This is a genomic window from Aestuariimicrobium sp. Y1814 (assembly GCF_050113895.1).
Classification (GTDB): Bacteria; Actinomycetota; Actinomycetes; order Propionibacteriales; family Propionibacteriaceae; genus Aestuariimicrobium.
On sequence record NZ_JBNJRW010000010.1, the window covers coordinates 55,827 to 112,853 of the forward strand.

At 68.5% G+C, this 57,027-nt stretch carries 52 protein-coding genes, 1 pseudogene and 1 riboswitch (2 of these 54 running past the window's edge); of the genes and pseudogenes, 23 read left to right on the plus strand and 30 right to left on the minus strand.

Annotated features, from left to right (window positions below; all coding sequences use genetic code 11):
- Positions 1-188: the 5' end (the start) of an FAD-dependent oxidoreductase gene (locus ACQE3C_RS11850; protein ID WP_434539388.1), read on the minus strand. 1,510 nt of this gene lie to the left of the window's left edge; 188 of the gene's 1,698 nt are visible here — the first part of the coding sequence; it begins with the start codon at positions 186-188; its stop codon lies off the left edge, out of view.
- Positions 189-281: 93 nt separating this feature from the next.
- Between ACQE3C_RS11850 and ACQE3C_RS11855 the strand changes: the two are divergent.
- The 4 genes and pseudogenes from ACQE3C_RS11855 to ACQE3C_RS11870 form a co-directional block, all read left to right on the plus strand.
- Positions 282-764, plus strand: a pseudogene (locus ACQE3C_RS11855) (NAD-dependent epimerase/dehydratase family protein); the annotation flags it as partial.
- Between the two features lie 185 nt (positions 765-949).
- A riboswitch (cobalamin riboswitch) is annotated at positions 950-1,142 on the plus strand.
- Positions 1,141-2,388, plus strand: coding sequence for an FG-GAP-like repeat-containing protein (locus ACQE3C_RS11860; RefSeq protein WP_434539389.1), 1,248 nt, complete (start codon positions 1,141-1,143; stop codon positions 2,386-2,388). (Overlaps the previous riboswitch by 2 nt.)
- 281 nt (positions 2,389-2,669) lie before the next feature.
- Positions 2,670-5,876 (plus strand): isoleucine--tRNA ligase, encoded by a 3,207-nt coding sequence (gene ileS / locus ACQE3C_RS11865; RefSeq protein WP_434539390.1) that lies wholly within the window; start codon positions 2,670-2,672, stop codon positions 5,874-5,876.
- Between the two features lie 198 nt (positions 5,877-6,074).
- Positions 6,075-7,007, plus strand: coding sequence for a hypothetical protein (locus tag ACQE3C_RS11870; protein ID WP_434539391.1), 933 nt, complete (start codon positions 6,075-6,077; stop codon positions 7,005-7,007).
- A 76-nt stretch (positions 7,008-7,083) separates the two neighbouring features.
- Here the strand turns inward: ACQE3C_RS11870 and ACQE3C_RS11875 are convergent, their stop codons facing one another.
- The gene (locus ACQE3C_RS11875) at positions 7,084-7,371 is read right to left on the minus strand and encodes a GNAT family N-acetyltransferase (protein WP_434539392.1); all 288 of its coding nucleotides are present in this window, start codon (positions 7,369-7,371) and stop codon (positions 7,084-7,086) included.
- Positions 7,372-7,403: 32 nt separating this feature from the next.
- Here ACQE3C_RS11875 and ACQE3C_RS11880 point away from each other — a divergent pair, with 32 nt between their 5' ends.
- A complete protein-coding gene (locus ACQE3C_RS11880) occupies positions 7,404-8,102 on the plus strand; it encodes a 2'-5' RNA ligase family protein (RefSeq protein WP_434539393.1) in 699 nt (232 codons plus the stop codon).
- Here the strand turns inward: ACQE3C_RS11880 and cobS are convergent.
- The 5 genes from cobS to ACQE3C_RS11905 form a co-directional block, all read right to left on the minus strand.
- Positions 8,028-8,837, minus strand: a complete 810-nt coding sequence (cobS, locus tag ACQE3C_RS11885) for an adenosylcobinamide-GDP ribazoletransferase (RefSeq protein WP_434539394.1) — start codon at positions 8,835-8,837, stop codon at positions 8,028-8,030. The two genes, ACQE3C_RS11880 and cobS, sit on opposite strands and share 75 nt — an antisense overlap.
- Positions 8,834-10,459 (minus strand): nicotinate-nucleotide--dimethylbenzimidazole phosphoribosyltransferase, encoded by a 1,626-nt coding sequence (cobT, locus tag ACQE3C_RS11890; RefSeq protein ID WP_434539456.1) that lies wholly within the window; start codon positions 10,457-10,459, stop codon positions 8,834-8,836. Before cobT ends, cobS begins: the two co-directional genes overlap by 4 nt.
- A gap of 214 nt (positions 10,460-10,673) precedes the next feature.
- A complete protein-coding gene (locus ACQE3C_RS11895) occupies positions 10,674-13,367 on the minus strand; it encodes a S8 family serine peptidase (protein ID WP_434539395.1) in 2,694 nt (897 codons plus the stop codon).
- 145 nt (positions 13,368-13,512) lie between these two features.
- The gene (locus ACQE3C_RS11900; RefSeq protein WP_434539396.1) at positions 13,513-14,514 is read right to left on the minus strand and encodes a Gfo/Idh/MocA family protein; all 1,002 of its coding nucleotides are present in this window, start codon (positions 14,512-14,514) and stop codon (positions 13,513-13,515) included.
- Positions 14,511-15,002: a DUF1707 SHOCT-like domain-containing protein gene (locus tag ACQE3C_RS11905; protein ID WP_434539397.1), complete on the minus strand. Its 492-nt coding sequence runs from the start codon at positions 15,000-15,002 to the stop codon at positions 14,511-14,513. The genes ACQE3C_RS11900 and ACQE3C_RS11905 overlap by 4 nt, the downstream gene beginning before the upstream one ends.
- A gap of 130 nt (positions 15,003-15,132) precedes the next feature.
- On the opposite strand from ACQE3C_RS11905, the gene ACQE3C_RS11910 reads away from it, so the two are divergent.
- Positions 15,133-16,404, plus strand: a complete 1,272-nt coding sequence (locus tag ACQE3C_RS11910) for an aspartate kinase (protein WP_434539398.1) — start codon at positions 15,133-15,135, stop codon at positions 16,402-16,404.
- Between the two features lie 7 nt (positions 16,405-16,411).
- A complete protein-coding gene (murJ, locus tag ACQE3C_RS11915) occupies positions 16,412-18,646 on the plus strand; it encodes a murein biosynthesis integral membrane protein MurJ (RefSeq protein WP_434539399.1) in 2,235 nt (744 codons plus the stop codon).
- Here murJ and ACQE3C_RS11920 read toward each other — a convergent pair.
- The gene (locus ACQE3C_RS11920) at positions 18,630-18,797 is read right to left on the minus strand and encodes a hypothetical protein (protein ID WP_434539400.1); all 168 of its coding nucleotides are present in this window, start codon (positions 18,795-18,797) and stop codon (positions 18,630-18,632) included. The genes murJ and ACQE3C_RS11920 overlap by 17 nt on opposite strands.
- Before the next feature lie 27 nt (positions 18,798-18,824).
- On the opposite strand from ACQE3C_RS11920, the gene ACQE3C_RS11925 reads away from it, so the two are divergent.
- Entirely contained in the window at positions 18,825-19,256 is a 432-nt protein-coding gene (locus ACQE3C_RS11925; protein WP_434539401.1) for a thioesterase family protein, read from the plus strand.
- A 3-nt stretch (positions 19,257-19,259) separates the two neighbouring features.
- Here ACQE3C_RS11925 and ACQE3C_RS11930 read toward each other — a convergent pair whose 3' ends face one another.
- From ACQE3C_RS11930 to rfbB, 10 genes are all read right to left on the minus strand, one after another.
- Entirely contained in the window at positions 19,260-19,613 is a 354-nt protein-coding gene (locus tag ACQE3C_RS11930; RefSeq protein WP_434539402.1) for a hypothetical protein, read from the minus strand.
- Positions 19,614-19,642: 29 nt separating this feature from the next.
- Entirely contained in the window at positions 19,643-20,185 is a 543-nt protein-coding gene (locus ACQE3C_RS11935) for a hypothetical protein (RefSeq protein WP_434539403.1), read from the minus strand.
- 56 nt (positions 20,186-20,241) lie between these two features.
- Positions 20,242-21,030, minus strand: coding sequence for a hypothetical protein (locus tag ACQE3C_RS11940; RefSeq protein WP_434539404.1), 789 nt, complete (start codon positions 21,028-21,030; stop codon positions 20,242-20,244).
- A gap of 142 nt (positions 21,031-21,172) precedes the next feature.
- Complete coding sequence (locus ACQE3C_RS11945; RefSeq protein ID WP_434539405.1) at positions 21,173-22,285, minus strand: LCP family protein; 1,113 nt, start codon at positions 22,283-22,285, stop codon at positions 21,173-21,175.
- Positions 22,278-23,171, minus strand: coding sequence for a hypothetical protein (locus ACQE3C_RS11950; protein WP_434539406.1), 894 nt, complete (start codon positions 23,169-23,171; stop codon positions 22,278-22,280). Before ACQE3C_RS11950 ends, ACQE3C_RS11945 begins: the two co-directional genes overlap by 8 nt.
- Complete coding sequence (locus ACQE3C_RS11955; RefSeq protein ID WP_434539407.1) at positions 23,168-24,052, minus strand: nucleotidyltransferase family protein; 885 nt, start codon at positions 24,050-24,052, stop codon at positions 23,168-23,170. Before ACQE3C_RS11955 ends, ACQE3C_RS11950 begins: the two co-directional genes overlap by 4 nt.
- The gene (locus ACQE3C_RS11960; protein ID WP_434539408.1) at positions 24,049-24,321 is read right to left on the minus strand and encodes a hypothetical protein; all 273 of its coding nucleotides are present in this window, start codon (positions 24,319-24,321) and stop codon (positions 24,049-24,051) included. The genes ACQE3C_RS11955 and ACQE3C_RS11960 overlap by 4 nt, the downstream gene beginning before the upstream one ends.
- Positions 24,318-25,088, minus strand: a complete 771-nt coding sequence (locus tag ACQE3C_RS11965) for an ATP-binding protein (RefSeq protein ID WP_434539409.1) — start codon at positions 25,086-25,088, stop codon at positions 24,318-24,320. Before ACQE3C_RS11965 ends, ACQE3C_RS11960 begins: the two co-directional genes overlap by 4 nt.
- Positions 25,085-26,476 (minus strand): sugar nucleotide-binding protein, encoded by a 1,392-nt coding sequence (locus ACQE3C_RS11970; protein WP_434539410.1) that lies wholly within the window; start codon positions 26,474-26,476, stop codon positions 25,085-25,087. Before ACQE3C_RS11970 ends, ACQE3C_RS11965 begins: the two co-directional genes overlap by 4 nt.
- A 40-nt stretch (positions 26,477-26,516) precedes the next feature.
- Positions 26,517-27,521: a dTDP-glucose 4,6-dehydratase gene (rfbB, locus tag ACQE3C_RS11975; RefSeq protein ID WP_434539411.1), complete on the minus strand. Its 1,005-nt coding sequence runs from the start codon at positions 27,519-27,521 to the stop codon at positions 26,517-26,519.
- A gap of 90 nt (positions 27,522-27,611) precedes the next feature.
- Between rfbB and rfbA the strand changes: the two genes are divergently transcribed.
- The 5 genes from rfbA to ACQE3C_RS12000 are packed head-to-tail and all read left to right on the plus strand — an operon-like array spanning position 27,612 to position 32,400.
- A complete protein-coding gene (gene rfbA / locus ACQE3C_RS11980; protein WP_434539412.1) occupies positions 27,612-28,487 on the plus strand; it encodes a glucose-1-phosphate thymidylyltransferase RfbA in 876 nt (291 codons plus the stop codon).
- Positions 28,484-29,035: an acyltransferase gene (locus tag ACQE3C_RS11985; protein WP_434539413.1), complete on the plus strand. Its 552-nt coding sequence runs from the start codon at positions 28,484-28,486 to the stop codon at positions 29,033-29,035. Before rfbA ends, ACQE3C_RS11985 begins: the two co-directional genes overlap by 4 nt.
- A complete protein-coding gene (locus ACQE3C_RS11990; protein ID WP_434539414.1) occupies positions 29,032-30,039 on the plus strand; it encodes a CgeB family protein in 1,008 nt (335 codons plus the stop codon). The genes ACQE3C_RS11985 and ACQE3C_RS11990 overlap by 4 nt, the downstream gene beginning before the upstream one ends.
- A 23-nt stretch (positions 30,040-30,062) precedes the next feature.
- Complete coding sequence (locus tag ACQE3C_RS11995) at positions 30,063-31,520, plus strand: hypothetical protein (RefSeq protein WP_434539415.1); 1,458 nt, start codon at positions 30,063-30,065, stop codon at positions 31,518-31,520.
- Positions 31,513-32,400, plus strand: coding sequence for a glycosyltransferase family 2 protein (locus tag ACQE3C_RS12000; protein WP_434539416.1), 888 nt, complete (start codon positions 31,513-31,515; stop codon positions 32,398-32,400). Before ACQE3C_RS11995 ends, ACQE3C_RS12000 begins: the two co-directional genes overlap by 8 nt.
- Before the next feature lie 20 nt (positions 32,401-32,420).
- Here ACQE3C_RS12000 and ACQE3C_RS12005 read toward each other — a convergent pair whose 3' ends face one another.
- Entirely contained in the window at positions 32,421-33,221 is an 801-nt protein-coding gene (locus tag ACQE3C_RS12005) for a capsular polysaccharide synthesis protein (protein WP_434539417.1), read from the minus strand.
- 148 nt (positions 33,222-33,369) lie between these two features.
- On the opposite strand from ACQE3C_RS12005, the gene ACQE3C_RS12010 reads away from it, so the two are divergent.
- A complete protein-coding gene (locus ACQE3C_RS12010) occupies positions 33,370-34,287 on the plus strand; it encodes a glycosyltransferase family 2 protein (RefSeq protein ID WP_434539418.1) in 918 nt (305 codons plus the stop codon).
- Here the strand turns inward: ACQE3C_RS12010 and ACQE3C_RS12015 are convergent.
- Positions 34,281-35,744: a sugar transferase gene (locus tag ACQE3C_RS12015; protein WP_434539419.1), complete on the minus strand. Its 1,464-nt coding sequence runs from the start codon at positions 35,742-35,744 to the stop codon at positions 34,281-34,283. The two genes, ACQE3C_RS12010 and ACQE3C_RS12015, sit on opposite strands and share 7 nt — an antisense overlap.
- 170 nt (positions 35,745-35,914) lie before the next feature.
- Here ACQE3C_RS12015 and ACQE3C_RS12020 point away from each other — a divergent pair, with 170 nt between their 5' ends.
- The 7 genes from ACQE3C_RS12020 to ACQE3C_RS12050 are packed head-to-tail and all read left to right on the plus strand — an operon-like array spanning position 35,915 to position 44,317.
- Complete coding sequence (locus tag ACQE3C_RS12020) at positions 35,915-37,453, plus strand: polysaccharide biosynthesis tyrosine autokinase (RefSeq protein ID WP_434539420.1); 1,539 nt, start codon at positions 35,915-35,917, stop codon at positions 37,451-37,453.
- A gap of 15 nt (positions 37,454-37,468) precedes the next feature.
- Positions 37,469-38,680, plus strand: a complete 1,212-nt coding sequence (locus ACQE3C_RS12025; RefSeq protein ID WP_434539421.1) for a zinc ABC transporter permease — start codon at positions 37,469-37,471, stop codon at positions 38,678-38,680.
- Positions 38,677-39,726, plus strand: a complete 1,050-nt coding sequence (locus tag ACQE3C_RS12030; RefSeq protein WP_434539422.1) for an NAD-dependent epimerase/dehydratase family protein — start codon at positions 38,677-38,679, stop codon at positions 39,724-39,726. The genes ACQE3C_RS12025 and ACQE3C_RS12030 overlap by 4 nt, the downstream gene beginning before the upstream one ends.
- Positions 39,727-39,743: 17 nt before the next feature.
- Positions 39,744-40,745, plus strand: coding sequence for a hypothetical protein (locus ACQE3C_RS12035; RefSeq protein ID WP_434539423.1), 1,002 nt, complete (start codon positions 39,744-39,746; stop codon positions 40,743-40,745).
- Positions 40,738-42,561 carry an ABC transporter ATP-binding protein gene (locus ACQE3C_RS12040; protein WP_434539424.1) on the plus strand — a complete coding sequence of 608 codons (1,824 nt, stop codon included), beginning with the start codon at positions 40,738-40,740 and terminating at the stop codon, positions 42,559-42,561. Before ACQE3C_RS12035 ends, ACQE3C_RS12040 begins: the two co-directional genes overlap by 8 nt.
- 5 nt (positions 42,562-42,566) lie before the next feature.
- Positions 42,567-43,481 carry a glycosyltransferase family 2 protein gene (locus ACQE3C_RS12045; protein ID WP_434539425.1) on the plus strand — a complete coding sequence of 305 codons (915 nt, stop codon included), beginning with the start codon at positions 42,567-42,569 and terminating at the stop codon, positions 43,479-43,481.
- Complete coding sequence (locus ACQE3C_RS12050; protein WP_434539426.1) at positions 43,478-44,317, plus strand: alpha-1,2-fucosyltransferase; 840 nt, start codon at positions 43,478-43,480, stop codon at positions 44,315-44,317. Before ACQE3C_RS12045 ends, ACQE3C_RS12050 begins: the two co-directional genes overlap by 4 nt.
- A gap of 245 nt (positions 44,318-44,562) precedes the next feature.
- Here the strand turns inward: ACQE3C_RS12050 and ACQE3C_RS12055 are convergent, their stop codons facing one another.
- From ACQE3C_RS12055 to ACQE3C_RS12100, 10 genes are read right to left on the minus strand one after another with little or no spacing between them, the layout of a single operon-like run.
- On the minus strand, positions 44,563-45,486 hold the full coding sequence (locus ACQE3C_RS12055) for a glycosyltransferase family 2 protein (protein WP_434539427.1): 924 nt from the start codon (positions 45,484-45,486) through the stop codon (positions 44,563-44,565).
- A complete protein-coding gene (locus tag ACQE3C_RS12060) occupies positions 45,483-46,421 on the minus strand; it encodes a glycosyltransferase family 2 protein (RefSeq protein ID WP_434539457.1) in 939 nt (312 codons plus the stop codon). Before ACQE3C_RS12060 ends, ACQE3C_RS12055 begins: the two co-directional genes overlap by 4 nt.
- Positions 46,421-47,533, minus strand: coding sequence for a glycosyltransferase (locus ACQE3C_RS12065; RefSeq protein WP_434539428.1), 1,113 nt, complete (start codon positions 47,531-47,533; stop codon positions 46,421-46,423). Before ACQE3C_RS12065 ends, ACQE3C_RS12060 begins: the two co-directional genes overlap by 1 nt.
- Positions 47,530-48,411, minus strand: coding sequence for a glycosyltransferase family 2 protein (locus ACQE3C_RS12070; protein ID WP_434539429.1), 882 nt, complete (start codon positions 48,409-48,411; stop codon positions 47,530-47,532). Before ACQE3C_RS12070 ends, ACQE3C_RS12065 begins: the two co-directional genes overlap by 4 nt.
- A gap of 35 nt (positions 48,412-48,446) precedes the next feature.
- Positions 48,447-49,430, minus strand: coding sequence for a glycosyltransferase family 4 protein (locus ACQE3C_RS12075; RefSeq protein ID WP_434539430.1), 984 nt, complete (start codon positions 49,428-49,430; stop codon positions 48,447-48,449).
- The gene (locus tag ACQE3C_RS12080; RefSeq protein WP_434539431.1) at positions 49,427-50,512 is read right to left on the minus strand and encodes a glycosyltransferase family 4 protein; all 1,086 of its coding nucleotides are present in this window, start codon (positions 50,510-50,512) and stop codon (positions 49,427-49,429) included. Before ACQE3C_RS12080 ends, ACQE3C_RS12075 begins: the two co-directional genes overlap by 4 nt.
- Positions 50,512-52,755: an N-acetylneuraminate synthase family protein gene (locus tag ACQE3C_RS12085; RefSeq protein WP_434539432.1), complete on the minus strand. Its 2,244-nt coding sequence runs from the start codon at positions 52,753-52,755 to the stop codon at positions 50,512-50,514. The genes ACQE3C_RS12080 and ACQE3C_RS12085 overlap by 1 nt, the downstream gene beginning before the upstream one ends.
- Positions 52,752-53,912, minus strand: coding sequence for a glycosyltransferase family 2 protein (locus ACQE3C_RS12090; RefSeq protein ID WP_434539433.1), 1,161 nt, complete (start codon positions 53,910-53,912; stop codon positions 52,752-52,754). The genes ACQE3C_RS12085 and ACQE3C_RS12090 overlap by 4 nt, the downstream gene beginning before the upstream one ends.
- A gap of 5 nt (positions 53,913-53,917) precedes the next feature.
- Complete coding sequence (locus ACQE3C_RS12095) at positions 53,918-54,604, minus strand: cytidylyltransferase domain-containing protein (RefSeq protein WP_434539434.1); 687 nt, start codon at positions 54,602-54,604, stop codon at positions 53,918-53,920.
- The gene (locus ACQE3C_RS12100; protein ID WP_434539435.1) at positions 54,601-55,584 is read right to left on the minus strand and encodes a hypothetical protein; all 984 of its coding nucleotides are present in this window, start codon (positions 55,582-55,584) and stop codon (positions 54,601-54,603) included. Before ACQE3C_RS12100 ends, ACQE3C_RS12095 begins: the two co-directional genes overlap by 4 nt.
- Before the next feature lie 101 nt (positions 55,585-55,685).
- Here ACQE3C_RS12100 and ACQE3C_RS12105 point away from each other — a divergent pair, with 101 nt between their 5' ends.
- Together ACQE3C_RS12105 and ACQE3C_RS12110 are read left to right on the plus strand one after the other, a co-directional pair.
- Complete coding sequence (locus ACQE3C_RS12105) at positions 55,686-56,654, plus strand: glycosyltransferase family 2 protein (RefSeq protein ID WP_434539436.1); 969 nt, start codon at positions 55,686-55,688, stop codon at positions 56,652-56,654.
- Positions 56,651-57,027, plus strand: the start of a protein-coding gene (locus ACQE3C_RS12110) for an acyltransferase family protein (RefSeq protein WP_434539437.1). 691 nt of this gene lie beyond the right edge of the window; the window shows 377 of its 1,068 coding nt (coding positions 1-377); it begins with the start codon at positions 56,651-56,653; its stop codon lies beyond the right edge, outside the window. The genes ACQE3C_RS12105 and ACQE3C_RS12110 overlap by 4 nt, the downstream gene beginning before the upstream one ends.

The following is a 57,027-nucleotide window of genomic DNA, read 5'->3' on the forward strand; positions in this document are numbered from 1 at the left end:
GTGATCTCACCGCCGACGTAGTAGGGCAGGCCGCAGTTGGCGAAGGACACGTGCTCGCCGCGTTCGAGCACGACGATCTCGGCGGTCTCGTCGAGTCGCCGGGCGCGGGCTGCGCAGCTCATGCCGCCGGCGACGCCGCCGACGATGACGATGCGGGTGGGCCGGTTGGTCGCTGGGGTGGGGCTCATGGGGACGAAGATACCCCCGGGGGTATCCGTTCCGCAAACCGGGCACCCCCTTGCCCACCGCGGCGGCACCGTGGAACGCTGCACCTTGTGCGGATGACGATCATCGGTGGCGGCGGGCACGTCGGGGCGTTTCTCGTCCCCGCCCTGCGCGCCCGGGGCCACGAGGTGCTGGTCGCCGACCTGTTGCCCGGCCCCGCCGGTGACCACGAGCCGGCGCACTACCAGCAGGTCAATGCGCTGTCCGCCAGCCAGGTCAACGAGGCCATCCGTGACGCCGACCTGGTCGTCCACATGGCTGTGGTGCTGGCCTTCACCCCCGAGCAACGCGCCGACCCCGAACGGGTCTCGCGGGCCTACGGCGTCAACGTCGGCTCGGTGGTGACCTGCCTGGAACAGTGCCTGCTGCTGGACAAGCCGATGGTGCACATCAGTTCGATGTCGGTGTTCGCCCGCTACGGGCAGGTGCCGGTCGACCCCTCCGGCCCCGGCGACGCGACCGACTTCTACGGCTTCACCAAGCGCCTCAGCGAGGTCGCCTGCCGCGACTTCGCCGCCCAGCACCCGGTGCGGGTCACCTCCCTGCGGCTGGCCTTCCCGACCCCGGACGACCTCGCCCCGCGGTGGTTGCTGCCGCACCGCACCGAGGCAGTCCAGCAGCGGATGGATGACGGCACCCCGATCGCAGCCCTGCCCGCTTCCCAACTCGCCATCGAAGTGGAACGCTGCCGCGATATGCCCGTGGGGCACACGGTGCGCCCCGTGACCGCCGCTCCACAGACGCTGCTGCTAGAGTGCAGGGGTCGAGCGGAGAACCGGGTGCAATCCCCGGGCTGACCCGCAACCGTGAGAGCCGGACCGAACCTCGACACCACCACTGGTGACTCGCGCGGTCGAGGGTGGGGGCCATGGGGCTTCCTGCGGCGAGCGTGGGTCCGTCGAAAGGAAAGATCCCATGCGGATTCGTCGTCTCGCGCTGGCGCTCGGGGTTGTCGCCAGCCTGCTCGTGACCCAGGGCACCGTTGCCCGGGCCGAGACCCCCATCACCCCCGCCAACGCCCAGGCCGCCGAGGCGTGCCTGGCCGCCGACAACGTCTGGGTGGTCGTCCAGGACCAGACCGGCAAGCAGGCCGGCGGCTGCGCCACCGAGTTCACCAACGGACGAGCGGCCCTGATCAGCGCCGGCTTCACCGTCACCGGCACCGACTTCATCGAGTCCATCAACGGCCACCCGGTGGCTGCCAACCACTTCTGGTCCTACTGGAACGGCGAGGTCGACGGTACCGACATCGACTGGACCTTCTCCGAAGTCGGCGCCACCCTGTCCACCCCGCAGCCCGGCACCGTCGAGGGCTGGCACTACGTCGACTGGACCGCCGGCCCCGCCACGGCCCCGGACTGGCCGATGAACCCGCTCGAGCCGCCGCGCATCTCGACCCCGGTCACCCGGGTGCTGGGTGACCACACCGGCGACCGGGTCGCCGACATCTACGCCATCGACGGGCAGGGACGCCTGCAGTTCTTCGCCGGTTCGACCACCGGTGGGCTGACCCACCTCGGCCAGGTCGGCGCCGGCTGGGGCGCGATGACCTACATCACCCAGGTTGCCGATGTCGACGGCGACGGGCGCAGCGACCTGCTGGCCCGCCGCGGCGACGACAACTCCTTGTGGCTGTTCCGTTCCACCGGCAACGGGTACCTGTCCGGCTGGAAGAAGGTCGGCCAGAACTGGGGTGGCATGGACATGATCGTCCCCGTCGGCAGCCTCGACGGGTCGTCCACCCAGTACGTGGTGGCCCGCCGCGCCTCGGACGGCGCCCTGTTCCGCTACGTGATGACCCCCAACGGGCTGACCGGCATCGCCCACATCGGCAAGAACTGGAACGGGATGACCCAGCTGCTCAGCGTGGGCGACTTCACCGGTGATGGTCGTTCCGACCTGCTGGCGATCCGCGGCGACGGCACCTTGTGGATGTACGCCGGTGCCCCCGGTGCCAACATCGCCTCGGGCCGCCAGGTCGGCCGCGGCTGGGACGGTTTCGCCCTCGCGTTCAGCCCCGGTGACCTGTCCGGTGACGGCCGCCCTGACCTGGTCGGCAAGCGCAATGACGGCACCCTGTTCACCTACGTGAACCGGATCGGCAGCTGGAGCCTGCCGCGCCAGATCGCCACCGGCACCCAGGCCTACACCCTGATGGCCTGACCCTTCCCACCCCCTCCGGGTCCATCCCGACGGCGCCCCGGGCACAGCATTTCCGCTGAGTTGCCCGGGGCGCCTACAATGACTGACGTCCGCACGGCACTGATGGGGCCATCACCCCGGAGCTGCCGGAAGAACAGGCCTCCCGCCCCAGGGTAGGAGCGCCCCACTAGAACCGGCTGCGGCGACGAATGAGTGGGGGCCCACGGGCCCCAACGAAGGGTGGTACCGCGGGGCTCGCCTCGTCCCTTCAACCCAACCCGCCGTGTTGAAGGAACCGCCGCATGACAAGCCAGAACGTCACCCCCGCGAACGCTGAGCGCACGTACAACGCCGTGCCCGCACACGTGTCCTTCCCCGAGCTCGACCACGACATCCTGACGTTCTGGGACAAGAACCAGACCTTCGAGGCGAGCCTGGCCAAGACCCGGGGCGCCGAGCCGTGGACCTTCTACGAGGGCCCGCCGACCGCCAACGGCCAGCCGGGCACCCACCACGTCGAGGCCCGCGTCTTCAAGGACGTCTTCCCGCGCTTCCGCACGATGCAGGGCTACCACGTCGAACGCAAGGCCGGCTGGGACTGCCACGGCCTGCCCGTCGAACTGGCCGTCGAGAAGGAACTCGGGTTCAACGGCAAGCCCGACATCGAGGCCTTCGGTGTCGAGGAGTTCAATGCCCAGTGCCGTGAGTCGGTCACCCGGCACGTCGACGCCTTCGCCGAGCTGACCACCCGCATGGGGTACTGGGTCAACATGGACGACGCCTACTGGACGATGAACCCGTCCTACGTCGAGTCGGTCTGGTGGGCACTGAAGCAGGTCTTCGACAAGGGCCTGCTGGTCGAGGACTACCGGGTCGCCCCCTACTGCCCGCGCTGCGGCACCACGCTCAGCGACCACGAACTGGCCCAGGGCTATGAGGACGTCGTCGACCCGTCGGTCTACGTCCGGATGCCGCTGACCAGCGGCCCGTACGCCGGCCAGGCCTCGCTGCTGGTCTGGACCACCACCCCCTGGACGCTGGTTTCGAACACCGCCGTGGCTGTCCACCCCGAGGTGACCTACGTGGTGATGACCAACGGCACCGAGTCGCTGGTGGTCGCCGAACCGCTGGTTGACAAGGCGCTGGGCACCCCCGCCGAAGGTGAGCCGGCCTGGCGTGAGCTGGCCCGCCACCAGGGCTCCGAGCTCGAGAACTGGACCTACGACCGGCCCTTCGACCTGGTCGAGTTCCCCGAGGCCGCCGGACGACCCGAGACCGGCACCCGGTCGCACTTCGTCGTGCTGGCCGACTACGTGACCACCGAGGACGGCACCGGCCTGGTGCACCAGGCCCCCGCCTTCGGCGCCGACGACATGGCCGTGTGCCGCAGCTACGGGCTGCCGATGGTCAACCCGGTGCGCCCCGACGGCACCTTTGAACCCGGCCTCGACCTGGTCGGCGGCAAGTTCTTCAAGACCGCCGACGCCGACCTGCTCGTCGACCTCGAGCAGCGTGGCCGGCTGTTCCGCCACCTCGACTACGAGCACAGCTACCCGCACTGCTGGCGCTGCCACACCGCGCTGCTCTACTACGCCCAGCCGTCGTGGTACATCCGCACCACCCAGGTCAAGGACGCCCTGCTGCGTGAGAACGAGGCGACCACCTGGTACCCCGAGAACATCAAGCACGGCCGCTACGGCGACTGGCTCGAGAACAACATCGACTGGGCGCTGAGCCGCAACCGCTACTGGGGCACCCCGCTGCCGATCTGGCGCAACGAGCTCGACCCCTCGCACCTGGTCTGCGTCGGCTCACGCGCCGAGCTGTCCGAATTGACCGGCGGCGACCAGTCCGCGCTCGACCCGCACCGCCCCTACGTCGACGACATCACCTTCACCCTGCCCGGGGTCGAGGGCACCTTCCGCCGCGTGCCCGAGGTGATCGACGCCTGGTTCGACTCGGGCTCGATGCCGTTCGCCCAGTGGGGGTACCCCTACGCCGAGGGGTCGGTCGAGGCCTTCCAGAAGGCCTACCCGGCCGACTTCATCTGCGAGGCGATCGACCAGACCCGCGGCTGGTTCTACACCCTGATGGCGATCGGCACGCTGGTCTTCGACCAGGGCTCGTACAGCAACGTGCTGTGCCTGGGCCACATCCTGGCCGAAGACGGCCGCAAGATGAGCAAGCACCTGGGCAACATCCTGCTGCCGATCCCCTTGATGGACCAGCACGGAGCCGACGCGGTGCGCTGGTTCATGGCGTCGTCCGGGTCGCCCTGGAGCCCCCGCCGCGTGGGTGACACCGCGCTGCAGGAGGTCGTCCGCAAGGTGATGCTGACCTACTGGAACAGCGTCAGCTTCCACGCGCTGTACGCCCGCGCCAACAACTGGTCCCCGGCCGAACTGACCGCGCCCAGCCACGTGCTGGACCGCTGGCTCGCGTCGTCGGTCCAGCAGTTGGTGGCGAAGGTGACCGCCGCGCTGGAGGACTTCGACACCCAGACTGCCGGTGGGCTGCTCAGCGAGTTCATCGACGACCTGTCGAACTGGTACGTGCGCCGCAGCCGGCGTCGGTTCTGGGACGGCGATGCCGGTGCCCTGTCGACCCTGCACACCGCGCTGGTCACCCTGACCCAGCTGATGGCCCCGCTGGCCCCGTTCGTCACCGAACGAGTCTGGCAGGACCTGGTCGCCGCCACCGACCCCGGCGCCCCGGCCTCGGTGCACCTGTCCGACTGGCCGCAGGTCGACCAGTCCCAGGTGGACGAGGAACTCGGGCGGGCCATGGACGTCACCCGTCGCCTGGTCGAACTGGGACGATCGGCCCGCGCGGAGTCGAAGATGAAGACCCGCCAGCCGCTCGCCCGCCTGCTGGTGCCCTCACAGGCGCTGGCCCAACTGGACGACGCGCTGGTCGAGGAACTGAAGCAGGAGCTCAACGTCGAGGCCGTCGAGTCGTTCGCTTCGGCCGGTGACCTGGTCGACTACTCCGCCAAGGGCAACTTCCGGGCGCTGGGCAAGCGGTTCGGCAAGCAGACCCCGCAGGTGGCGGCCGCGATCGCCGCAGCCGATGCCGCCGAACTCGCCGCCGCTCTGGCCGCGGACGGCCGGGCTGTGGTCGCCTTCGACGGCGGCACCGAGGTCAGTGCCGACGAGGTGATCATGAGCGAACGCCCCCGCGAGGGCTGGAGCGTGGTCAACGAGCAGGGTGAGACCGTCGCCCTCGACCTGGAACTCACCCCGGCCCTGGTCAGCGCCGGGCTGGCCCGCGAGGTCGTCCGTGCTGTGCAGGATGCCCGCAAGAAGGCCGGCTTCGAGATCAGCGACCGGATCACCCTGTCCTGGTCGGCAGAGGGTGACCTGGCCGAGGCGCTCACCGCGAACCAGGCGAGCATCGCCGATGAGGTGCTGGCGCTTGCCGTGGAGCGGGTCGATGCGGCCGAGGCCACCGGCGGCGGCTGGGTCGGTGACGAGGAACTGGGGCTGGCGGTGCGGGTCACCAAGGCCTGATGCTGTGGTGCTGGTGCCGTTGCCTCAGTTCGGCGGGTTGCCCCGCGTTGAACTGAGGCAGCGATGCACAACCGGTGCAGACACCCCGGACGATGCCGTTGGCGGTCCAGCAGCCCGCCGGTCGACAGGCGGTCGAGTTATCCACAGCTTGCCGGGGTCCCATTGTCCAGCCGGGCCTGATCGGCTTTGCTGGGCGGCATGGAGGTCTTCACCACAGCAGCGCTGCTGTCGTCCGGGTGCACCCGCGGGGAACTGGCAGCGGCCCTCAAGACCGGCGAACTGGTGCACCTGGCGCGCGGCTTCTATGCCCGGATGGACCCGGGCAAGGACGACCGAGTGGTGCAGCACCTGGCCATGGCCGCGGCCTGCTCACCGGACGACGTGCTCGCCCTGGAGTCGGCGGCGCTGGTCCACGGACTGCCGCTGGCCGGTTGGCCCCCGGCGCTGGTGCAGACCGTCCAGGACGGGAACGGACGCTCCCGCAAGCGGGGCATTCGCCACATCAGGAGCGCGCCACTGCCGGCTGAACACATCGCCGTGGTCAACGGGATGCGGGTGACCACGCGGGCACGCACGGTGGTGGACCTGGCGCGGCTGTGTGGGCTGAACGCCGGCCTGATCGCCTGGGAACGAGCCCGCTGGGATGCCCGGGTCGCCCGTGAACTGGCAGCCTTCGACGCGGCCACCGGGTGGGCTGTTCACCTGCTTGCCGGGCGACACGGGATCGAGCGGGCCCGGCTGGTGCTGCAGTTCGCCTCGGCCTGGTCCGAGAGCCCCATGGAGAGCCTCAGCCGACTGGCGTTCTCGAGGCTGTCCCTGCCGATGCCGGTGCAGCAGTACGTCGTGCGCGACTCGTTCGGCACCCAGCTCGGCGTGGCCGACTTCGCCTGGCCGGAACAGGGAGTGCTCGGGGAGTACGACGGCCAGGACAAGTACGACCGGTTGGCGCGTCCCGGTGAGGCCCCGGCCGATGTCGTCCGCCGTGAGAAGCGTCGGCAGGAGGGGATGGAGGCCGAGGGCTGGGTGTTCGCCCGCTGGGGCAAGGAGGAGGTGGCGCACCCGCGGAGGTTGGAGGCACGGGTCCTGGCGGCATTCCAGGTCGCGGCGGGTCGTCCCCGTGCGGCCGGCTGAACCCCTTGCCCGGGTTGTGCATCCCTGCCTCAGTTCGATGCGGGGCAACGCACCGAACTGAGGCAGGCAGCAGTATTCAGGCGCGCAGGTCCTGGTACTCCGGGGTCTTCTGCATGAACCGGTCCAGGAAGGGGCAGGTCGGCTTCACCTTCAGGCCGCGCTCCCGGGCGTCGTCGAAGGCGAACCTGGCCAGGTCCTTGCCGTAGCCGCGGCCACCGAAGGCTTCGTCCACGATCGTGTGGGGCATGTCGATGACCCCGTCGGCCTCGTGGAACTCGATGTAGCCGGCCTCGACGCCGTCGGCGCTGAGGATGTAGCGGTGGCGCGCGTCGTCGCGGACGATGGACTGGTTGTGCTCACTCATGGGTCCACGGTAGTCCCCGGTAGCCTGCCGGGGTGGACGAGTGGACGATCCCCCACCTGCCGGTCGACCCCGGCTGGCACGGCGGACGACCCCATGCGCTGGTGTGGGCCTGTGAGCTGGGTGACCCGGCAGGCGGGTTGACGGATGTGGCGAGGCGCCGGTTGGGTGGGCTGCTGCTGCCCGACTACCGCCGCCAGCCGCACATCACCGTCCGGTATGCGGGGTTGATGGCCGCCCCCGGGTTGGCGGGCTATGACGGTGCGGCCCTGGCTGCTGACCTGGCGTGCCTTCGAGGTCTGGCCGACGGCCCGGTCACCGTGGTGGCGCAGGGCTGGGACACCTTCCCGATGGTGCCCTACCTGGCCCTGGGCGCCGATTGGCTGCACCGGGCCCACGAGGCCCTGCCGAGCCCCGGGGACGACGGGTCGATGACCTACCGGCCACACCTGACCGTGGGCCAGTATGCCCACCGGGTTCGACTGGACGACGTGCGTGCGCAGTTGGCCGGCCTGGCCTGGTCGGGGCAGTGGGTGGTGCGGGAGTTGGCGTTGCTGCGCTATGACACCGACGACATCTCCGGCCCGTTGGCGTTGGAGGGGCGGTTCGACCTGACCACGGGGGAGTTCACACCCGCTGCCGGCGGTGTGCTGGCGTCCTCAGAGCCTGGTGGCAAGCCCGAGCCCCAGGGCGGCGGTGACCAGCACCGCGACCTGGGTCAGCTCCACCAGTGACCCGAAGGTGTCGCCGGTGTGACCGCCCAGCCGGGCCATCAGGTGCCGCTGCCAGAAGTGTGCGACCACGTGGGCGGCGATGACGGCTGCGGGCAGCACCAGGGCGGCGCTCAGCCCGCCGGTCAACCACCCGAGCGCGGCGGCGAGCAGGGTCAACGCCACCGAGTGGGCCAGTGCGGTCGGCACGCTGCCGGCGTCGGCGAACAGGGCCCCGAACCCACCCGGGCGGGCAGTGGGGCCACCGGTGGTGGCACCCCAGACCACCCCCACCCGGCCGGTGGTCGCCGCCACCACCAGCGCGGCCGGTGCCAGCAGCACGCTGCTGCTGAGCCCGGCCAGGCCGACCAGGGCGGCGATGTCACCGAGCAGCACCAGCAGCAGGGTGATCACCCCCATCGGCCCGATGTCGGAGCGTTTCATGATCGCCAGTGCGGCCTCGGCGTCCCTGCGGGACGCCAGGCCGTCGGCGGTGTCGGCGACGCCGTCGAGGTGCAGTCCGCCGGTGAACCAGGCCAGCACGGCGATGGCGAGCACGGCCCCGAGCCACGGCAGGCCGAGCCAGTCGGCCAGGGCCAGCACCGCTGCGGCGGGCAGGCCGAGCAGCAGCCCGACCACCGGGAAGGCAGTCATGGCGCGGCGGGCGGTGCGTGGGGTCACCTCGGCAATGGGCGGCACCGGGATGGTGGTGAACAACCCGAGCGCCGCGTGCAGCGGGTTGGGTTCGCGGTTGCTCATTTCAGCTGCTGGGGGATGCCGGCGGTGCACAGCACCACGTGGTCGCACCGGGCCGCCACCCGGGAGTTGAGTCGTCCGAGTTCGTCCTGGAACAGGCGCCCGCTGGGGGTGGGCGGCACCACCCCCGACCCGACCTCGTTGCTGACCAGCAGCACCCGGCGGCCGGTGTCGGCGACGGCCTCGACGAGCGCGTCGAGTGCCCGGTCGAGGGCCGGGCGCCACTCGGGTTCGGGCCGGTCCCAGGCGCCCAGGGCGTCGAACTGGTGGGTGAGCCACAGGGTCAGGCAGTCGACCAGCACGGGCACCCGGCCGGGGCGGGCGAGCACGTCGACCAGGTCGAGGGTTTCGATGGTCTGCCAGTGCTGGGGACGACGATTGCGGTGGGCCTGGACGCGGGCCACCCACTCGGGGTCCTCGGGTCGCGGTTGGGAGGTGGCGACGTAGTCCACGGCCGGGGCGTCGGCCAGCTGCTGCTCGGCCCAGTGCGACTTCCCCGACCGGGCGCCGCCGAGGACGAGGGTGGTCTTGGGGCGCTCGCTCGGCACTGCTGCCGCTGGGGCAGCAGTGTGGGCGGGGCCCTCGCCCCCACCCGAGACCCCGGCAGAGGAGAAGGTGGCCATCTCGTGCATCACCCGGGCGGCGGCCTCGACCAGCGGCAGCGCCAGCACCGCACCGGTGCCCTCACCCAGGCGCAGGCCGAGGTCGACCAGCGGCTGCAGGCCCAGGTGGGCCAGGGCCACCGTGATGCCCGGTTCGGCGCCGGCATGCCCCGAGACGAGGTAGTCGCGCACGCTCGGCGACCAGGCCACGGCGGCACAGGCGGCCGAACAGGCGATCAGCCCGTCGAGCACCACCGGCACCCGGTGCGCGGCACCGGCCAGGATGAACCCGGCCAGGGCCGCATGCTCCAACCCGCCGATGGCCGCCAGTACGGCCAGTGGGTCGGCCGGGTCCGGCTGGTGCAGCGCCAGCGCCTCGGTCACCACCCGGGTCTTGGTGGCGACCATGGCCTCGTCGGCGCCGGCGCCCCGGCCGATCACCGCCGCTGGGTCGGTTCCGGTGAACACCGCGACCAGGGCGCTGCTGGGGGTGGTGTTGCCGATGCCCATCTCGCCGGTCAACAGACAGCGGGCCCCCTCGCTGATGGCCTGTTCGGCGGTCCGGATGCCGATGGCGACCGCTGAACGGGCCTGGTCGAGTGTCATCGCCGGCCCCACCGTGAAATCGGCCGTGCCCCGACGGACATTGCCGTCGCGGATGGCGTCATGGGCGGGGTGGTCGGTGGCCACCCCCACATCGGTGATGACCACCCGTGCCCCCAGCTGGCGGGCCAGCACGTTGATGGCGGCCCCACCCTGGGCCATGTTCATCAGCATCTGCACGGTCACCTCCTGCGGCCAGGGGGTGACACCCTGCGCGCAGACCCCGTGGTCACCGGCGAACACACCGATCGTTGCGGGGGTGGGCAGTGGCGGCGGGCAGGCATCCGCGATGCCGGCCAGTTTCCCGCCGAGCCCCTCGAGCACACCGAGGCTGCCGGGTGGTTTGGTCAGCTGGGTGTGCAGTTCGGCCGCCCGGGCCACCGCCGCGGCGCTCGCGGGAGTGATCGCCTTGAGGGTCATCTGCAGAATCTGGTCGTCGCTGAGCACCCCTTGATCCTTGCATGCACCCAGCAATATGCATCGACCGGGCCCGAACCCGCCACCGGAGCCGGTCCGAGCCCAGTCGATGCACACTGCTGGGCTGACCGCGGCCGCAGACACGCCACGGGCGCCGGCGGTGGGCCCTGGCTGGGGTCCCACCACCGGCGCCCGGCGGTTGAGGAGGGGGTGGCGATCAGCTGCGCGGCTTGACCACCGCCTTCGCGTTCGGGTCAACCTTCAGGTCAACCTTGGTGCTGCTCGGGTCAACCTTGCCGGCGCTGCCGATGGTGAACGGAACGGTCGAGAAGCTCTCCCAGTGGGAGGCGTCCTTGGCATTGCCGAGCGCCTTCAGCACCTTCACCTCGAGGATGTAGGACCCCGCAGGGGCATTGGCCACCGGGCTGTTCTTCTTCTTGTTCACCCGGTAGGTGCCATCCCAGCCGAGGCCGGAGTAGCTGTTGTCACGCCCGGCATTGCCGGTCTGGACCACGGCCTGCGGGCTGAGCAGGGCTCCCTTGGAACCGTCAGCGTTGGCCTTGTAGGCCCACAGCTCCATCTGCTGCACCGGGTACTCCAGGTGGAACAGCACGTAGGGGATGTTGGTGCCCTGCATGGTGAAGTTGTGGCCCGGGGCGGCGGCGCGGTAGGTGTCACCGTCGAGGTAGCACAGGCCGAACGGATCCATCGCCTGCACGGCCTGGTAGTCGCCGGCCATGCCCGCGTAGGGCACCCGCAGCGTCGAACCATTGTCACCGGTGATGGTGACGTAGCCGCCGTAGATGTAGCCATCCGGTGCTCCCTCGGGGGCAGAGATGGTCACCTTGACCTTGGCCGACCCGCGCGCCTTGACCTTGACCGTGGTCTTGTTGGTCGAGAACGTGGCCGGGGCGAGGTAGAACTCCGGGTTCGACGGCACGATGGCACCGATGGCGTCGTGGTTGCTGATGGTGTAGGTCACCGCGAAGGGTGCATCGTTCTCGATGGTCAGGGTGGTGGTCACCGGCCGCTTGCCGGCCTCACCCAGGCTGATCTTGCCCGGGGTCACCGACTGGCGGGTGGTGGCCGCCCGCAGGATGTTGACCATGCCAGCGCCCTGACGGGCCACCAGCTCGGTGCCGGCGCCGGGGATGTCGCTGAAGGTCGCCGGGGTGGCGGTGTTCTGCAGCAGTTCGCGCACCTCGGTCGGCTTCTTCCTCAGATCGGGACGAGCCTGCAGCAGCAGGGCGACGACACCGGCAACGTGCGGGGCCGACATGGAGGTGCCCGAGTTGGAGGCGTGGCCACCCTTCTCGAGCGGCACGGTCGACCAGATGTTGCCGCCGGGGGCACCCAGGTCAGGCTTCAGGGTCAGGTCGGCCGCCAGGCCCCAGCTCGAGAAGTCCGAGATCAGGCCGGCCTCGGCGTTGGGCGTCGAGGCGACATCCGCGGTCCAGGTCAGGGTGACATTGCCGGCGCCGGCAGCAGCCGCCAGGGCCTCGCCGTCAGCCTGCGAGATCATCACCACGGGAATGGTGATGGGCCTGTCCCCTTCGACGGTCGGGTTGATGGTGCCGGGGGCGTTGTTGAACAACACCACGGCAGCCGCACCGGCCTGCTGGGCGGCCAGGGCCTTCTCATGGAAGCTGCAGGTGCCGCGCTGGATCAGCAGCACCGTGTCGCGGGCCACAGGTGGCAGCGGGGCGCAGGCGAGCAGCGGGTTGGGCACGTTGAGCGTCAACGTGCCCGACTTCGGGGCAATCGGTGCACCCGACGCGTTGACGTAGCCGGTCGTCCGCCCGTCGGAGGTGCGGAACACGTTCTGGGTGATCAGGGAGTTCTCGAAGCTCGCCACGCTGATGGCGGTGTTCGCCACGCTGGGTGCACCGGTGGAGAACAGGCCACCGGCGCCCTCGTTGCCGGCCGAGGCGACGACCACGACGCCCTTCTTGTGCAGCCGGTCGGCGGCCTGGGCGGTCGGGTAGTCGGGCCAGCTCATGTACGAGAAGCCGAGCGACATGTTGACCACGTTCATCTTGTCCTTGCCGGCCTGCTCCAGCGCGGCGAGGATGATGTCCGAATCGGTGGAACCCTCGCAGCCGAAGACGCGGTAGGCGCCCAGGGTGGCCTTGGGGGCGACGCCCTTGATGCCGTTGGCAGCGGTGTTGCCATCGGCGGAGGCGATACCGGCGACGTGGGTGCCGTGGCCCTCGCAGTCATCGGGGTTCTGGTCGGGCACCGGGCGGGCGCCGGGCACCGAGGCGTCGTAGTCGTCCCCGACGAAGTCGTAGCCGTGGGTGACCTTCTTGGTCGGGAACCGGGTTGAGCCGTTCGTCCCGTTGCCGCCGAAGTCGGGGTGGTCGATGTCGATGCCGGTGTCGAGGATGCCGATCTTGATGCCCTGGCCGGTCAGGCCGAGCTCGTTCTGCGCGACCGAGGCGCCCGACAGGTTCAGCGCGGCGACCATGTTCGGCTCGGTGCCGCCACCCTTGACGACCGGACGATGCACCTGCACGACGGGGAAGACCTTCTCGACGCCGGGGATGCTGAGCAGTTCAGCAACCGAGGCGTCGGAGGCGTTGATGGTCAGGCCGTTGAACGAGGTGTCGTACTGACGGGTCACCTCGATCTTCAGGCCGCGGCTCTTGGCGTTGCGGATCACCGAGTCGCGGTTGTTCCGGGCCGTGGCGGCGTTGCCGCCGTCATCGGTGGGGGCACCGGACACCTGGACGAACCACTTGTTGGGGACGGCGCTGGTGCCCGCCTCGGACTTGAGGTTCTTGACGTAGTCGGACAGTTTTCCGAGGTTGGTGTCGGCCTGGGCCGGGGTGCCCAGGCTCGCGCACAACATCGCCGCAGCCGCAGCGCCGGCTGCAAGCCGCAGCGACAGACGAGGGGATGGTCTGGTCATGACGGGGGATTCCTTCACTTGAGAGCTGGAAGTGAAGGAGAAGTTACCTAGGTCAAGAGTCCCGCGGGCGGATTGGGCAAAGAATCTCTCGGCAACCTCTCAGGAACCCCCGGACAATCAGCCCAGCACGATCAGCCCAGCACGATCAGCCCAGCGGGTCGTCGTTCTCGCTCACCGGCACCCCGAGCTGGTCAATGACCTGCTGCATCAGCTTCATCACCTCGAGGGTGTCGTCCAGGGTCATGAACTCGCTCTCGGCCAGCCCGGCGCGCAGGCAGCGGTTGACCTCTTCGAACTCGTAGCCGTAGCCGCGCCCGACCACCTCCGGGACGATCTCGCGGGACTGCGCACCCAGCGGGTGGATGATCACCGAGGCCGGGTGGTGGAAGCGCGGCGGCACCTCCGCCCAGCCCTTCGTCCCGAGCACGACCATGCGGCCGGGGCCCGGCGTGCGCAGTGCGGCCGCGAGGGTCGAGAACCGGCCCTCGTCGTAGGTCAGCAGCATGCCCAGCTCGGCGTCGGCCCCGTTCTCGAAGGTGGTGCCGTGCAGGGTCAGGCCGGTTGCGTTGCCCAGGAAGTCCTGCGCGAAGCTCAGCGGGTAGACACCCAGGTCGAGCACGGTGCCGCCGCCCTCGGCCAGGTCGAAAATGCGGTCGTCGGGGTCATAGGCGCGGAAGGCGCACAGGTCACCCTGCACCGAACGGATCTCACCCAACTCACCGCCGGCAACCACCTCGTGCAAGGCCTTGACGGCCGGCTGGAAGCGGGTCCACATCGCCTCCATCACGAAGACCCCCGCCGCCCGGGCCGCCTCGACCACCTCGACGGCACCGGCATGGGTCGCGGTGAAGGCCTTCTCGACCAGCAGCGGCTTGCCGGCGGCGATGGCGGCCAGCGCGATCGACTTGTGCCGCGGGTGGGTGGTGCCGATGTAGATCGCATCGACGTCCGGGTCGTCGACCAGCGCCTGGTAGGAGCCGTGGGCCGTGGTGAACCCGTGCTCGGCGGCCAGCTTATCTGCCCGTTCCTGGGTGCGGGAGGCGATGGCTTGCAGGTGCACCTCGTCGGGGATCAGCTTCAGGTCACCCAGCACGGTGTCGACGATGCGACCGGTTCCGGCGATGCCCCAGCGCAGGGGAGTGGTCACCACAGTTCCTTTCGTTGGTTCTGCTGTTGCAACAGTTTCTGGTTCTCGCGATTGCGGCGCGCGATCGCCTCGGCGGCAGCGTTGATCCCCGGCGCCAGGAACAGGCCGGCGAAGAACACCGCCCAGCTCACCCCCAGGATCATCAGCACCAGCCCGACCGGGATGATGGCCCAGCCGACCAACCGCATCGCCGACAGCCACCAGGGTTCGCCGGCCGGCAGTACCGGCCCGTCGTGGGAGCCGGCATCGTCCGGGGTGCTGTTCGCGGCCGGGACGAGCGCGTCAGCGGTCGGGGACGACTCCGGTCGGGGCAGGTCGGCGAACAGCGGCTTGAGGTCGTCGATGGTTTTCGCCCCGAGGGCGCGGGTCATCCGTTCCTCGAACTCGTCGCCGTCCAACCGGCCCGCGGCATGGTGTTCCTGCAGCTGTGCGACGGCCTCGTCGCGCTCTGCATCACCGATCCGCTTCGGTGGCGTCGGCACACTCATGGCGACCAGACTAGTCGGACGAGGTTGTCCGTGCCGCGCGGCGACGGCTGGTTCACTACACTCATGGGGTGCCGTTCCTACCTGGTCCGGCCCGGCCGCCCGGTGCGGCCAAGCAGTGAGGAAGGTGGACATGGCCCGAATCGTGATGAAGTTCGGCGGATCGTCGGTGGCGGATGCCGACTCGATCAAGCGGGTCGCCCGTCGGGTGCTGCGCGCCAGGCAGGAGGGCAACGAGGTCGTCATCGTCATCTCGGCCATGGGTGACACCACCGACGAACTGATGGACCTGGCCCTGCAGGTCTCACCGCAGCCCGCCCCCCGCGAACTCGACATGCTGCTCACCACCGGTGAGCGCCAGTCGGCCGCACTGCTGGCGATGGCCCTGGCCGACCTGGGCGCCGAGGCCAAGAGCTACACCGGCTCGCAGGCCGGGGTGATCACCACCGGCACCCACGGCAATGCCCGCATCATCGACATCACCCCCGGGCGCATCAGCACCGCGCTGTCCGAGGGCAGCATCGTCATCGTGGCCGGCTTCCAGGGCGTCTCGCAGGACACCAAGGACGTGACCACCCTGGGCCGTGGCGCCTCCGACACCACCGCGGTGGCGCTGGCCGATGCGCTGGATGCCGCCTACTGCGAGATCTACTCCGACGTCGACGGGGTCTTCACCGCCGACCCGCGGATCGTGCCCGGCGCCCGCCGGATTCCCGAGATCAGCTACGAGGAAATGCTCGAGATGGCGGCCAATGGCGCCAAGATCCTGCACCTTCGCTGCGTCGAGTACGCGCGCCGTGAGAATGTGCCGGTGCACGTGCGTTCCAGCTTCTCCGACAAGCCCGGCACCTGGGTCAAGGACATCAACGACATGGAAGGAACGGCCATGGAAGAGGCCATCATCTCGGGCGTCGCCCACGATCGCAGCGAGGCCAAGATCACCGTGATCGGGGTGCCCGACACCGTCGGTGTCGCCTCCAGGATCTTCCAGGCCATCGCCGAGGCCGACATCAACGTCGACATGATCGTCCAGAACGTCTCACACGTCGACAGCAACCGCACCGACATCTCCTTCACCCTGCCGATGGCCGATGGGCGCAAGGCCATCGACGCGCTGCGCGAGGTGCAGGTGGCGGTCGGTTTCGAGGACGTGCTCTACGACGACCAGATCGGCAAGGTGTCGGTGGTCGGTGTCGGCATGCGTTCCCACCCCGGGGTCACCGCCACCTTCTTCAGCGCGCTGGCCGGGGCCGGGGTCAACATCGGCATGATCTCGACCTCCGAGATCCGCATCTCGGTGGTCGTCGACGCCCAGCAGGTCGACGACGCCGTCCGCGCGGCGCACACCGCCTTCGGCCTTGACGCCGACGGTGAGGCCGTGGTCTACGCCGGGACCGGACGCTGAGGCTGCGGTGACCGAGCACCCCCGTCGACCGGGACGTGCCATCCGAGGTCAGGATGGCACCCCGGCGCGTGGGCTCCCCGACGACCTCCACGACGACGAGTCATGGTCGGCATCCTCGGCGCCGATCCCGTCCAACCTGTTCCGGGACGACCAGCCTGCGCCCCCGACGCCCCCCGCCACACCGCCCCGCCGCGCCCGCCGGGCCGCAACGGACCCCGAGTCCCCGCACCCTGACTCCCCGGCGCCTGAGTCCCCGGCCCCCGAACCGGTCATCCCTGAACCGGTCGCGCCCGCACCATCGGTCCGCGCCCCCGAGCCGGACGACTGGGAACCCGACGACACCCAGGTCACCAGCACCCTCTACGTCAGCCTGAACGACTTCTTCGGCGGCGCCCCACCCCGGCGTGACCCCGTGCTGGCCAGCTGGGTCGAGGGCCCCGGGGGGCCCGAGGACGAGGACGACCACTACCTCCCGGAGCCCGAACCCGAGCCCGAACCGGAACCTGAGCCCGAACCCGAGGACCCGGAGGCGCGGCTCGAGACCGTCATCCGGCCCCGGATCACCCAGGAGGAACTCGACCGGATCAGCCGGGAGAAGGCCGCCGCTGCCCGGGCCGGGACCGGCGCGGTCGACGTCACCTCCACCGGTGAGGCCGCGACCGTCGCCAAGAACTCGGCGCTGATGGCCTCCGGCACCCTGGTCTCGCGGCTGCTGGGCATGGTCCGCACCGCGCTGCTGGCCGCCGCCTTCGGCGTCTCGGTGATCGGCGACGCCTTCACGGTTGCCAACACCCTGCCGAACTACGTCTACATCCTGCTGTCGGCCGGTGTGCTGAACGCGGTGCTGGTGCCGCAGATCACCAAGGCGATGAAGCGCTCCGACGGCGGCAAGGACTACATCGACCGCCTGCTGACCGTCTCACTGGTGCTGGTGGTCGTCACCGCCGCCGCGGCCACCGTGGCCGCCCCGCTGCTGGTGCGGCTCACCTCCAACCTGCCACCCGAGGCCTACGACGCGGCGGTCTTCTTCGCCTACCTGTGCCTGCCGCAGATCGCCTTCTACGGCCTGTACACCGTGCTGGGGCAGGTACTGAACAGCCGCGGCCAGTTCGCAGCGTTCATGTGGGCCCCGGCGCTGGCCAACGTCGTCCAGATCGCGGGGCTGGTGTGGTTCCTGGTCGGCTGGGGCGCGCAGGGCCCCGAGTCGGTCTTCACCCCGGCGATGATGTGGCTGCTGGGCCTGTCGGCCACCCTCGGCATCGCCGTGCAGGGCCTGTCGCTGATCATCCCGCTGTGGCGCGGCGGGTTCCGCTGGACCCCCCGCTTCGACCTCCGCGGCCACGGCCTGGGCAGCGCCTCGAAGATCCTCGGGTGGACCTTCACCGCGCTGGTGGTGGCCCAGATCGGCGGCTTCATCGTCCAGCAGGTGATGACCACCGTGCGTGGCAACGACCCGAACGTGCCCTCGGTACTGGCCCATTCGCAGGCCTTCCAGATCTTCATGCTGCCGCACTCGTTCGTCACGGTCTCGATCCTGACCGCGATGTTCCCCGCGCTGAGCCGCGCCCACCACGACGGTGCGCTCGGGCGCATGCGCGAGCTGCTGACCCGCTCGCTGAGCATGCCGGCGGTGGCCGTGATCCCGATGAGCGCGGCGATGATCGCACTGAGCTACCCGATCATCCGGGTGCTGCTGCCGGCCCGCGGCACCGACCACGTCGCCGTCGCCTGGATCCTGGCAGCGATGTCGCTGGGTGTGATGGCCTTCGGCATCACCACCCTGCAGCAGCGCTACTGCTTCGCCCGGGAGGACGGCCGGACCAACCTGTGGCTGCAGGGCCTGCTGACCGGCCTCCAGGTCGCCATCGCGATGCTGGCCTTCGTGGTGCCCGCCCGGTGGGCCGTGGTCACCATCGGGTTGGCGCAGTCCATCGCCAACATCGTCACAGCCGTGGTCTTCCTGCTGGTGGCCCGCCGACAGCTGGGTGGCCTGGAACTGCGCCCGGTCGCCTCGCTCTACGCGCGGCTGGGTGCCGCTTCGGCGGTCGCCGGCCTGGTCGCCTTCGTCGCCTCGTGGGGCATCGGACGACTCGGCAGCGGCGTCCCGGTGGCCCTGCTGCAGCTGGTCGTCGGCGGTGGGCTGTTCCTGGTCATTGCCTGGTTCGGGCTGCGCAAGCTGCAGGTCACCGAACTCGAAGACGTGCTGCAGCCGCTGCTGCGCAAGCTCAGGAGGGCGGGCTGACCTGCCCGCGGTTCTGCGGCAGCAGGGCGATCTCCTGCCAGATCTTGCGAGACATGCCCGACAACCGGGTGGCATCCAGGTCTTCGCTGATGGAGGCGCTGGTCAGCTCGAAGCCGCGATGGCCACGAAGACCAAGTTCGGCTGCGGTCAACGGGGCGCGGGTGGTTGACTCGGACCCATGATCGACGTCGGTTCCACTTCCACCATGACCTACACCGTGCCCGAGCAGCGCACAGTGCCGCACCTGTACCCCGAGGCCGCGCTGTTCGGCGAGATGCCGAAGGTGTTCGCCACCGGCTACCTGGTCGGCCTGCTCGAGTGGGCCTGCATGCAGCACCTCAGCGAGGCCGGCCACGTCGGCGACGACGAGATCTCGGTGGGCACCCACATCAACGTGTCGCACGTCGCGGCCACCGTGCCCGGGCAGGTGGTCACCGTCGAGGTCACCTGCACCAAGGTCGAGGGGCGGGTCGTCGAGTGGGACGTCACCGCCCGCGACGAACGAGACGTGATCACCACCGGCACCCACCAGCGGGCCGTGCTCAACCGCGGACGATTCACCGGCGGGGTGGAACGCAAAGCTGAAGAGCTGGGGTTGGCCTGGGGCTGAGGCTCAGGGTCGGCCGGCGGTCTTCCAGTTCTCGAAGTTCTTCAACACCAGCTCCACGTCCTTGTGGGGCTTGGCCTCGAACTGTTTGTTGAACACCGGCTTCATGCTCAGCCGGTCGACCAGCACCGTGCTGCCGTCGTTCTTGGCGATCCGGAAGCTGCTGAAGCTGCTGGTCGCCGGCAGCAGTTCGTCCACCTCGGGCCAGGGCACCTCGGTGGTCTGGAAGAAGCTGCTGCGCACGGTCAACCCACGCTCGTGGATGTTGACGGTGGCGGCCACCGAGACGACCACCAGCAGGACGCCGGCGAAGATCATGATGAGGCCGAGGATGCCGAAGGGGGAGTCCAGGCTCCTCACTCATGGGCACATCCTCCGGGTGGGTGTGCTCAGCGGGGCCGGCGGTGCTGCCACTGGGCGTAGTGGTCGAGCACGGCCTGCACGTCGGGGTGGTGGACCACGGTGCCGTCGGGGGCGCGTTCGCTCGGTAGCGCCAGCCGGGTGACGGCGGTGCGGCGGCCGTCGGCCTGGACGATCTCGAAGCGATTGCGGCTCGTCCAGCCCATCCCGGGTGGGACCAGGTGGGTGATCGAGCTCCAGGGGATCTGGCGGTTCACGAACCACGCCTGGCGCAGGCTCAGGCCATGGTCGTGCAGCGCGAGGGTGGCGCCACCCATTTGTCGAGCGCCCACCACTGACAGGACCAGCACGAAGATGGAGAGCACCAGCACCAGACCGGTGGCAGCCAGGACCGAACCGTGCCGACCGATCTGCCAGGTCAGCCACACCAGGTACAGCGAGAAGCCGATCAGGACCACGCTGAGCCCGGCACAGATCCACATCATCGCGAGGATGGTGCGTCCGCGCGAGGTGGCCGAGTACGGGCCGAGGTCCACACGTGCAGGGCCCAGGTCAACGGTGGGGTTGGTCATGACCACCAGTATGGTGCCGGCCCGGGCCAGTGCCTGCTGGTGCCCTGGCCAGGGTGTCAGCGGTCTTCCGCGCCGTCCTCGGGAAGGAAGGCGGGTGCCTCGGTGGACAGCTCCACCTTCTGGCGGGTCTCGGCCATCCGGCGCTGCTGGCCCGAGCCCGGCATGACGCAGTCGTTGTAGCTGATGTCGCCCAGGCCGATGTGCTGGTTCGCGGCAGTCAACCGCTGGCCGGCGACGTAGCGAATCTGCACCTGGGTGACCAACCCGGGCCAGGTCAGGCGCAGGTCACCCTGCCCGGAGCTGATCGGCGTGTCACCCGTGGTGATTGGGCGGAATCGGTCGTTCCAAGTCCCGGTGCCCTGGATGTTGCTGCCGCGCACGTAGGTGAAGCCCGGGGTCATGACCTGGACGGTGTCGTGCCACGAGCTGGTGCGGTCGATGTCGTGCAGCACGAAGCTCAGGCCCTCCACCGCGCTGGGGAAGGTCAGGGTCATCGTGATGTACGACCCCCCCGAGCGGTCGCCCGTCATCTCCATCTCGACGTAGTTCCAGGAGGGGTTGGTGTTGGTGGCCGCGACCAGGCCCGTGTCGCCCATCCCGCCGGTGGCGCCACCCCCGCTCCACGAGCGCGAGAATGCCAGCGTCGCCGTCATGCCGGAGGGCAGGAACGTGATGGTGGTCGGACGGGTGCCCGGACGCATCTGGTCGAAGTCGACCGTCGGGGTGCAGGGCGACACCGCAAACGCGGGCGCGGTGCCGGCGAAGGCGACCGCGGGCACCGACCAGGCGGCTCCCTGGACGAGTCGACGTCGGGTCACGCCGGTACGGTTCGGGGTTTCAGTCATCTCGTCCATCACTGTCCAGTTCACCGGGGCCCGAAGGCCAACGCTGTTACGGGCGGCACGCTAGACGGGGGAGCGTGCGCCCCCGCCAGTCCGTTTCAGCAAACCTTCAGGTACAACGGACATTGCGTCCATTCTGTTCCTGTCAGCGCTGGTATGTGTCCATCGTGTCGTTGCGCAGCGCTTCGGCGAGCAGCTTGATCTTGGCCTGGTCGACTTCCACGTAGGCCTGGCCGTCGCGGCTGGTGCCGTATCCCGACCAGGGCGCCATCATCGAGCGGATCTGGGAGCCACTGGTGATGCGCATCTGCATGCCGAGCTCGATGATCTTCTCGTTGGTGAGCCCCTCGTCCACGGTGAAGTTCGAGCCCAGCGAGGTGACCGCGTCGCGGAAGGTCTCGGGGCTGGTCAGCACGCCGCGTGAGAGCAGCTTCTCGACGACCGCCTTGATCACGTCGCGCTGGCGCTGGGTGCGGTCGAAGTCGTGGTTGGGCAAGCCGTAGCGGTTGCGGACGAACAGCAGCGCGGTCTGGCCGTCATTCAGTTCGACCTGCCCCTCGGGGAAGTGCACCCCGTCGATGGTGGAGGCGTGGTTGTTGTACACGCTCACCCCACCGATCGAGTCGATGACGTTCACGAACCCCTCGAAGTTGATCAGCGCGGTGTGGTCGATCGGCACGTTCAGCAGCTGCTCGACGGTCTTGACCGACAAGGCCGCCCCACCCCACGAGTAGGCGGCGTTGATCTTGGCGGTGCCATGGCCGGGGATCGGCACCCAGTAGTCGCGCGGCAACGAGATCAGGTAGGCCGACTTCCGGTCGCCGGAGATGTGCAGGATCATCAGCACGTCGGAGCGTCCGCGCTCGGCGGTGGTGCGCTGGTCGGTGCCCATCAGGGCGATGTTCAGCGGCGGGTACTTCTCACCCTCGGCGACCGGCACCTCCGCCGGGCGCCCCTCGTAGCTGAGGTCGATGAGGCCCGGTTCCCGCTTGACCTGGTTCATCCCGTCAAGGGCCGACTTGGTGTAGTAGGCGCCGACCCCGGCCACCCCGAGGATCATGGCGGTGATCAGGCCCAGCACGGTCAGCAGCAACCAGCGGTCCCGCAGGCGCTTGCGGCCGCGGCGGGGCTTGGCGGGGGCAGCCGCCGCGGCGGTCTCGTCTGGGGCCTTCGCGTCCGCACTGTCGGGGGCGTCGGCGCCCGGCTCGTCCGTGGGGCCCTGCTCATCCCCGAAGAACGGCAGCCTGTCGTCACTCATCGGGCCCTCCCAGCCGTACGGTCGCCAGTCGCTCCAGTATGACACCGAGGTCCGCATCGATCCTGGTGGCGCAGGCCCTGGCCGCCTCCTGCCCGCGGCGGTAGGGGTCGGCCACGGAGTCCTCGGGGTGTTGGGTGCGCCGCTGCCACAGGTGCTGGGCCACCTGTTCGCGGGTGGCTCCGTCGGGCAGGGTGGCCAGTTCGCGGGCCACGTGCCCCATGACGAAGCTCTTGCGGGCGAGTGCCGGCCACTCCTCCTGGATGAAGTCCCGGTGCCGGGCCGCCATCGCGATCACCAGGTCGGCCTGCTCGAGCATGGCGCGGGTGACCTGCTTGCCGCGGTGGGCCGAGGCGTCGACCCCGGCGGGCAGTTCGGCGGCCATCGGCGGGTCGATGAGCTCATCGGCCCAGCCGTGGGTGCCGGCGGATGAGAAGGCCAACCCCGGCACACCGGCCGCGGTCGCCACCACGTCGGCATAGGCCGAGCGGCAGACATTGGCGGTGCACACGAACAGCACCCGGAAGGGCTCCGGCTCGGGCTGAGCCGGGTCGGGGCCGGGCAGCCCCCGGGTGGCTCGTCGCGCGGGGGTGCCCGGCTCGTCGAGGTCATCGGGCCCACCGGCGGGATCGTCGACCAGCTCGACCAACCCGCCGTTGACCAGGTCGTCCACGAAGGCGCGGGTGCTCCGGGCGACCTCGTCACCCTCCTCGGGCCACCGGGCCACTGCCTCGGCCACCGGGTCGAGGCCCTCGGCGAGGTCGGTGAAGATCAGCGCCGCGGAACCCTCCAGGGCGATCGGGTGACCCCCGGGCAGCCGCATGGCATAGACGGTGCCGGTGGACTCGTCGAGCACCCAGGCGCAGTCCCGGGTCGGGTTCGCCTTCATGAGCGCCGGTCCTTCCCGAACCGGTCACGCACTTCGGCCAGGGCAAGCCGGTAGCGCTCCCGGGTGGCCGCACGAACCTCGGCGCGGGTGGGTTCACGGCCCAGGTCAAGTCGCATCCGGTCGGTGTTCACCCGGGTGGCACGCACCAGCACCGACAGCTTCTGCCGCGGGGTGCGGGCAGCCTCCCACCGGGCGACCCACTCGTCGGTGCGGGTGTGCGAGCCCGGTGTCGAGAACTGCTGCCACAGCCGGTAGCTGGGGTGGTCGCGGTACTGGTCCAACTCGCCCAGCGCTGCCGCCAACCCCACGGTCGCGTCCAGTTCGGCAGCGCGTCGCCGTACCCGTTCGCGGACGACGTCGTCGGCCTCGTCCCAGACCCTGCGCTTGTCGGCGTTGTTCACCCCACCGGAGCGACCGGCGTGCAGCAGCAGCACCAACCGCTGGTCGTCCACCGAGGGGGTGGCGCAGCCCTGGTGGGCGATCCGCTCGTGGTCGCGTCGTTCCCACAGCGAGGCGAAGGCCAGCTCGGGGTCGGCCTCGATGCCGGGCATGAACAGGTGGATGTCGGCATGCCCCAGGTGGTCAGACCAGATGTTCGCGGCGTGCTCGAAGGGTGACCCGGTGGTGAACCTGGAGCGCTGTTCGCAGCCGGCCGCGACCAGGTGGGCGAGGAAGCGTTCCGCGTCGACCGGGCGCACCAGCACATCGGCATCGGTCGAGCGCCGCGGCACCGGGCCGGCCTCGTCGTGGTGCCACAGGTCGGGGTGCACTGCCGGACCCTTGATGTGCAGGATGTCGATGCCGTGGTCGTCGGCCACGCGCTGCAGGAAGGCGTGCATCAGGTGGGTCAGCAGGTGCACCGGCACCGTCGGGGCCCTCATGGGTGCTCCTCGGCCAGCACGCCGACGCCGAGCAGGGCGTTCACCGCGTCACCGACCAGGTCGTCCGCGCTGCCCCCGGGGGCCGGGCCGAAGGCCGCCACGCAGGCATCACGCAGTTCGGCCAGGGTGCGCGGCTGCGCGCAGGCCTCGATCACGGTGATGCCGATGGGCCCGATGCGCAGCAGTTGCGAGGCGGTCAGCACCAGGCCCTGGTTGTCGATGACCAACATGTCGTTGAGTTTGTCACCCTGCCGGTAGCGGGTCGTCATGCTGCCCCCAGGATGTCGGCGACCGCGGGCAGCAGTTCGGTGTGGTCGGGGTAGGTCCAGCGTTGCGCACCGCCGCCGATGGCCAGCAGGTCGGCCAGCCTGTGCAGTGCCCGGGGCACCTGGCTCAGTGACGAGGTCTCGTTGATCAGCGCCTCGATGGCCCCCAGCGTGTCAAGGTCGTCGACGGTCAACCCGGTGGCCTGCGGGTCGCGGGTCAGCAGCACGAGGCGCGCCAGCCGGGGTTCACCCGGGGCGGGCAGCAGGCCCAGCGCGTCGGGGGACAGTTCCCGCTTCGGGCCGGGCTCCCCGGCCGGACGACGCAGCGAGATCGGCTTGGGGTAGGGCTGGATGAGCCCGTCGGCGTCCAGGCCGATGGTCTCGTCGCTCAGGTAGCCGTACTGCTGGCCGAGGGCTCGGGCCAGCGTCGACTTGCCCGTGCCGCCGGGGGCCACGAAGACCAGGCTGGCGCCGGTCGTCGGGTGGGCGAGGCCACCGGCGTGGAACATCACCAGCTCGCCGCGGCGGGCCCCGATGAGGGCCTGGGTGACCCGCTGGGTGACCCAGACCATCAGCTCGTCGGGGGACTGCGCCGTCAGGGCAGCGGTGACGGTGTCGGCCACCGGTGCGGTGTCGTCGAGGCGGCAGCGCGACCAGGCGGTGGCCAGTTCTTTCCACAGTGCCTCGTCGGCCTCAGTGCCCTGGCTGCCGTCGCCCAGTTCGAGCGCGACGGCGGTGCCCAGGCCGTGCAGCACCATGCGGCGGGTCACGGCAGTTCCGCCAGGTAGGCCACCAGGCGCTCGTCGGCGGCGGCCGGGGTGAACCCGGTGGCGGTGATCTTGTCCAGCGACAGGGCGCTGTGGCGTGGGCGTGGGGCCAGGTCCTTGCCCTGGGCGTAGGTCTCGGTGCTGACCGGGGTGACGTCGCCGGGGTCTCGTCCGCGAAGCTCGAAGATGCGGGCCGCGAGCTGCGCCCATGAGCGGACCGGGCCGGAGTTGGTGAGGTTGTAGGTGCCCGGGGCCGCGCCGCTGTCGAGCAGGTGCACGATGCCGGCGGCCAGGTCGTCGGCGAACGTCAGCCGACCGAACTGGTCATCGACGACCTGTGGGTTGATGCCCCGCGCGGCCAGCCCGGCCATGGTGGTGACGAAGTTGCGGCCCTCACCGATCACCCAGCTGGTGCGCACCACCCAGTGCTGCTCGACCCCTGCGGCGGCCAGGTCACCGGCGGCCTTCGACTGTCCGTAGACCCCCAGTGGGGTGGGCGGCTCGGTTTCGTCGTGCACCTCGTGGGTGCCGTCGAAGACGTAGTCGCTGGACACGTGCACCAGCCGCAGCCGGTGGCGGCGGGCGGCGGCGGCCAGGTGGGCGACGGCGGTGGCGTTGGTGGCCCAGGCCGCCGCTCGTCCGTCGGGTGTTTCGGCCAGGTCGACACCGGTGTGGGCGGCGGCGTTGATGATCGTGTCGAAGCCGCTGAAGTCGAAACCGGCGACGGCGGCGGCGTCGGTGATGTCGAGGTCGGTGTGGCCGAGCGCGACAGCGTGGGGCAGATGGCGCTGCAGTGCTCGTCCGAGTTGGCCGTTGGCGCCGACGACCAGGGTGCGCCGTGGGGGCATCGCGGTGACCTCGGCCAGCGGCGGGTGCTGCTGGTCGGCGCTCGACAGCTCGCACTGGTCGGCAGGGATGGGCCAGTCGATGCCCAGCGCGGGGTCGAACAGGTTGGCGTAGGTGTAGTGCTCACGGGCGGCGGCGCTCCAGTGCTCGTTGACGAGGTAGGCGTAGGTGGTCGCGTCCTCGAGGGCCTGGTAGGAGTTGCCGACACCGCGGGGCACGAACACCGCCGTCTCGGGGCCCAGCTCCAGGGTGACGACGGTGCCGAAACTGGGGCCCTCACGCAGGTCGACCCAGGCCCCGAAAATGCGCCCGGTGGCCAGGCTGACCAGCTTGTCCCACGGTTCGGCGTGGATGCCGCGGGTCGCGCCCCGGCTGATGTTGTGCGACATGTTCTGCTGCACCGGCCCGAAATCGGGCAGCCCCAGCGCGGTCATCTTCGCGCGCTGCCAGTTCTCCTTGAACCAGCCGCGGGCGTCGGTGTGCACCGGCAGGTGGACGACCAGCAGCCCGTCGATGGCGGTCGTCTCGATGCCCAGTTCGTTCACGGTCACTTCTTCCTCGTCGCCGGCCCGGTTGCTGGCCCGGTCACTGGCCTGCCGCGGCGTACTTGGCCTCGGTGGCCTGCTTCATCGGACGCCACCAGTCCTCGTTGGCGCGGTACCACTCGATGGTGGCGGCCAGGCCCTCGCGGAAGCTGGTGAACCGGGGCTGCCAGGACAGTTCCTCGCGCAGCTTGGTCGAATCGATGGCATAGCGCAGGTCGTGGCCGGGACGGTCGTTGACGTGGTCGTAGGCGTCGCGGGGTTCGCCCATCAGTTCCAGGATGAGTTCGATCACCGACTTGTTGTCGAGTTCTCCGTCGGCGCCGATCAGGTAGGTCTCACCGGGTCGACCGGCCTCGATGATGCGCTGCACGGCCGCGTTGTGGTCGTCGACGTGGATCCAGTCGCGCACGTTCAGCCCGGCGCCGTACAGCTTGGGCCGCTGCCCGTCGAGGATGTTGGTGATCTGGCGGGGAATGAACTTCTCGACGTGCTGGCGGGGGCCGTAGTTGTTGGAGCAGTTCGAGATGGTGGCGTGCACCCCAAAGGAGCGCACCCAGGCGCGCACCAGGTGGTCTGAGCCGGCCTTGCTGGCCGAATAGGGGCTCGACGGGTTGTAGCGGGTGGTGGGCGTGAACCGGGCCGGGTCGTCGAGTTCAAGGTCGCCGTAGACCTCATCGGTGGAAATGTGGTGCAGTCGCTTCTGGTGGCGTCGGACCGCTTCCAGGATGCTGAAGGTTCCCAGAAGGTTGGTCCGAATGAATGGGGACGGATCGTGCAGCGAGTTGTCGTTGTGGCTTTCCGCCGCGAAATGGACGACCACGTCATGGTCGGCGACCAGGTTGTCGACCAGCTGTTCGTCGGCCACATCGCCCTCGACCAGGTGGTAGCGGTCGGGGGGCAGGTCGGCCAGTGAGCTCGGCTGCGCGGCGTAGGTGAGCGCATCCAGCACCGTCACGTGGTCGGCGGTCGTCGCCAGGTGCCGACGAACGAAGTTCGACCCGATGAAGCCGGCCCCGCCGGTGCACAGAATGTTCACGCCCGTCATCCTAGGCCGGATGGGTGGGGGCCCGAAATGGCGGCCATGCTGAATGGGTGGGGCTGTTCAGGTCGCGCCAACGATGGAATGCTGTGGCGCATGCGCGGCATCATTTTGGCCGGCGGGACAGGTTCTCGCCTGCACCCGATCACCCTGGGCACCAGCAAGCAACTGGTGCCGGTCTATGACAAGCCAATGATCTACTACCCGTTGTCGACGTTGATTTTCGCCGGCATCCGCGAGGTGCGGGTGATCACCACACCGCACGAGGCGGCGAGCTTCCGCCACCTGCTCGGCGACGGCTCGGAGTTCGGCATCGAGATCAGCTATGCCGTGCAGCCCGACCCCGGTGGGTTGGCGCAGGCCTTCACGATCGGTGCCGAGTTCATCGGGGGCGAGAAGGTCTGTCTGGTGCTGGGCGACAACATCTTCTACGGGCAGGGGCTGGGCACCCAGCTGCGCAACCGGGCCGACGTCGAGGGGGCGGCGATCTTCGGCTACTGGGTGGCCGACCCGACGGCCTACGGAGTGGTCGAGGTGGCCGACGACGGCCGGGCGATCACGATCGAGGAGAAGCCGACCCACCCGAAGTCGCACTACGCCGTGCCCGGGCTCTACTTCTACGACAATGAGGTCGTGGAGATCGCACGCATCCTGAAGCCGTCGTCGCGCGGTGAGTTGGAGATCACCGACGTCAACCGCACCTACCTGGAACGTGGGCAGCTGCAGGTGACGGTGCTGCCGCGGGGCACCGCCTGGCTCGACACCGGCACCTTCGACTCACTCAACGACGCGTCAAACTTCGTGCGGACGATCCAGGCCCGGCAGGGGTTGCAGGTCGGTTGCCCCGAAGAGGCCGCCTGGCGGATGGGCTTTCTGGACGACGAAGGGCTGCTGGAGCGGGCGAACCGGTTCGCGAAGTCGGGCTATGGGGCCTACCTGGCCCAGCTGGTGGCGATGGGGAGTGGTAGGTGAACGTCGCGCGGACATTCGTCGAGAAGCTGCCGGGGCTGCGGTACCGGCGTTCGCAGGCCTGGATGGTCGTCCTGCGCAGGGCCTTCGCCCACATCGGCCGGGGGACGGTGATCGTCAACCCGATGACGCTGAGCGGGGTCTCCAGGATTCGGATCGGTGCACAGACCATCATTCGTGACGGGGCGTGGCTGGCCACCGAGGGGGAGACCTCGTCGCTGAGCATCGGTGACAACAACTACATCGGCCACCGCTGCCACCTGCACTCGATCGACCCCGTGAGCATCGGCTCGGGCTGCGTGTTCGCCGACAACGTGCTGGTGACCAGCACGGATCACGAGCGCGGCAACCGCCATGGTGTCACCGGAACGGGGCCTGTCGTCATCGGTGACGGCGTGTTCCTGGGGCAGAACGTCGTGGTGCTGGGCGGCGTGACCATCGGTGACGGGGCCACGGTCGCCGCGAACGCGGTCGTCACCAAGGACGTCGCCGCCAACACGGTGGTGGGGGGCATCCCGGCCCGACAGATCGGCACGAAGGCCCCGGTGTGAAAGCTCGAAGACTGCTGCTGGTCAGCCCGACCTTCCACGGGTACTGGCGCTCGATCGAGTCGGCGTTCCAGCAGTTGGGCTATGACGCCAGCACCTACTGCTACGACGCAGCCCCCAAGGCCGAGAAGCTGTGGAACAAGGTGCGCCACGAGCTGCCGGCGAAGCTCCGGGGCCAGCAGAACCACCTGTCGCCCGACCTCGTCAGCTCGCGTGCAGCGGCGGCGGTGCGTGCCGCCCGACCCGACATCGTGCTGGTGGTGCGCGGTGACGTGCTGACCACGGCCTTCTGGGGCGAGGTGCGCGAGCTGGGTGCGGTGCCGGCGATGTGGTTGTACGACGAGCTCAGGCGCATGCGTTATGACCCCGACACCATCGGTGAGTTGGCCGCGATCGCCACGTACAGTTCCGCCGATGCGGCGCAGTTGCGGGACAAGGGTGTGGCGGCGCTGCATGTGCCGCTGGCGTTCGACCCCGAGGTCACCCCGACGCCGACAGGCCCGACGGGGGAGTTCAGCTTCATCGGGGCGCGCTACGGGCGGCGTGAGGAGTACCTGCAGGCGCTGGTCGAGGCCGGCCTGCCTGTGCGGGCGCACGGTCGGGACTGGTCGTCGCACCTTGTTGACCGGGCCCGCACGTTTCGGCTCGATGCGCCGGCCGTACCGGCCGGGCGTGACCTCGACCTGCCCGATGCGTACGGCGTGATGAAGGCGGGCCTCGGCACGTTGAACGTGCACGGTGACCAGGACGGGTTCACGATGCGCACCTTCGAGGCGTCCGGGGTCGGGGCCGTGCAGCTGGTCGACCGGCCCGAGGTCGAGCACTACTACGACCCGGGGCGTGAGGTGCTGGTGTTCACCAACCCGGACGAGCTCGTGCGAGCGTGCCGGGACGTGCTGGCGGCACCCGAGCGGATGACGACGCTCCGGGAGGCCGCGATGGCGAGGACGCGGGCAGAGCACACCTTTGTGCACCGGGCCCGGTCGCTGGAAGCGTTGTGGGCATGATGGACACCCCGCGCAGGGGTCCCGTGGCTGCCGCGATCACTGTCGGTGCCGTCGGGCTCGCTGTCTTCGGGGTGGGTGCTGCGCTCAACACGCCGACGATGCCCGATGGGCCGTTCGGGCTGTGGGCCCCGTTCAGGCAAGGCGGTGGGCATCGTGCCCTGGAGCTGGCTGCCAGCGCCCGAATGGTGGGGGTGGTGGTGCTGTTCGGGGCATGGTTCGCCCTGCGAAACCAGCGGCGCCACCTCCTGACGCTCACCGCGGCAGTGTGGGGCTTCACGCTGATGCTTCTTCCCCCGGGTGCTGGTGATGTGTACAACTACGTTGAGCAGGGCTGGCTCGTGCTGCAGGGTCTCGACCCGAGCGTTGTTCCGTCCGGCAGCGTGGCCGGTCCGTACGCCGATTGGGGTGGGTCGTGGACGGGCACGACGGTTGCCTATCCGCCGGTGGGGCTGGCGCTGCAGGCCGCTGTGGTGTGGGTCTCGGCCGGACATTCCTGGCTGGCCCTGGTGCTGATGAGGTTGCTGTGCGTGGTGGCGCTGGCGGCCCTCTGGGTGCTGATTCCCCGACTCGCTGATGTGTTTGGCGTGTCCCCCCATCAGGCCACGTGGGCAGTGGCGCTGAACCCGATGCTCTGGGTGCATGGCATCGCTGGCATCCACCTCGACCTGGTGGCGGTGGCGCTCGCTGCGGCCGCACTCTGGATTCTGATGTCGACCACGGGTCGCCGTTCGGGTCGCTTCGTGCTGGCCGGAACCCTGGCCCTGCTAGCCGTGGGCATCAAGCCCCAGGCTGCGCTGGTGCTGTGCTTCTCCGTGCCGCTGGTCGTCACCGTGGCAGGTGGGTGGCGGCGCCGTCAGCTGATGCACGCCGTGGTGAGCGGATTGGTGGTTGCCGCGCTCGTGGGCATCGTGGCGCTTGGGTCGCGGTTGAGTCCCTTCGGTGCCCACTGGACTGGGGCCACCGGCGACCCGTCGTGGGCTTCGTCCTCGATGTGGTCGATCTTTGCTGACGTGGCCGGTCGAGTCGGCGGGCCTCTCGAAGGCGTGCATGGGCAGCTCGCCCCACATGCGATGTTGTGGTGCAGCCTCGCTGCGGTCGCAGTGTTGCTGGTGGTGGCCCTCACCGTGGAACTCCCGGATGCCCCGATGTTTGCGGCTTTGACGCTGCTCGTCGTGTGCATCATCGGGCCCGCTGGCAGGCCTTGGTACCTGCTGCCGGCAGTGCTCGCGCTGGGGCTGGTCCGCTGGACCTCAGTCAGACAGGCAGTGGTGACGACGGTGGTGCTGGTGGCCTTGTCGGGCGAGATGTTTGTCACCATGAGCTATCTGGGCAGGCAGGCTTGGTCATGGGGTCTGGCGACGGCGATGGTGGTGACCATCTGGATCGTGCGTGTTTCTGTGGACGGACCCCCGCAGGCGAGATCCAGGTCCCTGCGCGATGAGTTGCTTGACGAACAGAACAAGGGGGCACCTCGTGGTTGAGGTTTCAGTGATCATCCCGGTGCTGAATGGGGCCTGGTGCATCGGTCAGCAGTTGGCGGCACTGGCTCGGCAGACCACCTCGCGATCCTTCGAGGTGGTGGTGTGTGACAACGGGTCGGTCGACTCGACGACGCAGGTGTGCCAGATGTGGGTCGGCCGGGTACCTGGCCTGCGCATCGTTGATGCCAGCGATCGTCGATCTGCCTCCCATGCCCGCAATGTCGGCATCGGCGCCGCTCTCGGCCAGGTGCTGTTGTTCTGCGATGCCGATGACATGGTCTCCGATGACTGGGTCGAGGTGATGGCCTCGTACGTGCGTCCGGGGGCGATGGTGAATGGCTGGGGCGACTACACCCTGTTGAACTCGCCGGACAGCTACCAGGGTGCTGGGCTCACAGACGGGCTCATCATGCGGTGCGGGTTCAAGCCGGGCATTGAGTCCGGGAACCTTGGCGTGTCGGCCCGAGATGCCAGGGCGGTCGGAGGGTTTGATGAGAGCTATCCCTACGCGGAGGACATCGACTTCGGGTGGCGGGCCCAGGTGGCCGGCGTCGAGTTGAGCTCAGTGCCGGCGCTCGTGCATTACAGGGTGCGGGCAGGAGCCAAGGACGTTTTCCGCCAGCATCGGCGCTGGTCCATCTACAGCATCATGCTGCGTCGGCGCTGGGTCGATCAGATCCCACCCTCATACAGCCTGCGGTACTCCGTGATCGAGTTCGTCCGCCAGTCAGTCCTGTTCCCCGCCCGATGGGCCACCACCCGTGGTCATGGGCGCCGAGAACTGCTGCGGCAGTACGGTACTGCCGTGGGGGAACTGGAGGGCCTGCTCCGGTTCAAGGTTCTTGGGAGTCCGCCGGGGCCAGACCTGGCAACCTTTTGACCACCTCGCGGTAGCACCGCCTAACGGTAGTTCCGCAGTTCAGGGGTCAGTTCTCCGTCGAGCAGCAGGTGTGGGCCGTACTTGAGGCTCAGCGGATGAGTGATGTTGTAGGCAAGTTCGCCCCAGCCGATGGGGTGGTCCCTGGGGATCTCGTAGGGCGAGGTCGCGGGGAATCGCTGCAGGGGGTCCAGCCAGTAGGTCAGCCGCGCGTGCTGTTCCTCGTACCAGTCGCTCGTGAAGGGCGAGTAGGCCTTCATGGCGTAGGCGCTGGCCCCCAGCAGTCGCGTGTAGTGGCGGACCAGGTGCTTTCCCAGAACCCCGGGCTCGAGGGCAACGTACCGGGTGGTGACTTCGGGGTAGCCGGCCACCCACAGGTCGTCGCGCTCGTTGAGCCTGTCCAGGGTGGCGTCCCATCCCACCGTCGTGGGCTTCAGGTCCAACCACACCCCGCCGTGATGGTGCAGCAGGTAACACCGGACGTAGTCCGACTTCTGCACCGGCCCCAGGCTCTCGAACCCGGGGTGGATCGGGTGCCCCTCCACCAGATGCTCCGGGAAGGAGTCCATCGTGACGAGTTCCACCTCGAAGCGCGGGTGCAGCCTCCGGATGGAGCGCAGCGAGTCCCGCCGGGACTGGGTCATCTCATTGTCGCCCATCCAGGCAGTCCAGATTCGTCGCGGTGCGGGCCCCGGGGTGCTCGTGATCAGGCTCGGCCGGCGGACGAAGTGGTGCGGGTAGTAGCCGGGGTCGAACTCATAAGGTGCCAGGCGTTCGAGTCGGGCGTAGACCGCATCCCGGGCGGCGATTCGTCGTGGTTCCACGACGCGTTGGTTGACGGATCGCCAGGCGTGTTTGGCCCTGCGTGCCCGGCCCAGCAGGTCAGAGCGAACCTTTGACAGCCCCATGGGGGCACTCTAGCGCCACCATTCCTGGGTGGCTCCTCCGATAGGGTGCATTTCAGGAGGGGCAATGGAGTCCGTGGATGTTTCAGTGGTTGTGCCCTGCTACAACGCGGCCCACCAGATCGCAGATCAACTGGAGGCGTTGGCGCGTCAGGTCAACCCACCGGCCTTCGAGGTGGTCGTCGTGGACAACCGATCCACGGACGGGTTGGACCAGGCCTGTGCGCCATTCGCCGGCAGCTTACGAGTTCGCATTGTGAGGGCGTGGGAGCGCGCCGGGGTGTGCCACGCCAGAAATGAAGGTGTTCGCCACGCGGCCGGGGCGACTGTCCTGATCTGTGACTCCGATGACATCGTGGACGAGCATTGGGTGCGCGCCATGAGCGCCGCGGTTGGTCAGGGCGGACGAATCGTCGCGGGGGAACTGGTCTATGACCGGCTCAACTCCGATCTCCAGCGGCAGGTCCTGGACGGAATGGGGGTTTGGCAGCCCGCGCCGTACATGGGATACCTCCCGTTTGCCTTCGGATGCTGCCTGGGGATCACCCGCGAGGACTACCTCGCCATCGGTGGCATGGACGAGTCCATGGTGGGCGGTTCCGATGACGTGGACTTCTCCTGGCGCGCCCAGGAATCCGGCTTGGCGTTCGTCCATGCCGAGGAAGCCCAGGTGCACTATCGCCTCCGAGAGAGCCCTGCCGCTGTGCTGCGCCAGCGCCGTGCCTACCAGCGGGGTGATGTGCTGCTGTGGGTGCGGTCCATGCAGGCCGGGCGACCCGTCTCGGGCAAGAGCTTCAAGTGGAGCCTGCAGGAAACGCTGCGCGCGGGCGTGGCCGGCCTGAGGTGGATACGGATGAACCCGGAGCAGCGCTTGGGGTGGGCGCGCCGTTTCGGTGGTGCACTGGGGTCACTGGAGGGGCATGTGCGCTACCGCCTGCTCGGGCGTGCGCCGACCGTAGTTCTCGCGCACCCAAGTCCTCAGTAGGCGCCGCGTGAGCTGAAGACGGCCTTGGCGGTGCGGGCCATGATCGCCAGGTCCTGCACGAAGGCCCAGTTGTCCACGTAGTAGAGGTCGAGGCGCACTGCTTCCTCCCAGGGCAGGTCGGATCGGCCGGACACCTGCCACAGGCCGGTGAGGCCGGGACGCACCGCCAGCCGGCGCGACACGTCGCCTTCGTAGCGGCTCACCTCCGACTCCAGTGCCGGTCGGGGGCCGACCAGGCTCATCTCGCCGCGCAGGATGTTCCACAGTTGCGGCAGTTCGTCGATGGAGTAGCGACGGATCACTCGGCCGACCTTGGTGACCCGGGGGTCACGCTTGAGCTTGAAGAGCAGTCCCTCGCCGTCATGGCTGTCGATCGTCTTCTTCAACTCGTCGGCATTGGTGACCATGCTGCGGAACTTCAGGCAGTGGAACAGGACGCCGTCCTTGCCGACGCGGGTCTGCCGGAAGATCACCGGCCCAGCATCCTCGCGCTTGATGGCCAGAGCAGTGACCAGCATCAGCGGGCTGGCCAGCACCAGGCCCAGGGAGGCAACGATGATGTCGAAGCTGCGCTTGACCCAGCGCCCTGCCCGGACCGCCTGGGGCTTCGCCACCGTCAACAGGGGCACACCAGCGATGGTCTGCATGTCGACCCGGGTCGAACTCAGCTCGGTCAGCGACGGAACGACGATCAGCTGGGCATGTTCTCGTTCCAACTCGCGGGCAAGCTTGTTGAAGTCCTGGGACTCGCGGAAGGACCCCTCCAGGAAGATGACGGCGCGAGCACCGGACTCGTGGACTGCCGACAACGCATCGTGCGGCGTTCCCAGCACCGCGATCTCATGAGGCAACTCGTAGCCCGTGTCATGGGTCAGGGCACCGACAACGTCGTACCCGATCCACGTTTCACGGTGGAGCACCTTCGAGAAGTCGCTGATGCGGAACGGATCGCCCACCACGAGGACGGGCAGGCGCATGGCGCCTCGACGGCGCGCGGCATGGAGTACTCGGCGCATCAGCAGTCGGCCCAGCAGCAGTGCCGGTGTGCCGATGATGAAGGCCAGGAAGAAAAAGGCGCGAGACAGCGGGTAGTCGGCCAGGTAGGCAGAAATGCCGATCACGGCCGCGGTCAGCACGCTGGCGCGGGCCACCACGCTGTACTCGGTCGTGCCGGCACCCAACAGGCGCTGGCGATAGGCACCGCTGGCGACCAGGGTCACCAGCCAGGTGCCGATGAACAGGGCCATGACAGGGGCGACCAGCGTCATCACATCGCCGGTCGGCCCGAACAGGGTGAGCTGACTACGCAGGTTCAGGGCCAGGGTGCAGGACAGCGCCACGAGCACCGCGTCGACGGCGAACAGGGTCAGGGCGACCGTCCAGCGGCCTTGGTGGTGAGCACGATGAGCCCCCTGCAGGAGGGGGCGTGAGGGGGCCGGTACCAGGACTTGGCCCAAGAGACTGCTCCTTCGGGATCCGATCGCGTACCACGGGCGCGCTGTCGCGGGAAGGAGACGCGCTGTCGTGAGAGGGGAGCTGTATGGCATTATCGATCGGGCGAGACGCATTTGTCCACTCCTGATCAGGACGCATTCTCGCCCCAGAATTTCGTTGCGAGAGGTACCCCATGACGCTGCTCGACCTTGCGCGTTTGCTGCGCAAGAACATCGGCATCCTGCTGCTGTGCACGGTGCTCGGGGCGGGGGCAGCGCTGGCCTGGACCTGGACTCGTCCCGAGGTGTACCGGGCCAGCGCTGTCGGCCTGGTGGTCGCCGGCGACACCAGCAGCGTGGCCAACGCGACGATGGGTGACCAGTTCGCTCGCGCCCGCGCGGACGCCTATGTGAACCTGATCGGCACCCGTGCGGTGGGGGAAAGGGTGCAGGCGGACCTGGGTGCGCAGGGCATCCCCGTGGGTAGCTACTCGGCCTCCACCTCGACCGGAACCACCTTCATCACCGTCAGCGCGTCGGCCGCGACGCCGGAAAGTGCGAGCGCTACCGCGGATGCCGCGCTGCGCGCTTTGACGGCCGAGGCTTTGCGGGTGGAAACCTATGCTCAAACACAGGGCGAGGAACGTCCCACTGAAGAATTGCTGAGATTGACGGCAATCCATATTTTGCCTTATCAGCCAGCAACTCAGCCGACCACACCGGATCGTCCCAACCTGGTCCGAAACGTGCTGCTGGGGGCCGCCGCCGGGTTGCTGCTGGGACTGGTCATCAGCGTGGTGCGCCGCCAACTGGACACCAACGTGCGGACTAAGGAGGACGTCGAGGAACTCACTGGCCACGCCGTACTCGGCGTGATCCCCGACTCGGCTCTCGTCCGCAAGCAGCGCTCAGGCAAGCTCGTCACGCAGCCGCTGACCGGGCATGTCGGTGAGGCGATGCGCAAGCTGCGCACCAACCTGCGCTTCGTGCACGTCGATGACCCGGTGCGCACGTTGGTCGTGACCAGCGCCAACCCCAGTGAGGGCAAGTCGAGCATTGCGGCGAACCTGGCCAAGCTGGTCGCCCTGTCAGGTCAGAGCGTAGTCCTGGTCGACTGTGACCTGCGGCGTCCCTCCCAGGCCACGATCTTCGGGGTGGATTCCTCCCTGGGGTTGTCCCAGGTGCTCGCGGGCGACCTCCCCGTGGGGGAGGCCATGATCCAGACCGAGGTGCCGGGCCTGCGGCTGCTGCCCGCCGGGCGGGTGCCACCCAATCCCAGCGAGTTGGCCGGCTCGCGCAAGATGGCTGACCTGGTTGAGCAGTTGAGCAGGGATTCCATGGTGATCATCGACTCACCCCCCATGCTGGCGGTGACGGACGCTGCGCTGCTTGCGGCGGCGAGCGACGGAGCCATCTTCGTGGCAGTGGCCGGCAAGACCCCGAAGGACCAGGTCAGGGTCTGTGCGGACCAGTTGGAAATGGTCGGTGCCGGGCTGCTGGGCACCGTGCTCAACCGGGTGCCGAAGCGGTCGCTGGGGGACGCGACCTACGGTTACGGCCGCACGTACTACTCCTCTCGCAATGAGGTCTACTACTCCTCGGCCAAGCAGTCCGGGCCCGAGTCAGAAGTCGTCCTGCCCGGTGCTCCGGCGGGGCCGGGGGTGGCCTCGGAGTTCGAATCGCTGACGAGCAGCGCCCAAGCCCCTCGGGCCCGCCGCGGCGTGAGGGACTGAGCTCGGGTGAACGGGGTGACGGCCCCCGAGAAACTGCTGCTGGAAGGCCCCGGGTCGACCAGCAGCGGCACCCCCAGCGGGCTGTCAGGGCAGCTGGCCGGGCTGGTGGCGCTCGACTTCGTGCTGGGATTCGCCCTGCTGTGGGACCGCTACCCCCTGCCCGTCGTGGCACAACCCACCGGCATCGCTGTCGTCGGCCTGCTGATCCTGCTGGGTGCTCTGCGCCGCCCGACGCATCAACTGCGTCACCGGGGGCTGATGGTGGCACTGTTCGCGGTCATGATGGTCGCCGTCATCGTGGTGACCCAGCTCAACGCATTGGACTGGGTCCAGCGGTCCACCAAGATGGTGCTGCTGTTCGTGTTCGCGCTGACCATAGCCGTGGGCAGGGTGCACCTGCGCTCGCTGTTGGCCGGCCTCACCGTCGGGCTGCTCGCCAACGTCGGTCTCTTCTATGCCGGGCTGACGTCGAATGCCTACCCGCCCTACTTGACGGGCTTTCTGGGCGACAAGAACGTCGCCGGGTTGATGTACGCCGTGGTCCTGGTGGCTGGGTTGGCGTTGTACCGGCGGTGGCAGTCGCAGCTGGTCCATGTGGTGGTGCTGGCCGTGCCGCTGGTGTTGACCGGTTCGCGCACCTCGATGGCAGCCGCCGTCGCCGGGCTGGTCTGGGTGCTGCTGCGCAACCGGCTGCCATTGCTGTGGAGGTTCGCACTGGTCGGCACGCTCATCTGGCTGCTGGGCGTGGTCGAGCGGCAGTTCGCCCGGATGGGGTTGTTCGCAGATCGGGGGGAGACCGACTGGTTCCGCGAGCAGATCCGCATCGCGACGGAACTGAAGGTCGCCAACGCCCCCTGGTACGGGGAGGGGCTGACCACGGCATGGGTCCTGTTGGGCGGGACCCGATTCATGTGGTTCCACGACTCCTATGCGGCGATGCGCATCGAGGGTGGCTGGATCATGATCGCCATCATGGGTGTGCTGATCCTGGTGCTCGGGCTCGGGCTGCTGCAGCCGGGCAGGGTGGGGCAGCCACTGCTGTTCGCCGAAGGCGCCATCGTCGTGGTTCTCGTCTGCGCCTGGCAGTTGGGCGAGGTCTTCTTCACCACCCCGGCGTTCCTCGTGCTGGGGATGGCCTGGCGGCTGAGGTGGGGAGTCCCGCTCGAGTCCCCACAGAATCTGCCGGGCGACCTGGTGCCGGAACGCTCGGGGGTGTCAGTGGCGTGAGGATCCTGATCACCGGCGGCTGCGGGTTCATCGGCCAGCACCTGGCCGCACTGTTGTCCGCCGACCACGACCTGGTCGCCCTGGACCTGCTCACCGACCAGGTGCACCTGGACCCCGAGGTGGCTCGGCAGCGCTTCCCCGGCGAGGTGGTGGTCGGTGACGTGGCCGATGCCGACATCTGGGCCGGGCTCCCGACGGTGGACGCCGTGGTTCACCTTGCGGCGGAGACCGGCACGGCCCAGTCCATGTACGAACAGGACCGGTACCGTCGCGTCAACATTGAGGGCACCCGGCTGGCCGGCCTGGCAGCCTCCCGGTGGGGTGCATCGCTGGTGTCGCTGAGTTCGCGTGCTGTCTACGGCGAGGGTCGTTATCGGACGAGCTTCGGTGAGGTGACCTTCGGCGCCCGAGACAGCGCTGATGCGGTGCCCGAGGCATCCCGGGAGGACGACCGGTTGGTGCCAGTGTCGGTGTACGGCCAGACCAAGGTCGACGCCGAACTGGCGCTGGCGCAGGTCGCGAATGGTGTCCCGGTGACCATCCTGCGGCCACAGAACGTGGTCGGACATGGCCAAGCCCTGCACAACCCCTATACCGGGGTGCTCGCGGCCTTCCTGGCCCGGCTGCGAGAGGGGAAACCGCTGCAGATCTACGGTGACGGCCATGAAACCCGCGACTTTGTGCACGTCAGTGATGTCGCCGCAGTGATCGCCTGGGCGCTCGGGCGCACCGCGACAGGGGAACCCCTGGTGCTCAACGTCGGCACCGGCACCCGCACCACGCTCGTCGACATCGCCACCCATGCCATCGCGGCCGCACCCCACGGCGGCAGCTTTGAACACGTCGAGGTCAAGCGTGCCGGCGACATCGAGCATGCCTGTGCAGATCTGTCTCGGCTGCGATCGGTCGGTGCACCCGAGCCGAAGACCTCGAGCGCTGACGCGATCGCTGACTTCATCACCAGGTCGTGGGCCGCGCCCGGCGCGGATTCGTCCGTGTGGGACGACGCCCTCGACCAACTGCGCCGAAGGGGGCTCACCCGATGACGGCGCAGGTCTGGTGCGTGACCCCCGCCTCTTCCGGCGGCTGGGGCCCCGTGACGGCGCTGGCCCATCTGGTCGCACGGTTGTGGGAGGCTCAGCTGGTGGAGGTGCACCCCACCAAGGACTACTCCTTGCCCAGGAAGCTTGCTTCGATGCTGCCCAGGCTGCGGGGTCGACGGGGGCCGCTGCTGGTGATCGCCGCCCACCCCGGTGACCTGCTGGCACTGGCCGACGCCCGCGTGCTGCTCGGCCGGTTCGACCAGGTCGGCGCCTGGGTGATCGACTCGTTCTGGGACGAGCGCATCCCACGATTCGCACGGGAACGACGCACGATCGACCGGGTCTGGGTGACCGATGCCGAGCTCGTGGAACGCTACGCCACGGCGATGCGAGTGCCCGTCGGGTGGGCGCCATGGGGCTCGGACGCCCTCGGCTGGCCGGGGTCGTCCGCCCGTGACGTCGACGTGCTGCGGCTGGGGCGACAACCAGCGGCCTGGAACGACAATGAGGCCAACCGGGCACTCTTCGCTGAACGCGGGCTGAGCTACCAGGGCAGCTTCCCCGGTAGTCAGACCGACGGGCTGGCGAACCAACGAGAGGTCATCCGTCAGCTGTCGCGTGCCAAGGTCGTCCTGGCTTCCAGCAATCTCGCGAGCCCCGCCGACTACACCCATCGCACCCGTGACTACATCACCGCCAGGTTCACCGACGCGGTGACGTGCGGCGTGCGCATTGCTGGCCAGTTCCCACAGGTTCGGGCGGCATCCCTCATTCCGGAGGCCGCCCGGGTCGAGGTTGACGTCAGCACACGCGAGGCAGGCATCGAGGCCATCGCGGCGGCCGTCGGCGGGTGGACTGAAAGCGCCTCGCTGAGTCTGCATGCGCACGCGCTGGCTGCGCTTGACTGGCGCCACCGGGTGCGTGAGATCTCGGAGGAACTGGGAGTGGAGACTCCCACGCTCACCCAGGAACTCAGCCAACTCAACGCGGCCATCGTCGAAGCGGGGGTGCCGCGTGACTGAGAACATCCGGTTCCTGTTCGGGACCTTCACGAGCGCTGAGCGCTGGAAGCTTGTGGGGTTCACTGCTGCCCAGTTCCTGTTGGCTCTGTTCGACCTGGTTGGCCTTGCCGCGGTGCTCCCGCTCATGCAGGTCATGCTCGGGGCTGACATGCACGAGGGCTACATCGGAGTCATCTACCGATTGCTGCCCGGTGAGCCCTCCCGCACTGCATTTGTCCTCATCATGGCTGGGCTCATGGTCATCGCCTTCACCTTGAAGGCCATCGCCAGCCTGGTGCTGCAGTGGGGCAGCAGTGGTCTGATCGTGCGACTGCAGATCCGTACTTCCACGCGACTGCTCGACGCCTATTTGTCGGAAGACTATGTTGCACACCGACGCCGAACGACTGCCGAGCTCCTTCGCACCATTGATGTTGCCGTGGCCGATGCACACAGCAAGGTGCTGGGGGGGCTTTTGGCCCTCGTGTCCTCTGCGCTCTCAATCGCGCTCATCCTGGGACTGCTGGTGTCGATTACGCCTGCGGTGACGCTCATGGCGCTCGCCTACTTCGGTGTCGCCGTGTATGTGATCCAACGGGTGCTGGCGCGCCGCAATGTCAGGGCAGGGGAAGAGGCGGTGATGTCAGCCTGGGCCAAGAGCTTGGCGCTGGTCAATGCCATCAGCGGCTTCCGCGAGGTGCGCATGCACGATGCCAAGGACGAGTTCCTCTCCCGGTTCCGTGAGGCCAGCGAAGTGAACGCCCAGGCAGGGCGACGTGCTCAGATCTACGGAAGCATCCCCAGAAACGTTCTGGAACTGGCCAGCATTTCTGGTATTGCCCTCATCCTGGCTGTCGTCCTGCTGTTCTACGACCCGTCCGAAATGGTGCCGACCTTGACTGTCTTCGTGGCGGCGACGGTGCGGCTGCTACCGGTGATGGGCAGTCTGACTTCCACCCTTGGCTCGGTCCGCAGTGGGAAGGCCGGTCTGGAGCTGGTCGTCACGGAACTCAAGCGACTTCCGGCCGAGGGGAGCCGCACAGCAGGGTCCCTCCAGTCCGCCAGTGGATCGCGGCCGGCACCGCTGGAGGTCGCCGGGGTTTCTTTCCGCTACCCGGACGGCAAGCACGACGTCTTGGAGGACATCACCCTGTCCATCCCGGCAGGCACTTCCTTGGCACTGTGCGGATCCAGCGGTTCGGGCAAGACGACCTTGGTCGACATCATGCTGGGACTCATCCCGATCGAGCGGGGCACAGTGACTTACGGCGGCACGTCGATCAGTGAACTGGACGCCGCCTGGCGAGCGCAGGTGGCCTACGTTCCCCAGGATGTGTTCGTCATCCACGACTCCTTGGCTGCCAACGTGGCATTCGGAGAACCACCCCACGAGTGGGACGAGGCACGAATCCTGGACTGCCTGGATCGTGCTCGCCTGGGGGATGTCGTTGCCGACCTGCCCGATGGGCTGGACTCCCTGCTGGGAGAACGGGGGTCCCGACTGTCCGGCGGACAGCGGCAACGCATCGGTATCGCCAGGGCCCTGTACCGGCGTCCGAGCGTCATCGTGCTGGACGAAGCGACTTCGGCCCTGGACAACGAGACAGAGGACCAGATCTCGCGGACGCTGCGTGACTTCGCTGGTGAGATCACCACAGTCATTGTCGCCCACCGGCTCTCGACCGTGCGGCACGTTGACCAGCTGGTGTTCCTGGAAGATGGTCGGGTAACCGGGCGCGGTACCTTCTCAGAAGTGCGCCAGCAGTCCTCCGCGTTCGCGCGAATGGTCGAGCTGGGGCGTCTTGATGACGAGGCTTCCGCAGAGGCGCAAGGATGAGCCCCATGGCAGCACCGGCGTTGAGCGTGGTGATTCCCCATTACGGTGATCCCGAGCCGACAGCGCTGCTCATCGAACAACTCAAGGCCCAGAAGCACGCTGGACCCCTGCAGGTCATCATCGCGGATGACTGCTCACCAGAACCATTTCCACCCGGGGATGGCTATGAGGTGGTGCGACGCGACACCAACGGCGGGTTTGGTTCCGCGGTGAACACCGGTGTTGCCGTCGCGCGTCACCCGATGGTCATGGTGTTGAACAGTGACGTCGAACTGTCCGCCACATTCGTGTCGGAGTTGCTGGCCCATGCCGGACAGCACCCCCCTTCGCTGCTCGGACCGCGGGTGGTCGAGGCGGGAGTCCCGAAGGTGAGCGCATGGCGATGGCCACGGGTGCTCGGGATCGTAGCGGAGTGGCTGCAACCCCTGGCGCGGTGGCACGGGGCCGCGTGGTTGGACCGGTTCTGGGGTGCCGACCTGCGAGCCCACAATGCGGCAGCAGACACGAAGGTGGAGTGGCTGGTGGGAGTCTGCCTGCTCCTCCCGACCAGTGCCTTCCGACAGGTTGGTGGGTTCGACGAACGTTTCTTCATGAACTGCGAAGAGATTGACCTGCAGCGACGGCTGGCGTCAGCCGGGGTGCATTCGATCTATGTCCCCGGAGTGGAGCTGAGACACGCGGGGGGCGGTTCATCCGACCCAAGCCGCAAATCTGGTTGGTTGGTCGATGCCCGGTTCAAGTACCACGCCAAGTGGGGCGGTGCTGCGGGGCTGCTGGTTGGCCTCACCGCGGCCAGTGTTGTCAATCTGGGCTACAACGCGGGGCGCCGCGTCCTCGGTAAGGAAGTTCACCCCCTCCGTAGCTTCCGGCGAGAACTCGCGCTCGTTCTGCACGGGTGGAATGCAAGGAGTGCCCCGTGAAAGGCTGGCTGCGACGTCTTGCGACTGCCCCGCTGGATCGAGTGCGGGCGCGCAGCCACCGCATGGTGCATTTGGTGCCCCCCAGCGGCGTGGGAATCGGGAACATCCTCTACATCCTTTTGGAGGCACACCGGGTCCGCCTGGATGGGAGGGAAGGACTCGCTACAAGAACGGCGGCGCTGGAACCTTGGCTCGACGTCTTCCCCGGGCTTGCCGAGCTCGTGATCGGTCGGCGCGAGATGCGGCTCACGGATGCACGTCGCCACGGATGGTTCCAGCAGTTCGAGTCGTTCGAGTCAGTCTTGGACTCGTTCATCCAGGAGCGCATGCTCACAGCACCCCAGTGGCCGGGGGTCGCGCATGACGTCGGTACCGTGACGGTCAACGTGCGTCGCGGCGACTACTACGCGGTCCGCGAGTTTCGCGAACTCTACGGATTCAACATCGCCGAGTATGTGCGCTTGGCGCTGGCGGGGTCAGCGGCACAGGCGCCGATTACCTCCGTTCGGGTGGTGTCTGACGACATTGATTGGTGCAAGCAACACCTGGGATTCGTGAAGGAGTACGGCCACCCCATGTGGCAGTCCCCTGGGGACGGCCCGGTGCAGAACCTGCTTGACCTGGCGCGGTCCCGACGGCTCGTCCTTGCCAACTCAACGTTCTCGTACTGGGGTGGGTACATGAGCAGTGTGGCCCACGGCGACAACCATGAGCTCATCTGGGCGCCGGGCTTCCACACCCGCACGTACGGGGACGAGGTTGTGGCATGGCAGCTGGACCCACGCTGGACCATCGTGAATCAGATCCCCGGTGGCTGGGGCGAGCCTGACGAGTAGTGGGCGGTCGACCCAGGTGTCCAGCCCGAGTATGAGGTCAGCATCCCGGATGGCTGTATGCAGGCCGGCGACCCACCCGGGCCCGACGATGTCGTCAGCGTCGCAAACAGCACAAGGTCACTGGCCGCCTCTTCAACCCCGACATTGCGGGCGTGGCTTTGCCCGCGTGCCTGGTCGGCGCCACTGCTCAGCGAGTATGGCGTCGTTCTTGTAGAAGGCGATCACCACGCTGGCCTCGGGTGCGGTCATGGGGACGCCGTCCTCCCTGCGGTGAACCCCGCTGCCGAGGCAGCCTCGACACAGAGAGCCACCAGCTTGCGGCCCACAGGTCGAGGGAGCACAGGCAACGCGGCATCAACCAGCCAGGTGGACACCGTGAGTGTCGCAGGCGTCAACACCCGGCTCCATCCCCGGACGAGCCGGTTCCAGGCCGAATCGGCTGGTGGCAGCGCCACGCCGCTCGAACCCACCCCGTGGAACGACTCGAACCGCGCCCGCGCGCTCCCGGAGTCCCAGGCCCTGCGGGCCCTGATGCGAGTGGTCACCGACGCCATGTGGTGGCGCACATTCGCGCCTTCCTCCAGCACAATCGGCACACCCTGTTGGGCGAGCCGGTAGCCGAAGTCAAGGTCCTCCCAGCCGTAGCCCCGGTAGCGGTCGTCGTACCCACCCACCGCGTCGAAATCGGCGCGCGTGCACGAGACGTTGCCGCCCCACAGACGCCACCGCTCGCCCGCGGGTGTCAAGCGAGCGCCAGCCCGGCCGGACTCGTCAGCCCAGGCACCGTAGACACGCATGTAGACGTTGTCGGGGGCGACGTTGAGCGGCAACCCCACGACACCCACCCGGCCGGTCTCGTGCCGCGCCACGTGGGCCGCAACGTGACCGGGTGACAGCTCGAAGTCGTCGTCGGCCCGAATGAGCACGTCACCCGTGGCAGCTGCGAACCCCGTGTTCAGGGCGGTGACGCGCCCGCGGTTCTCGGGCAGCACGATGCAGCGCACCGGCAGGTGGGCGTAGCCGGCTACCACCGCCTCGGAGTTGTCGATGTCGCCGTCGATGACGACGATGGCCTCCCAGTCGGCATGAGTCTGGGCGGCAAGTGAGTTCAGCAGCAGCGGCAGCCGGGAGGCGCCGCCGCGGGAGGGGATCACCACGGAGGCCTTCACCTGCCGGGCACCTCCTCGACATGCGGTACCGGGTGGTCCGCACTGACGTGGATGGGATCGCGTTCATACCTGCCGCGCAGCAACTCGAGTTCTGCGACCACATGCGCCCAGCGGGTCACCACGTAGCGTGCCTTGGCGCGCGCCCCGGGCAGACCCCCGCCGCGCAACGCCCTCGGGGTGTACAGCAGAGCCTTGGCCGCAGCCTTCCAGCCGATGCGTTCAGCGAACCGTTGTGGGTGGCGGTGCCACATGATGGTCTCGGCCTTGCCCGACAGGTAGACCTTGCGCAGCACACGGCGCAGACCGGTCGTGCGGCGGAACCACAGCAACATGTCTTCATCACCGACGAACGTGAGCCCCGCCTCGTTGGCACGCAGCGCGAACTCGCTGTCATCGCAACCGTAGGGTGGCAGCGACTCATCGAAGCCGCCGACGGCGAAGTAGGCATCGCGGTCGACAGCGAAGTTGCAGCCGATGAACAAGAACGCCTGCCACCCCCGAATGAGGCCGCCCGGGTTGATCTTGGGCGCCTCCGGGTCCTGCACCGGCTGCTGCAGTTCGCGATTGAGGCCTGCGATCACCTGGCCATCGGCCGAGGCGGCGACAGCGGCGCCGAGCCATCCCGGGCTGGCGAGGTCGTCGCAGTCGCAGAACACCAACAGCTTCCCCCGAGCGGCGAGCGCGCCGGAGTTGCGGGCGTGGCAGATGCCGGCGCGGGCAGTGGCGTCGGCGATGCGCACCGGCACATCGGTGTGCCGGGCGAACTCGCGGACGATGTCGTTGGTGGAGTCCGTCGAGCCATTGTCAGCGATGACAATCTCCCAAGTGCCGGTGAAGTCCTGGGCAGCCAGCGCGTCGAGCTGGCCACGAATCCATTCCGCCCCGTTGCGCACCGGCATGATGACCGAGGCATCGAAGGTGCCCTGCTCGGTCATCACCGGCTGCCTCCTGCGATCTGGTCGACGATGCCTCGAATACTGGCAGCGAATGCCTCAGGTGTGAAGCGCTGGGCGTGCTGCAGCGTGCGGCCGCGGTCGATCGGGTTCTCGGTGAGGTGACGCACTGCAGCGGCGATGTCATCGGCGGTGGGCGCGTCGAAGAACCAGCCGCTCGTGCCGTCGACCACTGTGTCGAGGTAGCCGCCGGCACGCAGTGCCAATGCCGGCACGCCGAAGCTGAACCCCTCGACCGGTGTGAGGCCGAAGTCCTCGTGACTAGGAGCGATGACGGCCGTGGCGCCGGCATAGGCGGTGCGCAACTGGGCGTCAGTGATTCCCTGGGCCAGCCGCACATTCGGTGGAAGTTCGGCCATGAGTTGGTCGCGCAGCGGACCGCTGCCGACCACCAGCAGGCGTTCGTCCGGGAGCTGTCTGAAAGCATCAACCGCGGTGGCGACGTTCTTGTACGGAAGCAGCCGACTGACGAGCAGGTGGTAACCCTCCCAGCCGTGGAGGGTTGGAAGCGGCTCGCGGGGGCCGCCGGGGTCGAGGGCCGCCGGGGGGTGCACGACGCTGGCATCGATGCCGTAGATGTCCTTGATGCGGCGCTGCACAAGCGTCGAGTTGCACAGGTAGGTCGCGGCCTGCCGGGCGGCGCGCTGGTCCCAGCGCACCAGCCAGGGGCGCAAAGCCTGCAGCGCCCAGCCGGCTGGGGTACGCCACCACTTGGCGCCCAGGTACTCCTCGACGAGGTACAGGAACCTGGCCGGGGAATGGCAGTACACCACCTTCGGGGCGTCGGCCCGGATGCCGTGGGCGAAGCCCGTCGTCGAGACCACGACCACCTCCGTGCGGGGGTCGAGGTGAGCGCTGCCGAACACAGCACCGAAGAACGGCAGCGCGAACCGGAACTTCCGGCGGAACAGGCCTACTCGGTTCAGGGGTGAGGTCAACACCCGCACCCCGCGGAACTCGGGATACGTCAGCTCGGGCTCGTACAGCGAGGTGTACAGGTCGGCGTCGGGGAAGACTGATGTGAGCACCAGGGCGACCCGTTCGGCGCCGCCACGCTGGGTCAGGTAGTCGTGGGCGAGAGTGACGCGGGTCATGCGGCGCTCCCCAGGTCCCTGATCAGGCGCGGCATCCTGGGAACTCGACCAAGGCGCACATCGATCAGGCCGACCAGCCTGCCCCACCGGGTCACCGCCTGACGGGCGAATTGCTTTGGTGCTCGGGGGGCGCCCGCCACCCCCGGCAGCAGTGCAAGCAGGTGTCGTAGTGCTGTGCGTATCCTTGGGTCCTGCCCCATCTGGGGGAATCTGGTCCAGAGCACTGCCTCAGCCTTGGCTGAGAGGTACACCTTGCGCATCAAACCCGAGGCGTCAGCAGTCTTGCGGAAGTACATGACCATGTCGCCGGACCCCTCCACCTGGAGGCCTGCCCCTGACGTTCGGAGGGCGAACTCTGTGTCGTCGAAGCCATATCGTGGGAGGGACTCGTCGAAGCCCCCCAATCGAAGGTAGTCAGCCCTCGTGAGTGCGAAGTTGCAGCCGACGAATGTCCTGGTCGTGGTGGTTTCGAGGTAACCAGCTGGGTTGATGATGGGTGAGTCAGGGTCATGCGGGTCCCTCAGCTCGCGATTCACCCCCGCGGTCAGCGCCCCGGGGCGCACTGATGTTGTCACTCCGCGTACCCAGCCCGGGTCGGCTTGGTCATCACAGTCGCAGAAGGCCACCACAGTGCCGCGCGCGGCAAGCACCCCGGCATTGCGGGCATGAGAGATCCCGCGCTGCCTGGTCGCGTCGGCTACTCGTACCGGCATGGGTGCCGTTTTGGTGAAATCGTCCACGATGGCCCGCGTGGTATCGGTCGAACCGTTGTCGCTGACCACCAGCTCCCACACACCGGCATAGTCCTGCGCTGCAAGCGAGTCCAGCTGCTGCCGAATCGTCCGTTCGCCGTTCAGCACAGGCATCACCACGCTCACGTGGACGTCGGTTGGTGCTCGCGGAGTTACGTGAGTCATGCCGTGCTACCAAGAGCGTCCACAACAGCAGTCCCGACCCGGTCCCAGCTGAACTCTGCTGCTCGCTTCGGTCCAGCCTCGATGAGCAGGGTGCGTACCTCGTCATCGCCGATCGCCTTCTCGATGCCATCCCGGATCGAGGTGACGTCATCGGGGTCGATACCGACCCCGGCACCCTGCACCACCTCGGCCAGCGCGGTCGTGGTCGAGGCCACCACCGGCACCCCGCAGGCCATCCCCTCCAATGCCGGCAGGCCGAACCCCTCATACAGCGATGCGATCACCACTGCCGTCGCGCCGCGATAGAAGGCGGGCAGGTCCTTCTCGGGAATGCTGGACAAGAAGTGCAGGCGATCATCGCAGCCGAGTTGGCGCGCCAGGGCGATCAACGCTGTGTCGGGCGCGCTGGAGCACACCAGGTGGATGTCCGGCACCCCGGCGAGCGCCTGCAGCACGCGGGGCAGGTTCTTGTGCGGTTTGGTGTTGCCGACGTGCAGCAGGTAGGGCCAGGGGCCCTGCTTGCGGGCGCCGTCGGGGCTGAAACTCGCGTCGACCCCGTTGCCGACCACCGTGATCCGGTCGGGGTCAACCCCTGCCCAGTCGGCGATTCGCCGCTGCGAGAACCGGGAAACGGTCAGCACCGTGCCCGGCCGCCGAATGGCCCGCCGGACGACCTGGTCGTAGTAGCCCGTCTTCACCGCCGAGGCCTCGGCAGGCACGTCCAGGTGGATCAGGTCGTGCACGGTGAAAGCATGCGGCCCACCCCAACTGAGGCAGGGGGTGTAGCCGGGGGAGAAGTAGGTGTAGCCGCGGCCCCCGAACCGATGTGGCAGCAACTCCGACTCGACCAGGCCCCGCGCCGAGACCGGGTGGGAGCCGGTCACGTCGGCCACGGGGCCGACCAGCCGTTTGCGTACCTGGCCGGCGAACCGGCCGATCCCGTGGGGGCCGGCCCAGCGCGCGTCGAAGACGATGCTCATCGCCACCTCCTCGGCCGGGGCACCTGCGCGTACTCACCGACGATCCGGGCAGCCATCCCGGCCACCGTGGGCACCTCGTCGGGCAGCGTGGGGCGCCGGTCGGGGCGCTGTGCCTGTTCCAGCGCCACCCGGACGAAGCCGTCCAGGTCTTCCAGTTCGGCGATGCAATGGGCCGGCAGGATCTCCGGGTTGCCGCCGATCGGGCTGGCAGCCACCCCCATCCCCGCGGCCACCGCATCGAGCAGGGTGTAGGAGCAGTTGTCCGACCGGGAGGGCTGCAGCACCACGTCGTGGTCAGCCATCGCCTGCTCGGCGTTGATGAAGCCGGCGAAGTCGACGTCGGCGGCCACTCCCAGCTCGTCGGCCAGGTGCCGCAGCCCCGCCTCCGACTCACCGGTGCCGCCGATGGTCAATGTGGCCGTGGGCTCAGCAGCACGGATGCGCGCGAACGCCCGCAGGGTCAGCTCGATGTTCTTCTCCGGCGACAGCCTGGCCAGCGACAGGAACCTCAGCCCGGCGCCCCTGACCGGGGCCACCACGGGGCGGTCCACCCCGTTGAGGATGACGGTCACCGGCTGCTGCGGGCGCCAGTAGGTGAGCATGTCGCGCCGGGTGGAGGCGCTGACCGCGATCAGCCGGTCGAACCGCTTCAGCCGGTGGTGGTGCACCGTCTCCTTCGCCTTGGCGCGGGCCAGGGTGGGGTGGAACATGAACCGGTCCGGGGGAATGTGGTGCTCGGTCGAGACCAGCCGCACCGGCAACCCCGGGGTGGCCATCGCGGCGAGCAGGTCGGCCCGGGCCAGGTGGGTGTGCACCACCTGCGGGCGCACCCGGCGCACCAGGCCACGGAAGGCGCGCACGGCCCGGTCGAGGCGGACCCCCGGGCCGATCCCGACCGGCACCACCTCGACCCCGTGCGCACGCACCTCGTCGAGCAGTGGGCCTTCGGGGGCGGCGACCACCAGTGACCAGCCCGGCAGCCCCACCCGGGCCACATCGATCACGTGTCGCGCGACTCCGGCCAGGTTGCTGACCGGCACCACCCACAGCGCGACCGGCTGGTCGGGCGCAGAACGGCGCATCAGAACCACTTCTCCAACCGGTCCAGGGCGGTCCAGAACCCCTCCCCATTGTTGGTGTGGCCCATCCAGATCTCGGGGATGAACGACACCCCGGGGGCCAACTCGTCCAGCTGGCGGGCCAGCAGCGGCCAGTCAACCTCACCCTCACCGATCTGCGGGCCCTCACCGTCGACACCCTCGGCGTCGACGATGTGCAGGTGGTCACTGAGCGGGGCCAGGGCCTCGACATACTCACTGAAGGGGCGCTGGTGGAAGTTTGCGGCCAGCTTCGAGTGGGAGATGTCCAGGGTGAGCCGCTGCCCGTACTGGGTGGCGAACTCGACGGTGTCCTCCAACCCCATGAACAGGTTGTGGAACTGCTGGCCACCCATCAGCCACGGGTAGGGCGGCAGGGTCTGCGCCGTCAGCCGCACCTCTGAGGTGTCCAGCCGTTCGAGGGCCTGCGCGATCCGCGCGTACATCGCGGGCCGGGCCTGTTCGGGGACGAAGTCGTCGGCGGTGAACCCACCCATGGTGGCGATCACGATCGGGGCCTGGTCGACGGTGAACCAGGCCTGCAGGCGCCGGGTGATGTCGATGACTCGTTGGGTTTCCACGATCGAGCGCTGCCAGGTGTCCTCGTCGGGGCTGGCCAGGTCGATGATGAAGTCCCCGGCGTACAGGTCGGGGGTGTGCACCGTGAAGCCGATCGGCAGCCGCCGCTCGAACAGCTCGTCCACGTCGAGCTCGACGTCCTTGTAGGACATGTGGAACTCGATGAAGTCAGGGTTCGACTGGTCGACCAGGTTCTTGTAGTCGTGGTAGCGCACCGGCAGCCCCCACGGCCGGCGGAAGCGGTACTGGCGGCCACGGGTTGCCTCCTCGGCCAGGTCGCCGGGGTAGAAGAAGTCCCCGGCGGCCACCGTGCGCAGGGTCTTGCGCCCGACCAGTTCGTCGAGCCGGTTCGGTTGCAGGCCGCGGCCGGGTGACTTCACCTCGACGTCGGCGCGGGTGATCACCTCACCGACCTCGAGTCGGCGGGTGGAGACCAGCGACTTGGCCAGGTTCACCCGGTTCATCGATTCACCGGTCGAGACCACCCGGGCGTCCCCGCTGCCCAACGCGGTCTCGAGTTCACGGATGCGCTCGACCATCTGCTGGAACTCACCGGGCAGCAGTGAGACCTTGTGATCGTTGCCCTCCAGCGAACGGTCGGTGGTGAAGTGCTTCTCGATGATCCGGGCGCCCAGTGCGACTGCGGCCAGCGGCACGTGGAAGCCCCGTTCGTGGCCCGAGTAGCCGACCGGGGTGCCGGAAATCTCGGCCAGCCGGGTCAGGTAGCGCAGGTTGATGTCCTTGAACGGCGCCGGGTAGGTCGACTGGCAGTGCAGCATCGCGAACGGGGAGCCGGAGTTGCGCAGCAACTCGGCCGACTCCTTGATCTCGGCCTCGGTGCTCATGCCCGTCGAGACGATCAGCGGCAACCCGGTGGCGAACATGTCGGCCAGCAGGGTGTGGTTGGTCATGTCGGCCGAGGCCACCTTCAGGCCCGGCACGCCGTAGTCGGCCAGCACGGTGACGCTGGGGGAGTCCCATGGGGTGCACAGGATGTCCAGGCCGCGGGCGTGGGCGTGGGCGAAGACCTCGACGAGCTGGTCGGCGGGCAGGGAGTACTTGGCCAGCAGGTTGAGGGTGTACTGGGCGCCCAGGTCTTCACCGGCGGTGGCGGCCCCCGACTGCCGGTAGAGGGCATCCATGTCGCGCAGCTGGAACTTCACGATGTCGGCGCCGGCCCCGGCGGCCAGGTCGACCAGTTCCTTGGCGAAACCGACGTCACCCTGGTGGTTGTTGCCGATCTCGGCGATGACCAGGGTCGGGTCGTCCGCCGAGACCCGGTGGCGCCCGATCTGGAAGGCGCGCCGGTCGTTGGAGGCGATGGCCACCACCCGGCCGGCGTCGTCGAGCAGCGGCACATGGGTGATGGCCGGGGTGATCAGTGTGGCGATGGCCTCATGCGGGTCGGTGAGCTTCGCCCGGGTCGCCGAGGTGTTCGCGGCCTGCGCGCAGGGGGCGTCGAGGGCGGGCTCGGTGGTGGTCAGCAGCCACCGCCGGATGTCACCGTCGCTCAGCGAACCAAGCAGGTGGCCGTGCTTGTCGACGACGAAGGCAATGCGTGACTTGTTGTCGTTGATGCGGCGAAGCGCAGCCAGGACGGGCTCATCGCCGAGGATCACGAATGGCGTGACATGGCGGTCGATGATCATGGCTTGCCCCTCTCGTAGGTGGCGTCTGCCGAGTCGTGGGCAGCGCCAGCGGTGAGGGGGGCGGTGGACCAGTCCACGAGCTCATGTCCCGTGGACCAGCGCCACCGCTGCCTGCTCGTCACGACTCGCTTCAGGGTCACCAGGAATGGGCGCAACCCCAGTCGCGGGATGAGGGCCAGGGCGGTGGAGGCGCTGACCAAGGTGGGCTGACCCACGTACTGCGCTCGGAGCAGCTCGTCCAGAATCTGGTGAACTGTTGCCTTGTCGAGCGGGCCGAGGTCAACGCCGTCCAGGGCCTCGCCCATGGCCATCCGGACGCTGGCATTTCCCCACGCAAGCTGGGTCAGGAGACGTTGGTCCTTGTGGGATGACCAGTACAGCCATTCCCCGAACTGGTCAGCCCCGGGCCCGCTCACCACGCGCTCCCGGTGCCTGCTCGCCACCAGACGGTACGCATCGTGGCTTTGCAGGTTTCGGGTGAGCGATCCTCGTCGAATCCGGTAGCGGGTCAGGACCTCGGATGTGAAGAAATGGCGATGCTTGTGAGTAGCCAATCTGCTCCAGAAGTCCCAGTCCTCGGCGGCGTGCAACTCCGGGTCTTGCGGAAAGGCCTGGGCGACGTGGGTGCGTACGGCCGAAGCGGTGTTCGGAATGTGGCAGTCTCGCAACAGCTCAACGAGGAGGCGGGGTCCATTGGCGTCAGGGGCGGCGATCCGTGGCACTATTCCCTCGCCGAAAGTCTCGATCGCGCCAGCGTGGATGTCGACCTCGGGGTGCTCAGCGAAGAGCTCCACGTGGCTTGCCAGTCGGTGGGGCAGGGCAATGTCGTCGCTGTCCATGATCGCGAGCAGGGGGGTGGTGGCCTGTTGGATGATGATGTTCCTGGCCGTTGGGGCGCCGTGGTTCTCGCTGCGGGTGATGGTGCATCGGTCGTCGTCGCCGATGACTCGAAGGGCTTCCTGGATGCTCTCGTCCGTGGAGCCATCGTCGTGCACGTGCAGGATGAAGTCCTGGTGGGTCTGCTCGAGGACGCTGGTGATGGCTTCACCGACGTATTCGGCCACATTGTGCATCGGCATCACGACGGTGATGTCGGCCCGCTTTGCGGCCGCAGAGGCGCGCTTCACATACTCGTAGGGTGGCAAGTTGACGCGCATGCCCTTCACTTCCTCTCTCCAGTCAGAATGGCATCGGCGACTGACAAGTCGTGCAGCGTGTCGATGTCAACACCTTCGTCCTCGTCCATCTCGAACAACCCGATGCGGCCGCCCATCCGGTTCTGGGTCTGCCGGTAGATGGTCGTGCGGGTGACGTAGACAGAGCCGGTCTCGCGGTAGCGCCGCTGCTCGGGTGCCATGTCCTGGCGGCGTCGTCGGTGCTGCCAGTCCCAGTGGGGCACGGCCCCGCCAGTGGCATCCAGCGACCACAAGAAGGGTGGGCACGGCACGACGCCGACCAACGAATCGACCTGTTCGGCGTGGAGTTGGTCGAGGGCTCGCTGCAGCGTGCCGGCATGGCGAATCGGCGAGGTGGCCTGCAGGAGCATTGTCACGTCGGGGTCGGCCCCCCGTGAGCGTGCGATGTCGTCCAGGGCATGCAGCACGACGGGCTCGGTGGCGGTGCTGTCCTGGGCAAGGTCTGTGGGGCGGTGGATCACCGATGCCCCGGCCCTATCGGAGACCTCCGCGATCTCGTCGTCCTCGGTGGAGACGAACACCTGCAGGTCGGCCACGGCGAGCGCTTGCTCGATCGTCCACACGATGAGCGGTTTGCCGTTGAGTGGCTGCAGGTTCTTGCGGGGGATTCCTTTGGAGCCGCCGCGGGCGGGAATGATGGCCACCGCCGTCATGCCGCAGACCTCCTGTTCGCCAACTGCCAGTACCTTTCACGCTCGGGAAGAAACCCCGGGCGTGAGAGTCGATGCTGCTGGGGATCCATCACCTGCACCTGGGAGGCGTAGGCCTGGATGAGTCGGAATTTCTCGGCGACATCCACGGGTAGGAAGAACTCGACAGGGGTGAGCCCCATGCGGGTCAATCGGGCCACCTCACTGTCAGCTGGCTGCGCCCACAGGTAGGGCAGGTCTTCATAGAGCACCACGCCAACCCCGGGCCGCGACCCGGCGACCTCGAGCACCGCATCACGCACGGCCACGTGGTCGTTGTTGACGGCCAGTCCCTTGCGCTGGGCAGCAGCCCGGCGGCGCTGGTAGTCACGGTGCAGACATCCCCTGAGCACATCCTTGGCAGCCGCCAGTGTGCGCGACACCGGCGATGCCGGCTCGGTGGATGCGGAGCCAGGTTGCGGGTTTGCCCCCTCCTGCGTGGGGCGCGAGGAGTCGGCAGGAGCCTCATGGTGTCGCCGGAAACGGTCCCACACGGCCGGGCGAACCTGGACCCCGGCGCAGGCTGGCGCCAGAACGGTCCCCCCGGGGTGCTCGTCGAGCCAACGCCCCAGTTCGGTCCTCAGCCCGACCAGGTCGGCGGTACGCCGTGCGGGGTCGGTGTAGGGGCCGTCCAGATAGGCGAGGTGCCGGACGGTGGCCTGTGAACCCGCGAACGCGGCCCTGTCCTCGCCGCGGCGGGTCGCCAAGGCGTCCGCGGAGTCCCGAAACCCGCAGCTGTCGTCCCAGGCAGTCGTCACGGGAATGGTGGGTTCACCGGCAAAGACCGTCCACACCTCCAGCGGACGTGCCAGCACTGGTGCACAGGCGCTGAAAATGACATCGTCCAGATGTGGTGAAAGCGCGAGCAGCGGCCCAGCTGCGGGATCGGTCAACAGCAGCTCGGCATTGAGGGGTCGGGTGGCGGGTGCATCCGACGTGGTCACTGGGACAGGCTATCCCGAATCCCTAAGAAGACCAGTGCAGCCCATTGGAGTCTCAGTCGACCGTCAGACGATAGATTTCTCGAGTCGAAAGGGGGAGTGGGGTGAATGGACGAGACGCGATCGAGGTGCCCAATGAGCCGGACGTGTCCGTGATCATTCCCTGCCACAACTCGACCCGAACGATCGGACTGCAACTGCAGGCTTTGTCGCAGCAGGAGGGCGGGCCCCGGTTCGAGGTGGTGCTCGTGGACAACCTGTCCACCGATGACCTGGCTGCAGCCACGAAACCATGGCGTGAGCGGCTGGATGTGCGTGTGGTCGCGGCGGACGCGATGGCGAACCCAGGCTATGCACGCAATGTGGGCGTAGCCCATGCCCGTGCCCGGGTCGTGGCCTTCTGCGACTCCGACGACTATGCCTCACGGCAGTGGGTGCGTGAAGCGGCCAGTGCCGCCGAGCAAACCCCGGTCACCAATGGTGGGGCGACGCCGATGCCCGAGGCTGAGTTCGGCCTGGGTGCTGAGCACCTGGATGGACTCCTCGAGGCAGAGCCGATGATGACAACGCTCGAGGTGCCCGGCGCTGCGGTGGCCTACCCGATCCTGCTCGGCGGTTCCTGTGTCATGCGCCGCGACGTGTATTTCGACGTCGGCGGGTGTGACGTCTCTGCCCCCTACGGTGTTGAGGACAACGACCTGGCGCTGCGTCTGCAGGCCGCTGGTCACGTGATTGCCCGCGCCCACGCGATGAAGCTTGCCTACCGCACCCGGCCAGAGGTCGACCAACCGCTGGGGCGCAGCTTCCGCACCGGCGTGCGGCACATGCTGCTTGCCCATCGACACCACCTGTTCGGGCGATCCCCGAGCCTCCCACGGCGCTGGTACTTGGGGCTTGGTCGCTGCGCGGCGGCCGCGGCTCGCATGCTGGTTCGTCCGTCATCGCGTGACTGGCGAAGCCTGGGGCAGCGCGCAGCCCTCCAGGCGGGCCTGCTGGTGGGGCACCTGCGCTACGGGGTGATCGGAAGACCGCCGCAGCCCCGACTCGGTGTCGGACTGGAGGGCGCGCGATGAGCAGCAGTCGATTCACTGAGCTGGACGGGCTGCGCGGCATTGCTGCCGTGCTGGTCCTGGTGACCCACTACACCCTGAACTTCGACGTGTTCTTCGTCGACCACCAGGACCTCCGCTTCACCTTCCGCTACGGCGGGCTCGGCGTGAATCTCTTCTTCATGATCAGTGGGTTCGTGATCCTGATGTCGACCCGGCGCTACAGCAACGCCGGTGACTTCGCAGTGGCCCGGTTCGTACGCCTCTACCCGACCTACTGGGCGTGCCTGGCGCTGACGATCGCCTTCGTGTTCGGGTTCAGGGTCACCCTGCTGTACCGCCCACTCTGGGAACTGGCAGTCAACGCCACCATGTTCCAGAGCTTCGTGGGGGTGCG

What these genes read in the sequence shown, in the direction of transcription:
- ACQE3C_RS11860 (WP_434539389.1), top strand. Translation starts at nt 1,141, where the DNA reads ATGCGGATTCGTCGTCTCGCGCTGGCGCTCGGGGTTGTCGCCAGCCTG.
- ileS (WP_434539390.1), top strand. Translation starts at nt 2,670, where the DNA reads ATGACAAGCCAGAACGTCACCCCCGCGAACGCTGAGCGCACGTACAAC.
- ACQE3C_RS11870 (WP_434539391.1), top strand. Translation starts at nt 6,075, where the DNA reads ATGGAGGTCTTCACCACAGCAGCGCTGCTGTCGTCCGGGTGCACCCGC.
- ACQE3C_RS11875 (WP_434539392.1), bottom strand. Translation starts at nt 7,371, where the DNA reads ATGAGTGAGCACAACCAGTCCATCGTCCGCGACGACGCGCGCCACCGC.
- cobS (WP_434539394.1), bottom strand. Translation starts at nt 8,837, where the DNA reads ATGAGCAACCGCGAACCCAACCCGCTGCACGCGGCGCTCGGGTTGTTC.
- cobT (WP_434539456.1), bottom strand. Translation starts at nt 10,459, where the DNA reads ATGACCCTCAAGGCGATCACTCCCGCGAGCGCCGCGGCGGTGGCCCGG.
- ACQE3C_RS11895 (WP_434539395.1), bottom strand. Translation starts at nt 13,367, where the DNA reads ATGACCAGACCATCCCCTCGTCTGTCGCTGCGGCTTGCAGCCGGCGCT.
- ACQE3C_RS11905 (WP_434539397.1), bottom strand. Translation starts at nt 15,002, where the DNA reads ATGAGTGTGCCGACGCCACCGAAGCGGATCGGTGATGCAGAGCGCGAC.
- ACQE3C_RS11910 (WP_434539398.1), top strand. Translation starts at nt 15,133, where the DNA reads ATGGCCCGAATCGTGATGAAGTTCGGCGGATCGTCGGTGGCGGATGCC.
- ACQE3C_RS11925 (WP_434539401.1), top strand. Translation starts at nt 18,825, where the DNA reads ATGATCGACGTCGGTTCCACTTCCACCATGACCTACACCGTGCCCGAG.
- ACQE3C_RS11935 (WP_434539403.1), bottom strand. Translation starts at nt 20,185, where the DNA reads ATGACCAACCCCACCGTTGACCTGGGCCCTGCACGTGTGGACCTCGGC.
- ACQE3C_RS11940 (WP_434539404.1), bottom strand. Translation starts at nt 21,030, where the DNA reads ATGACTGAAACCCCGAACCGTACCGGCGTGACCCGACGTCGACTCGTC.
- ACQE3C_RS11945 (WP_434539405.1), bottom strand. Translation starts at nt 22,285, where the DNA reads ATGAGTGACGACAGGCTGCCGTTCTTCGGGGATGAGCAGGGCCCCACG.
- ACQE3C_RS11950 (WP_434539406.1), bottom strand. Translation starts at nt 23,171, where the DNA reads ATGAAGGCGAACCCGACCCGGGACTGCGCCTGGGTGCTCGACGAGTCC.
- ACQE3C_RS11955 (WP_434539407.1), bottom strand. Translation starts at nt 24,052, where the DNA reads ATGAGGGCCCCGACGGTGCCGGTGCACCTGCTGACCCACCTGATGCAC.
- ACQE3C_RS11960 (WP_434539408.1), bottom strand. Translation starts at nt 24,321, where the DNA reads ATGACGACCCGCTACCGGCAGGGTGACAAACTCAACGACATGTTGGTC.
- rfbB (WP_434539411.1), bottom strand. Translation starts at nt 27,521, where the DNA reads ATGACGGGCGTGAACATTCTGTGCACCGGCGGGGCCGGCTTCATCGGG.
- rfbA (WP_434539412.1), top strand. Translation starts at nt 27,612, where the DNA reads ATGCGCGGCATCATTTTGGCCGGCGGGACAGGTTCTCGCCTGCACCCG.
- ACQE3C_RS12010 (WP_434539418.1), top strand. Translation starts at nt 33,370, where the DNA reads ATGGAGTCCGTGGATGTTTCAGTGGTTGTGCCCTGCTACAACGCGGCC.
- ACQE3C_RS12020 (WP_434539420.1), top strand. Translation starts at nt 35,915, where the DNA reads ATGACGCTGCTCGACCTTGCGCGTTTGCTGCGCAAGAACATCGGCATC.
- ACQE3C_RS12045 (WP_434539425.1), top strand. Translation starts at nt 42,567, where the DNA reads ATGGCAGCACCGGCGTTGAGCGTGGTGATTCCCCATTACGGTGATCCC.
- ACQE3C_RS12060 (WP_434539457.1), bottom strand. Translation starts at nt 46,421, where the DNA reads ATGACCGAGCAGGGCACCTTCGATGCCTCGGTCATCATGCCGGTGCGC.
- ACQE3C_RS12065 (WP_434539428.1), bottom strand. Translation starts at nt 47,533, where the DNA reads ATGACCCGCGTCACTCTCGCCCACGACTACCTGACCCAGCGTGGCGGC.
- ACQE3C_RS12075 (WP_434539430.1), bottom strand. Translation starts at nt 49,430, where the DNA reads ATGAGCATCGTCTTCGACGCGCGCTGGGCCGGCCCCCACGGGATCGGC.
- ACQE3C_RS12080 (WP_434539431.1), bottom strand. Translation starts at nt 50,512, where the DNA reads ATGCGCCGTTCTGCGCCCGACCAGCCGGTCGCGCTGTGGGTGGTGCCG.
- ACQE3C_RS12085 (WP_434539432.1), bottom strand. Translation starts at nt 52,755, where the DNA reads ATGATCATCGACCGCCATGTCACGCCATTCGTGATCCTCGGCGATGAG.
- ACQE3C_RS12090 (WP_434539433.1), bottom strand. Translation starts at nt 53,912, where the DNA reads ATGCGCGTCAACTTGCCACCCTACGAGTATGTGAAGCGCGCCTCTGCG.
- ACQE3C_RS12095 (WP_434539434.1), bottom strand. Translation starts at nt 54,604, where the DNA reads ATGACGGCGGTGGCCATCATTCCCGCCCGCGGCGGCTCCAAAGGAATC.